The organism is Bacillus sp. 0209A (assembly GCF_036765095.1).
GTDB lineage: Bacteria > Bacillota > Bacilli > Bacillales > Bacillaceae > Bacillus > Bacillus subtilis_G.
Window position 1 is genome coordinate 576,117 of sequence record NZ_JBAIZV010000002.1, and the last position, 57,671, is coordinate 633,787.

The window sequence follows — 57,671 nt, forward strand, 5'->3', positions numbered from 1 at the left end:
AAGCTGGTTTATCAAAAATAAATACAGCACTGCCGAGTCTATCAAAATCACGAAAATATCCAGTGTGAAATTCAGCACGGCAAAAACTGCCGGTCAGCGGCCGGAAACAGCAAGTGTGACATTCTCTTATTTCGTGAAGGAAAAATCAAATGGCTACATTCTTTCAAATGGCAGCCTGAGTGAAAAAACAGCAACAATTTCTGTACCTGCGACACAGCTGAGAACGATGCTTGGCGCTTCAAATATGAAGAGTGCATACGCTTCTGTCTCCAGCAATACAAACGCCTTTATCATAAGCGGTAAGGGATATGGGCACGGCATAGGCATGAGCCAATATGGAGCGAATGCCAGAGCGGCTGCCGGGCAGTCATATACAACAATATTAAGTTTTTATTATCCGGGAACGACTCTATCAAGCTATTAAAAGATTGGTAGAAGTTCAGGGAGGCGCAGTTCTGCCTCCTTCGTTCGTTATTTGATTTATGAATCATTATCAATCTTTGGAGGGACTATCTTTGCGGATCTTTCTTAAAAGCTTACCAATTCTGATATTGGGAGTCGTGTTGTTTGTACCAAATGCTTTTGCAGCCAACTCTGTCACAAGGCTGGATGGAGCAAGCAGATATGAGGTTGCTGTGAATGTTTCAAAACAAGGCTGGAGCAGTGCGAGCACAGTTATTGTGGCGAATGGAACAGCATATGCCGATGTATTAACAGCTGCTCCTCTGGCTTATAAATACAATGCTCCAATTCTATTGACGGAATCATCTAAGCTGACAACACCGACCAAAGACAGAATCAGCCAGCTCAAACCGAGCAAGGTCATCGTCATTGGCGGAACAATCAGTGTTTCCAGCAACGTTGTAAGTGACATTAAAAAATTGGGTGTTTCCACTGTGGAACGGATCGGCGGAAGAAGCCGCTACGAAGTTGCCCAAAATATTTCAAAAAAATTGTCTTCGAATTCAAGAGCGGTCATCGCAAATGGAACGGCATATGCTGACAGTCTGGCGATCGGTTCTTATGCCGCTCGCAACGGTATTCCGATTCTGTTAACAACGGCAAGCTCAGTTCCCACACCGACAAAAAATGCGATGAGCGGAAAAAGAACAACATCGACGATCGTGGTCGGAGGAGAAATCAGTGTTTCTAAAAGTGTTTACAGCCAGCTTCCTTCACCAACAAGAATCGGCGGAAACAGCCGTTTTGAAGTGGCTGCGAACATAGCGAAGAAGTACTATTCTTCATCAAAGGCTGCATTTGTCAGCAATGGCTATAAATATGCCGATGCCTTATCGGGCTCTGTGCTGGCTGCGAAGCAAAATCGTCCAATGCTGTTTACGGATGCCCGTTCACTGCCAACTGCCACAAGAACAGTCATCGGATCAAATAGCAAGAACACATTCACTGTACTTGGAGGAACCATTTCAGTTACAGGCAATGTCACGAACCAGCTGAAAAATGTCATTGTAGGCAAAAAGATTTTTGTGGACGCCGGACACGGGGGATACGACAGCGGAGCGGTCGGTAATGGTTTAAAGGAGAAAGACGTGAACCTTGCCGTAGCAAAGCTTGTAAACAGCAAACTGTCTAAGGGCGGGGCTGTTCCGGTTATGGCTAGATCTACAGATTTCTTCTTAGAGCTTTCTGAGCGGGTTGCAAAAGCCAAAAGCAATCGTGCAAATCTGTTTGTAAGTATTCATGCCAACTCAGCAACCTCTTCTGCAACCGGTACCGAAACATACTATTATACAAAGTATGAGTCAGCAAACAGCAAACGTCTCGCGACAGAAATCCAAAACAGGCTCTACAAAGCGCTCAATACTCAAAACCGCGGCGTGAAAATCGGTAATTTCCATGTGATCAGAGAATCAACGATGCCGAGCAGTTTAGTGGAACTGGCATTTATTTCAAATGCGAACGATGCAAGTAAGTTAAAGAGTGCTTTGTACCAAGAAAAAGCAGCTCAATCAATATATGAAGGAATCATAGGCTATTATTAGGATTTGTATATATTGAAAGCAGCTTGCCGGCAAAACCTATCAGGAATTGCCGGCAAGTTTTTTATACGATAAAATGAGTAAAATTTAAAAAGTATACATGCTATGTAAAAGTTTAGCAAAAATTAAGATTAGGCCTATTCTTATTGACAGATGTTTTTGATATAATGATCAGGCAAAAATATAACCGATCCATTAGGGTAGTGAGGTAATCGATGAAGATAAGCATTGTTATCCCTGTATATAATTCAGAAGATCTTATTTCCGAATGTCTTGACAGCTTAGTTAATCAAACAATGCCAACAGAGGATTATGAGATTATATGTGTCGATGATAAATCTACGGATTCATCTTTAGACATTTTGAAGCAATATAAAAAGAAGTATGAAAATATTGTTGTTAGTGAAAGAACGGAAAATTCAGGCGGTCCAGGTGCTCCGCGCAATGATGCAATAAAAATTTCCAAAGGTGAATATATCCTGTTTGTTGATTCCGATGATTATCTAGGAAATGAAGCATTGTTGAGATGGTATAATTTTTCAAAAGAGAATCAATCAGATATTACTTTAGGGAAATTAAAAGGGGTAAACGGCAGAGGCGTTCCCAAATCGATGTTTAAAGAAACGAACCTGGATGTTGATTTAGTTGATTCCAAAATTGTTTTTACATTGGGACCTCAAAAACTGTTTAAAGCCTCACTTTTAAAAGAAAATCAAATAACCTTCCCTACTCACATCAAAGCAGCGGAAGATCAAGTCTTTACAATGAATGCTTATTTGAAAGCAAAGAAGATTTCTGTTTCAGCTGACTATGATTATTACTATTTGGTCAAAAGAGACGGCGAACATATGAGTGTTGCTTATGTTCCCCCAGAGAACTTTTATGGAGCGATGGAAGATATTGTCTCCGCCATTAAGGCAAGTGACCTGGAAGAAGCCAGAAAAATTAAGTTGATGGCAGTATTTTTAAACAGGCATTTTGATTTTTCACGGACAAAAAATGTCACAATAAAAATGAAAACCGATGAAGAAAGAGCTGAATGGTTTAAATATTTGTCATCGTTTATTCATGCAGTGCCTGAAGAGGCGGATCAATTTTTGCTTCCGCATATCAAATTGCGGCTGCTGTTTATTCGCAATAATGATTTGAAAGGATTAACCCAGTATGAGCGGGAAGAACAAGACATTAAAAAGTTCTGTACTGTACATAACGGGGAGTTAATTGCGCGTTATCCGAGCTTAGAGCGGTATCCCGTTTCTGAAGAACTACTAAAAGTAAATTATAAAAATAAACTTGAACATTATCTGCAGAATATTGAATTTAATGATCGCAGCCTCAGCATTCAAGGAACCATGAAACACAAATTGTTGGATGATGAAACGAATAATAATCAATCCCTGACAGGAGTGTTTGTTCATCGTGATACAAAGGCGGAAAAATACATTTCGCCGGCTTTAAATGAAAATTCCGCGTTTACATTTGAGTGTAAGTTTGATGAACTGGCATCTGCTGAAGAAGATTTAGGCGTTTGGGATTTCTTTATTGAATCGTCAATAGATGGCTACAAATTAAGGGCAAGAATAGGAAACAAGCGTGCAGCGTACAAGTATTCTACGAAAACGATGTATTTAGGTCATAACGCTTTGTTTGTCTACAGCGCCAGACCATACTTCACAATGAACTATGATAATCTTTCGATTGATATCAAGAAACATGCATATACAGAAGCTGAACTTTCCTATGATACAGGATCAAAAGATTTATCATTTCTTTTTAAAGATAAGCAAATCTGGTTGCCAAATCATTCAAAAATCATTGTCAATACCGGTCAGGCTGAAATTTCATTGCCGGTAAAACGTATTGATTTAGAGCCTAATTGTACGAAATTGACGGTTAACGTGCAGAGTTTGCTTGAGCAGCTAGCTCATGTCCAGAAAGAACATCGATTAATTGATTTTGCGATAAACACTTCTCAAAATAAAATCAGTGCAAAAGTGGATAACCAAGAAATTATCCTCGACTCAAAGAACGTGGAACGAAAATCCATGTTAGTCTTTCGTAAAACAGTTGAGGTTCAATATAAGCTGTTAACCTCTAAATCAAAATTTTATTTTCAATATTAAATGCTTCGCAGAGAAAAGAGACAAATCTGAAAAATGGTTTGTCTCTTTTTTTATACAATATGCTTAATTTTTAAAAAAAGTGTCTAAAACAATAAAAAGTTTACAGTTAAATGTCAGAAAAAATAACAAATTCACACTTCTTAACATACCATTTACATCCAATTAACATCCGTCTGCTAAACTGACTGGCATAGGTCATCATAACATCCCAAACAAATCGTGAGGTGTGTGTCAGTGAGTGCAGAGAAAAGCATGAATGTGAGTCGTGAATTCTCAGTTCAGCAAATACATTCTTTTACATTATCTGAAAAGACGGCTCGTTATTTAGCAGTAAAGCGCGTAATGGATATTTGGTTTGCGCTCATTGGATTGGCGATTGCGCTGCCAATGATTGCGGTATTTTCAATACTGATTTGTTTGGAGACGCCGGGGCCTGCCATTTATACGCAGGAACGCGTAGGGAAAGGCGGGAAACGATTTAAGCTTTATAAGCTTCGTTCCATGAAAATAGATGCCGAGAAGTCTGGGGCTGTTTGGGCGCAGAAGCAAGATCCGCGGGTGACAAGGATCGGAGCTTTTATCAGAAGAACGAGAATTGACGAGCTGCCTCAGCTATTTAATGTGCTGAAAGGCGATATGAGTATGATAGGCCCTCGTCCGGAACGTCCAGTGTTTACAGAAAAGTTTCAGAATGAGATTCCAGACTTTACACAGCGTTTGGCTGTTAAACCGGGATTGAGCGGCTGGGCTCAGGTGAACGGCGGTTATGATATGACGCCGAAGGAAAAACTGATATTTGATTTATATTACATTCGCAACCTGACTTTCACTTTAGAATTAAAAATTATGTTAAAAACTTGTAAAGTAGTGTGGACAGGTGATGGTGCAAGATAAAACTGAACACCTGCATTTACCATCAACCTGAGCTTAAAACGAAGTAGGGAATATGATGCCAAGTATTACAAAACAGATCATAAGCGGCGCAAAGTGGACAAGTATTTCGACGATGTGCATTACAGTCATACAAATTGTTCAGTTTGCCCTGCTAGGAAATATGATGACCTTAACGGAATTTGGACTCGTAGGCATGATCACAACGGTTACAGTGTTCGCCCAGATTGTGCTTGATATGGGATTTGGCGCGGCGTTAATTCAAAGGGATGACGCAACAGAGCGCCAGCTGTCAACCTTGTATTGGCTTAACATTATGACCGGCGTTTTGCTGTTTGTTCTTTTATATGTGAGCAGTCCCGCCATTGCGGGATTTTATCAAAGAGAAGAGCTGGTGTTTCTGATTCGGATTTTAGCGATTATGTTTTTGATTGCGCCAATCGGACAGCAGTACCAGTATATGCTGCAAAAGCAGCTGCATTTTAATACGTTAAGCAAAATTGAGATTTTTTCAAACACATTGTCCTTCGGATATTTAGCGATTGCGGTTTTTATGATGGACGCGATTTTAGCGTACGTCATTTCTCAAGTGCTGCTGCAGTCCAGTAAAGGGATTTTGTATTGGGCCGTATACCGAAAAAAATGGCACCCCGCTTTTGTTTTTGACTTAAGGGGAATGAAGGCCTTCTTTTCCTTTGGAGCTTTTCAGCTTTCATCCCGTCTTGTGAACAGGCTGGGAGCGAATATCGATATGATTTTGATCGGACGGTTTATCGGTGCTGAAGCGTTGGGGATTTATAACCTTGCTTACCAGATTGTCACCATTCCGGTATTGAAAATCAATCCGATTGTGACACGGGTGGCATTCCCTGTTTTCGCAAAAAACAAATATGAAAACAGCGTGATCAGAGAAGGCTTTCTGAATATGACAAAGATGCTGGCGATTGTTTCGTTTCCGCTGTTAATCGGGCTCGTGTCTGTGTCAGACGCCTTTATCGCAGCGGTTTTCGGAGAAAAATGGCTCGCTGCTGTACCGGTTCTCAATGTTCTGGCCATTGTCGGGATACTAAGAGTGCTCATGAATCCAAATGGATCTGTGCTGCTTGCTAAAGGAAGAGCGGACTTAGCATTTTATTGGGATTCCGGTGTGCTGCTGCTGTACGGATTGTCACTGTTTGCAGCCGTTCAGACGGGAAGTCTGCTGACTGTCGCATGGGTATATGCCATCATCAGTGTTTTCAATTTCCTGATCGGCCGCTGGCTGCTGGCATATGTCATCAAGCTTAATCTTTCGGCCTACTTCCAGTCGATTATAAAGCCGTTTCTGATCACAGTCGTGATGGCTATCATCGCGTTTGGTGTAAGCCTAGGTACGGAACACTTCAGTCTGCAGGCAGAAATGCGGCTGGCCATTTCAGTGGCGGCCGGGGCGCTGTGCTATCTTTTTCTTTTGGTAAAAGCGTACCCTCAAATGAAAAGTAAACTACTAAGAAAAGGACGTTTGTCATGAAGATTTTGTGGATCACAAGCGTATATCCGAGCAGTCTGAAACCCGGTGAGGGTGTGTTTCATGAGACACAGGTCCAAGAGCTGCAAAAACTTGGGCTTGATATCACCGTGATATGCCCGCGGCCTTTTCATTCCGCGCCTGTCCGCATGTTGAAAAAGACATATCGAAAAAAGGATGCCAGACCGGAGTATGAGATTAGGAAGGGGATACCGGTTTATCGGCCTTTCTATCGAGCGGTTCCCGGCCAGCTGAAGTGGGCGCAGCCTCATCGGAGAATCGCAACAGCCGTTTTAAAAATGATGAAACAGCGCGACTTACATCCGGATCTGATTCATGCGCACTTTGCCATGCCATCGGGCGGGGCTGCGGCAGTCGTGTCGGAGTCAGAGCGAATTCCTTATGTCCTGACCTTGCACGGCAGTGATGTGAATGTCTATCCGCATTACAGCAAAGGGGCGTTTAAAGCCTTCAATCATGCGGTAGGTTCCGCGTCAGCTGTTTTAGCAGTCAGCCACAAGCTTCAGGAAGAAACCAAAAAGCTTTCCGGCTTTGACAGCTCGGTTCTGCCGATCGGCATACAGCTCAGCCGCTTTCAGGAGAATGAGCAGACAAAAGAAGAAACCAGAAAAAAACTCGGGCTCCCGCTCGATCAGCGTCTGGCCATCTATGTGGGCCGGCTCGTCAGGGAGAAAGGCATTTTTGAACTGTCTGACGCCATCGAGTCATTGAAGCAACCTCCTAAGGCAGTCTTTGTCGGGGACGGTCCTGCAAAGTCCATGTTGATGCAAAAGGGCCATATCGTCACAGGCCAAGTGCCGAATCATAAGGTGAGAGACTATTTGCTTGCCGCAGACATGTTCGTGCTTCCTTCTTACAGTGAAGGGATGCCGACTGTCGTGATTGAGGCGCTCGCGCTAAGGGTTCCTGTCATCTGTACGGATGTTGGCGGAGTTGCATCGTTATTCGGTAAGCATCGGCATTTGCTGATTAAACCGAGGTCTGCTCAAGCCTTGGCGGAAGCGATCGCTCTGTATGAACATGAGCAAATGTGGAAACCGGAAATAGCAGATGATTTGTATGAAATCGTGCAGGCACAATTTGACGCCGGAAAAAATGCCAAGGCCTTGCATCATCAGTATCAGACGGTCGCGAAAACGTCCGTTTAATCGTAAGAAACTGCGACCAATATAAAGAGGACAATCATTTTACAGGAGAGGGATGATCGCTGTGAAAAGAATAGCTGTCATTGGAACAGGTTATGTAGGACTCGTATCAGGCACTTGCTTTGCGGAGATCGGCAATAAAGTTGCTTGCTGTGATATAGATGAATCAAAAATCAGAAGTCTGAAAAATGGGGTAATCCCGATCTATGAGCCAGGGCTTGCGGACTTAGTTGAAAAAAATGTGCTGGATCAGCGTCTGTCCTTTACTAACGATATCCCGTCCGCCATTCGGGCATCTGACATTATTTATATTGCAGTCGGAACCCCAATGTCCAAAACAGGTGAAGCTGATCTAACATACGTCAAAGCGGCGGCGAAAACGATCGGTGAGCACCTGAACGGCTATAAAGTTATCGTAAATAAAAGCACAGTCCCGGTTGGCACAGGAAAACTGGTTCAATCTATCGTTCAAAAAGCTTCAAAAGGAAGATACTCCTTTGATGTTGTATCTAACCCTGAATTCCTTCGGGAGGGCTCAGCGATTCATGACACGATGAATATGGAGCGTGCCGTGATTGGCTCAACAAGCCATAAAGCCTCTGCCATTATTGAGGATCTGCACAAGCCTTTCCACACTCCTGTCATTAAAACAAACTTAGAAAGTGCAGAAATGATTAAATACGCCGCAAATGCGTTTCTGGCGACAAAGATTTCCTTTATCAACGATATCGCAAACATTTGTGAGCGAGTCGGCGCAGATGTTTCGAAAGTTGCTGATGGCGTAGGGCTTGACAGCCGTATCGGCAAGAAGTTCCTAAAAGCAGGTATTGGATTTGGCGGCTCGTGTTTTCCAAAGGATACAACCGCACTGCTTCAAATCGCAAAATCAGCTGGCTATCCATTCAAGCTCATTGAAGCTGTCATTGAAACGAACGAAAAGCAGCGCGTTCATATTGTAGATAAACTCTTAACTGTTATGGGAAGCATCAAAGGAAGAACCATTTCCGTCCTCGGATTGGCCTTCAAGCCGAATACAAATGATGTGAGATCTGCTCCTGCTCTAGATATTATCCCGATGCTGCAGCAGCTGGGCGCACATGTAAAAGCATACGACCCGATTGCGATTCCTGAAGCTTCAGCAATCCTTGGCGAACAGGTCGAGTATTACACAGATGTGTATGATGCGATTGAGGACACAGATGCATGCCTGGTTTTAACGGATTGGCCGGAAGTAAAAGAAATGGAGCTCGTAAAAGTGAAAACTATCTTAAAACAGCCAATCATCATCGATGGGAGAAATTTATTCTCACTTGAGGAGATGCAGGCAGCCGGATACATTTACCACTCCATCGGCCGTCCCGCTGTTCGGGGAACGGAACCTTCTGACAGGTATTTTCCGGGCTTGTCGCTCGAGGAATTGGCTAAAGACTTTGGGAGTGTCAATTTATAAAAAGAAAAAGTGTTACTTGGGTTGAAACTGTCGGCTGCTTAGGCTCGGCCGCCGGCTCCTGAAACATCAGGAAAGGGGTTAAACATGTGAGTATCAAACGTTCAGCGGTCCATACGCTTACATTATTGGCCGCTGCTATATTTGGGATCATCCTATTGCTGGGAGCCAATCGCACACATACAGGTTTCATGCAGATGGCTGCCGTGCTCGCGGTACTGGTGATCGGGCTGTTTGCGCTAGCGCTTGCAACCGCATTTACAACAAAAGAACGGCTCTTTATGGCTGTCATCTATATTTTGATCGCCTGCACTTTTTTAAATAATGCATTTTTCGCGATTCATCTTGGTTTTTTCAGTTTGTTCCTTTACAGGCTTCTGCTCCTTGCAGCGGGATGCCTCCATGTGATCGGTATGATTCGGAACCGGACACATATTGAAAAATGGAACGGACTGCAAGTGAAAGGGATCTTGCTCTTTTTCGCCTTTTGGTTTATATACGGCCTTGTTTCCCTGCTGTGGGCCAAGTCGGTGACAGCCGGCATCAAATATTTGGCTTTATTGGCTATGGGTATCTTCTTCATTTACCTCATTGTCATGTACGTGCAAAAAATGGAGCAGCTGATGATGGTTTATTGGATATGGCTTGTCATGACAGTGTTTCTGATGATCATCGGTTTTTACAATCACATGACCCATCACCATCTCCCGAGTTCAACACTGTACAGCGGACCGGAATATAAGCAGCATTATCCGACATCTGTCTTTTTTAATCAAAATGACTTTGCGACCTTTTTATCGATCAGTTTCTTTTTTTACATCACGATGATGAAAAACATAAAGAATGGATACCTCAAGGCGATTGGCCTTGTGCTCTCGCTCTGTGCGCTGTATTTAATTTTTGCTACCGGTTCAAGGGCAAGCCTTCTCGGCATTTTTGCAGGCATTGCTGTCTACATTTTCATTGTTTTGCCGCCTGTTCTCAAGAAAATGGCCATATGGGTGTCAGCGGCAGGGGCTGCCATTTTTGCAGTTCTATTCGCCAGCCGGATTTATTCAAAGTTTTGGGAGCTGTTTATGGCTCCGCAGACGCTGCATTCATTTCATGACAGGCTTCCATCCAATGTGGGCCGGGCCAATCTGCTGAAAAACGCGTGGCATTTTTTCCTTGATTCATACGGATTCGGAGTCGGAGCAGGGAATGTATCCTATTATCTTGAGCACTATGCTTTATATGATACTGACGATGTGACAGAGGTGCACAACTGGCTCGTTGAAATCCTTGCTAACTTTGGCTTGTTCATTATGCTGGGATATCTCGCCGTTTATGCCTACCTTATATGGGTGCTTTATAAATTTTATGAAAGAAAATTAGAAAAGCAGTCAAAACTGATCATAGAAGGGCTTATTACTGCTCTGGTCAGTTTCTTGGCATCAAGTATCAGCCCAAGCTCTGTTTCAAATTTATTTTTCCATTGGGTGTTTCTGGCCCTCGTCATCGCCGCTGTGAATGTGTTAAGACGATCCAGACAGATGCCTGAACCGGTGTACAGATAAACAGACTACAAAAAGCAGGGAGACTTATATGAACGATATATTGATAAAAATAGCCCGTCGGATGAAAAAAAATATCATTTGGATCATAGCGGTGCCAATTATATTAGGTGCGGCGGGGTATATCCTGCCGTCCCAGATCGCTGACCAAAAGCGCTATACAGCTGAAGACACTTTAGCTGTGGGGAGTTATGATCATCCGGTTTATAACAACATAGAGGAGATTCCCCTTTTGCTCAAGAGCGACTCTTTTTTGAAGGAGGCCCTTCCTGATGAAAAGGCTGAAGATTTGGCTGAGATTAAGGAGAAGCTTACCATCAAAGCCGAATCCAAATCTTTACTGACCTTGGGCTATAGCGACGAGGATAAGGGTAAAACGGAATCCGTCTTAAACGCCATTTCCTCCACCTTTCTCAAAAACGATCAAAAACTGTACGCAGAAAGAGAAGCCGTCATCCGCCGCAGTATAGACGCGCTCGAAGGCGAGACGGTGAGTGAGGATTCCAAAGTGGATAAAGAGAGATTTTTGTATGAGCTGCAAAATACGCAGCTTAATCTGAAAGCGGCCAGTGTCACTGATTCTGAAACCGTAAGTGAGGCGGCTGGCGGCGGAATGTCCCCGAAAAAGAAAGCGGTTCTTGGCGTTATGATCGGTCTCACAATTGCCTTTATGTTCGTTGTCATTCCTGAATTTTTTAGAGAGTCCTTTTAAAATCATACCGATGGAGATGTGATCATGACTTATTGGAAACCTCTTGTATCTGTCATTACACCTTCTTATAATGCGCGTGACTATATTGAAGACGCGATTCATTCAGTGTTAGATCAGAGCCACTCCCATTGGGAAATGATTATCGTGGATGATTGCTCAACGGATGGGACACGCGGCATTTTGAAGCAGTATGAAGAAAGAGATGAAAGAATTCATGTGGTGTATCTGGAAGAGAACAGCGGAGCTGCGGTTGCCCGCAACAAAGCATTGGAGCGTGCTCAAGGACGATTTGTAGCATTTTTGGACAGTGATGACACATGGAAAAAAGACAAACTCGAAAAGCAGCTTAATTTTATGATGGAGCGCTCCTGTGCGTTTTCTTTCACAGGCTACAGCTTAATGGCGCAGGACGGAACCCCGCTCGATAAATATATTGATGCCCCGGAAAGGCTGACGTACGATGACGCCTTGAAAAATACGATTATCGGCTGCTTGACGGTCATGATTGACAGGGAACAAACGGGACAAATCCAAATGCCGAATATCAGAACGCGGCAGGACTTGGCCACATGGCTGTCTCTTTTAAAAAAAGGGTTTACCGCTTATGGGATGAATGAATGCCTGGCTGAATATCGGCTTGTAAATAACTCGATATCCAGCAACAAATGGAAGGCTGCGAAAAAAACGTGGTTTGTCTATAGAGAGATCGAACGGCTTCATCTCATCAAAGCAACATGGTGTTTTGTTCAATATGCAAAAAACGCGGTGAAAAAAAGATTATAGCCGCAAACAGAGAGAAAAGGTGATGAAGGTGGAAACAAAAGAAGCAATCATTCATGTCATCGTTGCCACTGCTGAATGGGGAAAAGACCAATTGAGATACAGGCGGCACCGGCTGGCGGAATTTTTAGCTGCTCAGGAGGAAACGAAGGAAGTCATTTGGGTTTGTCCGGCTCCGCGAACCCAAGGGAATGAATTTCAGCAAGTTCATTCAGGCATCAGGCAATTCGCTGTTAAAGACTTGCTCCAGAAAAAAATGTTTCGTTTCGGACGATATACAGATGTTTTTTACAGACATAAGCTATCACCATTACTTGATAAGCTGACTTCTGCTTCTGCAAACGGTGAACGCTGCTGTTTATGGTACACGTTTCCCGGTTTCCCGCTGCTGTCTTCGCTGTATTCTTGGGATCAAGTGATTTATGATTGCAGTGACTTATGGGCGGCGCCGATCAGCGGACGTTCAAATCTGCTGTCTGAACTCCGGCGAAAAGTCATTAAATCGGCAGAGCTGAGAATTATACATCGTGCAGATTCCATAACCTGTTCATCGGATTATCTCCACCAAGAAGTAGACAAAAAACTGACTGCGGGACGAGAAAAGGTGCATACTGTTGAAAACGGTGTGGAATATGAGCTGTTTTCTGAGAATAAAGCGGCTCCCGATCGGAGCATATTGCAGGGAAGAGAAGGAATCGTATTAGGTTTTATCGGCGGAATTAAACCTAAACTGGATTTTAAAATGATTGAAGAAGCAGCGCTCCAAAAGCCTGATTGGACATTTTTATGGGTTGGTCCTGATGCCACTAATGGCGATGACTCGTTTCAAGAGCTGCTGAGGCTTCCCAATGTGATATGGACCGGTCCGGCGGAGCCAAAAGAAGTTCCGCATTATATGGAGCTTATCGACATCGGCATTATGCCATATAAAAACTCATCGTATAATCAAGCCGTTTTTCCGTTAAAACTATTTGAATTTTTAGCGGCTGGAAAGCCTGTCGTCGGCTCTAATCTTCCATCGACTTCAAAAATGCAGAAGCCTTATGTATACGAATATGTAGAAGGCGATCATCCGCTTGATTTTATCGCCGCGTGCGAAAAAGTGCTTGGCCAACACGGGGATGAAACGTATAAAGAAATGCGCCGAAACATCGCCCGCGCAAAAGATTGGAATTGCTTATTTAAAAAAATCATGAAATATACAGGGATTCAAAAACATGCGTAGTCCTATAAATTGGGATGCGCGTTTTTTGATTATACGTGTTTCTTTTTGATGAAGCTTGTTATAATAACTAGGGAGAAGGTATAATGGAAGGAACGGTTCTCTATATAAATAAAGACTTTATTTAATCCCAAAGGAGACTTCTTTATGCTTGACGAACGCATGATTCGCATTGTTGTTGCGTTTATTGTCTCGCTGCTGACAGTTTTAATCATAACCCCAATCGTAAAAAGGATTGCGATTAAAATAGGTGCAGTTGACCAGCCCAGCAACCGAAAAGTACATGACAAAATCATGCCCCGGATGGGCGGGCTGGCCATATTTATCGGAGTGGTTGCAGGCGTGCTTGCATCCGGTATTTACACAGAAACAAAAATGACGGCTATTACAGTCGGAGCATTCATCATTATTGTGTTAGGTATTCTTGACGATAAATATCAATTAAGTGCAAAAATTAAGTTTTTGATTCAATTAGGTGTAGCCATTATGATTGTAAGCACCGGTTTAAAAATGGACTTTTTCTCAGTGCCTTTTTTAGCAGAACGATTTGAGTTAGGCTGGCTGGCTTATCCGCTGACAGTATTATGGATTGTCGGTATCACAAACGCGATTAACCTGATTGACGGATTGGATGGCCTTGCTGCCGGTCTCTCTGTTATCGGCCTGTCAACGATCGCCGTTATGGCGCTATCCGGCGGAAAAGTACTCATTCTGTCACTCTCACTGGTGGTTATCGCCAGTACGCTTGGATTTTTGTTCCATAACTTTCATCCGGCCAAAATCTTTATGGGTGATACAGGATCACTTTTTTTAGGGTATTGTATTTCGATTCTTTCATTATTAGGCCTGTATAAAAGCGTAACATTGTTCAGTATCGTTATCCCGGTTATTATATTAGGCGTGCCGATTTTTGACACAACATTTGCTATCGTCAGAAGAATTTTAAACAAACAGCCGATTTCGGCACCCGATAAGTCCCATATCCACCACAGACTGATGGCCTTTGGCCTATCACACCGGATGTCGGTCATTGTGATTTATCTCATTGGATTCATTTTCAGCATCAGTGCAATCGTGCTTAAAAGTGCCACAATTTGGCTCTCTTTGTTTATTATCTTCGTTTTAATTATTTTTATGCAAATCATAGCAGAAGTGACAGGACTCGTGAATGAAAAATTTAAGCCGTTTACGAAATTTTATAAACGGCTGGTGAAGAGAAATTAAAAACTCCGGCTGAAGACGCCGGAGTTTTTTTTCTGCGCAAAAATGCCCGATCTTTATAGGACCGGGCATTTTTTTAATAGGATGAATCAGTTGTTGAATTCGTTGTACTGTTTGAGCTTGTGCTGCTGTCATTCGAATACGTTGTACCGTCAGTTGTTGTGCTTTCATCTGTGCCGGTGCTGCTTGTATCTGAAGAATAATCTAAATGCTCTTGGAGCGTTTTTCGGACAGTCTCCAGATTTGTGGCATCTGGTTCAAAATAATACGTGTTGTTCGCCCCTAAATATAAATCGGATCCTGTAATGCTCAACGTGTCGATTTTCTTGCTGGTAAAGCCGCTGTAAATCTGCTGCAGCGCTAAACCTTCAGTAATGCGAATATTGGTTTCAACGTTTTCGCTTGCTTTTTCTGCGATTTTATCAATCTTAGCAATGTTGCTTGCGCTTGACATTTGGTCAATCAGCGCATTTAAGATTTGTTTCTGTCTGTCATTACGGCCAAAGTCTCCGCGTTTATCCTGTTTTCTCATACGGGCATACGCCAAGGCTTCTTCGCCGTTTAAATGCATCTCGCCTTTTTTGAAGTAAATCCGTTTGCTTTCGTTTACATCACTTTTTTCATCAAAATCGAAAGGCACATCTACATCAATGCCGCCGACTTCATTAATGACATCTTTAAAACCGTCAAAATCAACTGTGACATATTTATCGATCGGGATTTGCAAGAAGTTTTCAACAGTTTCAACTGTCTCATCTTTTCCGCCTTTGCTGTAAGCAGCATTAATCTTTGTTTTGCTTCCGGTTGTGTCACTGGCTAACTGCACTCGTGTATCACGCGGAATGCTCAGCATTTTCATGGTTTTATTTTTGGGATCAAGGGTAACGACAATAAGAGAGTCTGATCTCCCTTTTTGTCCTTTGGTCGCGTAATCCTCTATTCCCATAAATAAAATAGAAAACGGTTTTTTCTTCATATCTACAACTTCGCTGCGAAGATTTGATTTATTTCCGCGGGAAAGAGCATCATATGAATCATCCGCAGCGCTAATGGTTTTATAAAGTTTATATCCTCCAAGCCCTACGACCACCAATAATGCAAGGGCGAACAATAACATCATTCTTTTTAAAATTTTCCTGCGTTTGCTCTTTTTCTTTTTTCGCACACGCACTCTAACGCGTTCAGCCATTATTAAGTCTCCTTTATGTGATTGACGGCTTTTTCAAGATACGTCAACTCTCCCTCTTTAATATCACTCTTTCCATTTGTCAGTTCTGTCATCCACTCAGAAAATGCGTTTGTTTCTTTTTCTTCGACGTATGTTTCGAATACAACATTTTCGGCATAATGGATTTCCTTTAACAGAAATTGTGATTCTCTTAGTTCATTTTCAATCTTGCCAAGCCACGTGTAATCCGCGGAAGTGTGCATGACGCGCATAAGCTTTCGTTCTACAACACCTATATGATTTAATCCTTCAGACACTGATTTTCCATAAGCGCGAATTAATCCGCCGGCCCCAAGTTTAATGCCTCCGAAATATCGTGTAACGACGGCGCAAGTATCCTTAAGGCCGCGTTTTTTTAATACCTCAAGCATCGGCACTCCCGCTGTACCGCTTGGTTCTCCATCATCATTGGCTTTTTGGATATGATCGTTCTCGCCAATGACGTAAGCCGAGCAATTATGAGTCGCATTCCAGTGCTGTTTCTTTATTTTCTGTATAAATTCCTGTGCCTCTTGTTCAGTAGAAACACGGCTTAAATGACAGATAAAACGCGATTTTTCTATAACAATCTCGTGTTCTCCTGTTTCTTTCACAGTAAAATAGCTGTGCAGCATGCTTGCTGACCCTCCTGCTAAGCATAAAAGACTGCCTATACAAATTCGTACAGTCTTTAGAATTTTTGTGCGTATTTTGGTATCATAAAGAATAGAAGGTATATAAAATTGTTTTTTTCTAGAATATACGCATTCTTTCATTATAATTCGACATAAATTGCAGATCAATTACATTTATAATAAAAATATATAACAACGCCGTGACGGAGGGAAATTATGAATAAAACAAAGATGGATTCCAAAGTTCTGGATTCTATTTTGATGAAGATGCTGAAAACCGTTGACGGGAGCAAGGATGAGGTTTTTTAAATCGGGGAACAGTCACGCCAGCAGTATGAACAGCTGGTTGAAGAACTGAAACAAATTAAACAGCAGGTTTATGAAGTCATCGAGCTTGGCGATAAACTTGAAGTGCAAACCCGTCATGCGAGAAACCGTTTATCCGAGGTCAGCCGCAATTTTCATAGATTCAGTGAAGAAGAAATTCGCAATGCTTACGAAAAAGCCCATAAGCTGCAGGTAGAATTGACGATGATCCAGCAGCGTGAGAAGCAGCTGCGCGAACGCCGGGATGATTTAGAGCGCAGATTGTTAGGCCTTCAGGAAATCATTGAACGGTCTGAATCATTAGTAAGCCAAATTACAGTTGTGCTCAACTACTTGAATCAAGATTTGCGCGAAGTCGGAATGCTTCTTGCTGATGCTCAGGCAAAACAGGATTTTGGCTTAAGAATTATTGAGGCGCAGGAAGAAGAAAGAAAAAGGGTCTCCAGAGAAATTCATGACGGACCTGCTCAAATGCTGGCAAATGTGATGATGAGATCGGAATTAATCGAGCGGATTTTCCGTGACCGCGGCACTGAGGACGGTTTCCAAGAAATTAAAAATCTCCGTCAAAATGTGCGGAATGCCCTTTACGAAGTGAGAAGGATTATATATGATTTAAGACCGATGGCCCTTGATGACCTAGGCCTGATTCCAACTTTGAGAAAATATCTATATACAACAGAGGAATATAACGGTAATGTCAAAATACATTTTCAGTGTATCGGTGACACAGAGGATAGGCGGCTTGCGCCCCAGTTTGAAGTGGCGCTCTTCAGGCTCGCACAGGAAGCTGTGTCTAATGCGCTAAAGCATTCCGAATCTGAAGAAATTACTGTCAAAGTTGAAATCACAAAGGACTTTGTGATTTTAATGATAAAAGATAACGGCAAAGGGTTTGACCTGAAGGAAGCGAAAGAGAAGAAAAACAAATCATTCGGCTTGCTGGGCATGAAAGAAAGAGTAGATTTATTGGAAGGAACCATAACAATAGATTCGAAAATAGGTCTTGGGACATTTATTATGATCAAGGTTCCGTTATCTCTTTGACTATGATTTGTAAAATAGAGCCAAAAGGCATATTGACCGAAAGCTAGAGTATATAGAACAATAATACAAGGAGGCGTGGCTTGTGACTAAAGTAAACATTGTTATTATCGACGACCATCAGTTATTTCGTGAAGGTGTTAAACGAATATTGGATTTTGAACCTACCTTTGAAGTGGTAGCCGAAGGGGACGACGGAGATGAAGCGGCTCGTATTGTCGAGCACTATCATCCTGATGTTGTGATCATGGATATCAATATGCCAAACGTAAATGGCGTGGAAGCTACAAAACAGCTTGTAGAGCTGTATCCTGAATCTAAAGTAATTATTCTATCAATTCACGATGATGAAAATTATGTAACACATGCCCTGAAAACCGGCGCGAGAGGTTATCTGCTGAAAGAGATGGATGCTGATACATTAATTGAAGCGGTTAAAGTAGTTGCCGAGGGAGGTTCTTACCTTCATCCGAAGGTTACTCACAATCTCGTTAACGAATTCCGTCGTCTTGCAACAAGCGGAGTTTCTGCACACCCTCAGCATGAGGTCTACCCTGAAATCCGCAGACCATTACATATCTTAACTAGACGGGAATGTGAAGTGCTGCAGATGCTTGCAGACGGAAAAAGCAACCGCGGTATCGGTGAATCATTGTTTATCAGTGAGAAAACCGTCAAAAACCATGTGAGCAATATTTTGCAAAAAATGAATGTAAACGACCGGACGCAAGCCGTTGTGGTCGCCATTAAAAATGGCTGGGTAGAAATGAGATAGTATAATACGAGACTTGCCTTTTATTAGGCAGGTCTTTTTTTAGGCTGCCGTTTCGCTTACAATAGAGTTATAAAGCAATAAGGCAGGTATCGAAGCTATGAATATTGCAGTCGTAACAGACAGCACAGCATATATCCCGAAAGAAATACGTGAACAACATCAAATACATATGATCCCACTCCAGGTTGTGTTTGGGGAGGAAACTTATCGTGAAGAAATCGAATTGGACTGGAAAAGCTTTTACGAGGAAGTAAAGAAACATACTGAGCTTCCGACGACTTCTCAGCCGCCAATCGGCGAGCTGGCTGCTTTGTATGAAGAGCTTGGCAAGTCTTATGATGCGGTTATCAGTATCCATCTTTCCAGTGGGATCAGCGGAACATTCAGCAGTGCGGCAGCGGCTGACGCAATGGTTGACAATGTTGAAGTGTATCCATTTGATTCAGAGATCAGCTGTTTGGCTCAAGGCTTTTATGCTCTTAAAGCTGCTGAATTAATCAAAAATGGAGCCTCATCACCGGAAGATATCATAAAAGAACTGGAAGAAATGAAAAAGACAGTTCGGGCGTATTTTATGGTAGATGATTTAGCGCATCTTCAGCGGGGCGGACGATTAAGCAGCGCCCAAGCCTTTATTGGGAGTCTTCTAAAGGTAAAGCCTATTCTTCACTTTGACAATGAGGTAATTGTGCCTTTTGAGAAGATTCGCACACGTAAAAAAGCAATTTCACGAATTTATGAGCTTTTAGACGAAGATGCGAGTAAAAGATTGCCTATGCGTGCTGCGGTTATCCACGCTAATCGAGAAGAAGAAGCAGCGAAAATCATTGAAGAGCTTTCTGCGAAATACCCTCATGTTGAATTTTATAACAGTTATTTTGGCGCGGTAATCGGCACTCATTTGGGTGAGGGCGCGCTGGGAATTTGCTGGTGTTTTCAATAACGTAAAATCTCCGTTTTAGCAGCGGAGATTTTTTTATATTCTTATTTTCACCGCTGGACAGAAAATTTCCATTCAGGCATACTGTCTCGAAAGGAGGCGGTGCTATGCTGGTTGAGCCAGATGAAAAGAACATTACTTTCTCAAAAGAATTACAGCAGACGCTCCAAGGCCGTCATTTGCTCAGAACTGAACTCCCCTTTTCCGATGAGATGATTGAATGGCATATCAAGAACGGCTATATCTGCGCTCAATACTCTATATCCAAAAATAAACGGGAGTATAGGTGTAATAGGTGCGGCCAAAATGATCAGCGGTATTTTTCTTTTTATTACTTATCTAGAAAGAAGCAGCTGTATTGCCGTTCCTGTGTCATGATGGGCAGAGTGAGCGAGGATGTGCTTTTATATTCATGGAAAGAGGAAGATGAATCTCGTTGGAAGCCTATCAAGCTGACTTGGAATGGCAAGCTCTCAAGCGGACAGCAAAAAGCTGCCAATGTCTTAATTGAAGCAATATCAAAAAAAGAAGAGCTTCTCATCTGGGCGGTTTGCGGCGCTGGCAAAACAGAGATGTTATTTCCCGGTATAGAATCAGCGTTAAACGAAGGATTGCGAGTATGTATTGCAACACCCCGCACCGATGTTGTATTAGAGCTTGCTCCGAGACTCAAGGCCGCCTTTCAGGGCGCTGACATTGCGGCACTTTACGGAGGCGGCGAGGACAAAGGGTGTTTATCTCCGCTTATGATTTCCACCACACATCAGCTTTTGCGATATAAAGACGCGTTCGATGTTATCATCGTTGATGAAGTTGATGCTTTTCCGTATTCCGCTGATCAAACTCTTCAATTCGCTGTTCAAAAAGCTAAAAAGAAAAACAGCACCCTTGTTTATTTAAGTGCAACACCCTCTAAAGAATTAAAAAGAAAAACACTGAACGGACAGCTGCATTCAGTTCGCATTCCAGCAAGACACCACCAGAAACCTTTGCCAGAACCGCGCTTTCTATGGTGCGGAAATTGGAAAAAGAAATTAAACGGAAACAAAATTCCGCCAGCGGTAAAAAGATGGATAGCGTTTCATGTGAAAGAAGGGAGGTCTGTGTTTTTATTTGTTCCCTCCGTTTCTGTTTTGGAAAAGGCAGCTGCCTGCTTTAAAGATGTTCATTGCCGAACAGCGTCTGTTCATGCGGAAGATAAGGACAGAAAAGAAAAAGTAAAGCAATTTAGAGACGGTCAGTTTGATCTTTTAATCACAACAACAATATTAGAGAGAGGTGTCACTGTCCCCAAGGTACAAACAGGGATATTAGGGGCCGAATCGCCTATCTTTACGGAAAGCGCACTTGTGCAAATCGCAGGAAGAACCGGCCGGCATAAAGAACACGCGAACGGCGATGTTATTTTCTTTCACTACGGAAAAACAAAGAGCATGCTGGATGCAAAAAAGCATATAAAAGAAATGAATGCATTGGCGGCAAAAAATGAAAGAACAGACTAGTTATTATTTGAAAACATGGTACAGTATACTCATATAACCGATGATGAGGAGCTGTAAAAATGCTTGTCAATTCCAAAGAAATCGTAATGAAAGAACTGCTCGACCGATATATGGACCAGCTTCATATGACCTGTACTTGCCAAGTATGCAAAAACGATGTGTTGGCACTTTCTTTAAATAAAGTAAGACCATCCTATGTCACTGATCTTAAAAAGATCGCATATACGAAAGCTGAGCTGGTAGATAAACAAAAAAACACGGCTATGCTTGTGATTTTGGCTGAATCTGCTGCTGTGGTATCAGAAAGTCCAAACGATTTATGCCAAACGAAGCAGGAGGAGGAATTCATAAACTGATCTGTCTATTATGCGATTCGCAATTTTCTCAAGCTGTTACATGGAAAGCTCTTTTTTTATTAAAGACTGACGAAAAGGTCTGTCATTCCTGCAGAAGCAAATTAAAGAAAATCACAGGACATATCTGCTCGCTGTGCGGCAGGCCTCAATCCATTCATGCGCTATGCAGGGATTGCGAGGCGTGGAAATCAAGGGTCAGTGACAGCTTGCTGCTGCGCCAAAACCGTTCAGTTTACACATATAATGAAATGATGAAAGAAACACTCTCCCGTTTTAAATTTAGAGGAGATGCAGAAATCATAAATGCGTTTAAAAGTGATTTCTCTTCAACTTTCTCAGAGGTTTACCCCGATAAGCATGTTGTTCTCGTTCCTATTCCGCTGAGCAAGGAACGGGAAAAAGAGCGTGGATTTAACCAGGCACAGCTCCTCGCAGAATGCTTAGACCAGCCTATCCGCCATGCCCTCGTTCGCTTGAATAATGAGAAACAGTCTAAGAAAAAGAAAAAAGAACGCCTTCTTTCAGAGCGTATTTTTGATACAAAAAATAACTCAGTTGAAGGTATGAATATCATTTTAATAGACGATCTTTATACAACAGGCGCTACCTTGCATTTTGCAGCCCGCTGTTTATTAGAGAAAGGAAAAGCCGGTTCAGTGGCATCTTTTACCTTGATCAGAAGCTAAATGATTCTGTTTTTATGCCGATATAATCACTAGAAATTAACAGATATATTATCGAGAAGGAGAAAAAAGATGGGAGAACTGGCTAATTGTCCGAAATGCAATGCTTTATTTTTAAAAACAAAGCTGCAAACCATATGTCAGGCGTGTATTAAGGAAGAAGAAAAATCATTTGAGATTGTATATAAGTTTTTAAGGAAACAGGAAAACCGGCAATCAACTTTGAACCACATAACAGAGGAAACAGGTGTAGAAGAAGAGCTGATATTAAAATTCATCAGTCAGAAACGGATTCAAATCACTCATCTTCCTAATTTGGCATACCCATGTGAGAGGTGCGGGACATCGATTCGGGAAGGCAAATTCTGCAAGGCTTGTCAGTCAGATATAAAGGCTCAAATGGATCATTTGGACCATGAGGATACCTTGAAAACCGAGAGGGAAAATAGTAAAAAAGACACGTACTATGCCTATAATACCAAAAACAGCTGATTCCCTAAACTAACTGAAACCGCAGTCGATAAAAGGGTTAGATTGTTTAAAGACTGCAACGGAAAGCGAGAGGAATCCTATGAAAATCAATCAATTTGGAACACAATCCGTTAATCCATACCAAAAAAATTATGAAAAGCAAGCGGTGCAAAAAACTGCTGCACAGCCTAAAGATAAAATTGAAATTTCATCACAGGCTAAAGAAATGCAAAATGCATCTGATGCAGTCACTGGTTCACGCCAGGAAAAAATTGCGCAGCTTAAAGCGCAAATTGAAAACGGGTCATACAAAGTGGACGCAAATCATATAGCGAAAAATATTGTTAATTTTTATAAAAAGCAATAAAAAGGAGAAAGCCCATGTCAGCAAAGCCAATTATTGACCAATTGAAGCGACTTTGCGTTCTGCATGAGCACCTGCTCACGCTGTCTCAGGAAAAGACGGAAGCGCTCAAGGCCGGCAAAACAAAAGAGCTTTCTAACATTTTGACAAAAGAGCAAAAATATATACAAGCAATCGGACAGACAGAAGATGACCGGATCAAAGCAACTTCCGCCTTTCTCGGATACAGTGAAAACAACACCATTTCCGCATGTATCGCCAAAACTTCAGGCAGTGAAAAGGAAGCGCTGGAACAACTATATGAGTCTCTTTCTAACGCTATCGGACGTCTGAAGGAAGTGAATGAGATGAATAGGCAGCTGACGAGAGACGCGCTGCAATTCATTTCAATTTCGTACGATATGCTGGTTCCTAAGGAAAATAACTTCAATTACAGCAAATCAATTAAAGCTGAGCTCCCGAAGAGCAGCCGAATGAAACTATTTGATTCAAAAGCTTAGCAGAAAGGAATTCAGAATATGACATCTACCTTTATGGGGCTTGAAACTGCAAGGCGGGCGTTAAGCGCTCAGCAGGCAGCGTTAAGCACTACCGCAAATAACGTGGCAAATGCCAATACAGACGGTTATACAAGACAGCGGGTCTCATTGGAAGCAACTGACTATTTTCCTGCTGTATCAAAAAACGCAGAAAAAACCGCGGGACAAATGGGAACGGGTGTTCAAGGCAAGTCAGTTGAGAGAATAAGAGATATCTTTCTTGACTACCAATACCGTCTTCAAAACAACAGTGCGGGTTACTACGACACCAAAGCCAAAGCTTTGTCCCAAATGGAAGGCATCTTAAATGAGACGGATGAAAGCGGCTTAAACAGTGTGCTCAATTCGTTTTGGAATTCCCTTCAGGAGTTATCAAACAATACAAACGAAGACAGCGCGCGTTCTGTTGTTGCTGAAAAAGGAAAAGCTTTAGCAGAAACGTTTAATTATCTTTCTGAATCACTAACAAATGTTCAATCAAACTTAAAAGCGGAGCTAGATACTACTGTATTAGATGTCAATTCTCTGCTTTCTCAATTAAACAGTTTAAATAAGCAAATTGCGCAAGTAGAGCCGGTCGGGCTTCTTCCGAATGGTTTATATGACCAGCGGGATTTGCTGATCGATAAATTATCCTCAATGGTTGATATCAAACTCAGCTATAACAAATCAGGCGGGAATGCACTTGCTTCTGCTGAAGGAACTGTATCAATTGATATCCTCGATAAAAATAAACAGTCGCTGGGAACTGTTTTGGACGGTAAGAATTATGAGGTTTCAGAACTTGCAGCCAATTATGATAATGAAACGGGTTTAGTATCAAGTATTTCAATCGGAGGCGCTGCTGTACAGGCTGAGTCATTCAGCAGTAAGGGATCCCTTTTAGGATTTATAGAGTCTTACGGATATGTAACAGCAGGCGGCGAAGAAAAGGGCGCATACCCTGATATGCTTTCTGACCTTGATGATATGGTGCTTGAATTCGCAAAAGCTTTCAATGAAGTGCATAGAAATGGTTTGACCAAAAGCGGCGAGCAAGGCGGGGACTTTTTTGATTTTACCGGCGGTGAAACGGAGCCGGCAAAAGGAGCAGCAGGCAAGATTAAAATTGCTGACAGCATCTTAGATTCAAAAGGCGCGAACATTGCTTTCTCACTGACTGGCGCAGCCAATGATAATGCAAATGCAACAAAGCTAGCGAATGTTTTAACCGGCGATATCACCATTAATGGAAAAAATACAAGTGTGCTAGATTACTATGCAGGACTGATTGGCGAGCTTGGAATTAATGCACAAGAAGCGAATCGGCTCGCGTCTAATACTGAAACACAGCTTAATGACGCCGACATCAACCGTCAGCAAATGAGCGCAGTTTCTTTAGACGAAGAAATGACGAATATGATTCAATTCCAACACGCATACAATGCTGCTGCGAGAATGGTGACTTTACAAGACGAAATACTCGATAAAGTGATCAATGGCATGGGTGTCGGAGGAAGGTAGGTAGATCAAATGAGAGTAACACAAGGCATGATTCAGCAAAACTCATTGAGATATATCGGTTCAAGCTACTCGAAGCTGGATAATCTTCAATCACAGATTTCTTCAGGGAAAAAAATCTCAAAGGCGTCCGACGATCCTGTCGTAGCTATGAAAAGCTTAAAATACCATACGCAATTATCTCAGGTTCAGCAATATCAAAGTAATGCTTCTCAAGCTTTTACCTGGCTTGAAAATACAGAAACAAACATTACTGAAGGAATTGACATTTTAGCGAAAGTCAAAGATTTAGCTATTAAGGCTGAAAATGATACAAATGGTGAAGATGAGCGGCAAGCGATTGGCGTAGAAGTAAAGCAGTTAAAGGATCAGCTTTTAAAAATTGCGAATACACAAGTGAACGGCAGATATATCTTTAATGGAACGAATTCAGACACGCCTCCGGTTACTGATAACGGAGACGGAACTTATACCATTTCCGATACTGCTGATGTTGTGGTCAATATATCAAATAATATGAACTTAAAAGTGAATTCAGATCCAAAGTCAGCCTTTGGGGGTACGTCTGAAAGCGGACAAAATGTATTTGAAATGCTTGACTCATTTGAGCAAGCACTTAGTTCCGACTCACTCGATGGCATGGACAATCTTTTAGAGGATATTGATCAATTTTCTAACGGCATGAGCGCTGAACGTTCTGATCTCGGTGCAAGATATAATCGTCTTGAACTGATTAATACTAGGCTTTCAGCTCAAGAAGAAACATCTACAAAAGTGTTGTCTGACAATGAAGATGTAGAACTGGAAAAAGTAATAACAGAATTTATTGCGCAGCAAAGCGTGCATAGGGCTACTCTTGCTGTAAATGCGCAAATTGTTCAGCCTACATTGATTGACTTTTTAAAGTAAGCGGCTCTCAGGAGTTCGCTTTTTTTATAGTTTAGGAGGTAGAGTGATGCAAATTCCCAGATTGACTATGCACAGTGTTCAAGGGAAAATCGGTTTAACGACGACGCCCGCCACCCTAAAAATGGAGCAGCCGCAAGCCGATCTCGAAATTGAACAGCCAAGCGCGGAAATGGAAATATCGGTAATTAACGGAAAACTCACGATTGACCAAACGCAAGCATGGGAAGAATTAGACAGAAAACATGTTTTCAAGAGAATTGAAGAAGCCGCCCAACAAGGGCATGAGGATGTAATGGAGGGGATAGCCCGAACTGTAGAAGAAGGAGACGAGCTTATGAGGATTGAAAATAAAGGGAATCCAATTGCTTCACAAGCAAAGAGGAACTCTGAAATGCAACAAATTCAATTAGGTGAACATTATGCTCCGTCTCTTTCAAGAGTGAAAATACAATACACCCCGTCAGAGCTTGATATTCAGATTACGCCGCAAAAGCCTGTCATTCAGGCTGAACCGAATAAGCCAATTGTTCAATATACGCCGGGGAACGTTAAGGTTGACATGCTGCAATATCCTGATTTAAAAATAGATGTAGAATACCCGAAAGAATCATCCGAAAAGTAAACAGAAAAGGATCGTGAACAATGATCATTCATACGAAGTACCATGGCCAAATGAACGTAAAAGAAGAACAAATTATTCTTTTTGATAACGGGATTCCAGGCTTTTTAGAAGAAAAACAGTTCGTCATTCTTCCGCTTTCAGAGGATTCTCCATTCGTGGCGCTGCAGTCCGTCACTACAGAAAATCTTGCGTTCATTGTTGTCAGTCCGTTCATCTTTTTTAAGAATTATGAATTTGACCTTGATGAATCAACAGCTGAACTTTTGGATATCGATAATATTGAAGATGTGGAAGTCATGACCATATTGACCATGGCGGAGCCGTTCGAAAAATCGACTGCCAATTTATTGGCTCCCATTATTGTGAATCGCAAGAACATGAAGGCAAAGCAAGTCGTTTTACACGACTCCTCATATACGACAAAGCATCCGATTGGAGGAGAATCATGCTAGTTTTATCGCGGAAAATAAACGAAGCGATTCAAATAGGTGCTGATATTGAAGTGAAAGTCATTTCGGTTGAAGGTGATCAAGTGAAACTGGGAATTGACGCCCCAAAGCATATTGATATTCACCGAAAAGAAATATACTTGATCATTCAGGAAGAAAACAACCGTGCGGCAGCGTTATCCAGCGATGTGATCTCCGCATTATCCTCACAAAAAAAGTGAGGATTTTTTATTTTTCTATTAACAATATCAAAGACAATCCGATATTAATGATGTAGCCGGGAGGAGACGCAAAAGACTCCGCCAGTTATAAAAAATGAGGCACAAGGACGTGCCTTAACAACATATTCAGGGAGGAACAAAACAATGAGAATTAACCACAATATCGCAGCACTTAACACACTGAACCGTTTGTCTTCAAACAACAGTGCGAGCCAAAAGAACATGGAGAAGCTTTCTTCAGGTCTTCGCATCAACCGTGCGGGAGATGACGCAGCAGGTCTTGCGATCTCTGAAAAAATGAGAGGACAAATCAGAGGTTTAGAAATGGCTTCTAAAAACTCTCAAGACGGAATCTCTCTTATCCAAACAGCTGAGGGTGCATTGACTGAAACTCATGCGATCCTTCAACGTATGCGTGAACTTACTGTTCAAGCTGGTAACACAGGGACACAACAAACTGAAGATCTTCAAGCAATTCAAGATGAGATTGACTCTCTGATTGAGGAGATCGGTGGAGAAGCTGGAAGTAAAGGGATTGCAGACCGTACACAATTTAACGGTAAAAACCTATTAGACGGTTCTTTTGCTAATGGTACTGCTAATCTTACATTCCAAATTGGGGCTAACGGCGGTCAGCAATTAAGTGTAAATATTGAAAGTATGAAAGCTTCGGATCTTGGAGTGAACGGATTGGATGTAACTGCATTTGATGGGACTGCAGCAACATTTGACCCTGCATTACAATCAGTTGACGATGCTATTAAAAGTGTATCGAACCAACGTGCAAAACTTGGTGCGGTACAAAACCGTCTAGAGCACACAATCAACAACTTAGGCGCTTCTGGTGAAAACTTGACAGCTGCTGAGTCTCGTATCCGTGACGTTGACATGGCGAAAGAGATGAGCGAGTTCACAAAGAACAACATTCTTTCTCAAGCTTCTCAAGCGATGCTTGCTCAAGCGAACCAACAGCCGCAAAACGTACTTCAATTGTTACGTTAATTTTAAAAAGGACCTTGGCGTTGCCGGGTCCTTTTTTTATATGTTTAACTCCGAATGATTCCCCTGCTATATATCGTTAACTCATGATATAATAACCGGATTCCCCGCTGACTTGATAAAAATATATCCAAAGAAGAAATCTAAAGCGGATGAGTTTTTTTTCCAAAAATATGTGTAATCTTCTCTCTACTCAGTCGATATAAACTTTAGATTGGGGCATAGGGGATGATCAATTGAACATTGAAAGGCTCACTACGTTACAACCTGTTTGGGATCGTTATGATACTCAAATACATAATCAGAAAGATCATGAGGGTGAGGTACCTGTTCAGCAGGTTTCATCTGCCAATCTCGCTGAAATGGTAGGGGAAATGAACAAGCTTTTAGAACCTTCGCAAGTTCACCTGAAGTTTGAGCTTCACGAAAAGTTAAATGAATACTATGTAAAGGTAATAGAGGACTCTACAAACGAAGTCATCCGTGAAATTCCGCCGAAACGGTGGCTTGATTTTTATGCGGCTATGACTGAATTTCTTGGGTTATTTGTAGATGAAAAAAAGTAGATGAGGAGTGGTTTAGAATGGTCATGAGAATAACAGGTTTGGCGTCAGGAATGGATATAGATGATATCGTATCAAAACTGATGCAGACAGAAAGAGCACCGCTTGACAGGCTGACACAAAAAAAGCAGACGCTTGAATGGCAGCGTGACAGCTACCGTGAAGTAAATACAAAAATAAAAGAATTGCAAGATTATATGTCTAAAAATACGCTGACATATCCGAGTACGTATCAGAGCAAAACTGTGACAAGCTCCAATGAGTCTGTGTTAACTGCTACAGGAAGCTCAACCGCGCCAAACTCTTCTTCTACGGTTGAAGTGGCAAGTTTGGCAACGGCGGCAACGTATAAGGCCGATAATTATGCGGGATACACACAAGGCGACTATAATTTGGCGTTTAACGTTGTGGCGCCTGGCGAGACAACGGCAAAAACCGTCAACATCAGTGTGACGAGCGCTGATACGATTGATAATGTGATTTCTAAAATTAACACCTCCGATCTCGGAGTATCAGCATTTAAAGACAAAATTTGGAATGGTACCGAGTATGTAGAAACGATTGCGTTTTCTTCTAAAGCAACAGGCGCAGGAGGCAGCATTCAGGCAGCGGATTCTGCTACTGCCGACTTTATGTCCGGCCAGCTTGGTTTTTCTTTAGACGCAGACAATAAGCTCACTGCTTACAAAGAAGGAACCAATGCAAAAGTCACAATTAATGGCTTTGAAATGGAGAAGCTGACAAACAACTTTACCGTGAATGGCGTGACCTACTCTCTCAAAAACACGACTGCAGACACAGGCCCTGTTACCACATCTGTTTCTACTGATGTTGACGGAATTTATAACCAAATTAAAGAGTTTGTAGATAAATACAATGAATTGATTGACAGCCTGAATGAAAAACTTCAGGAAGAAAAATACAGAGACTATACTCCGCTGACGAGTGAACAAAAAGAAGCAATGTCCGATAAAGAGGTAGAACTCTGGGAAGAGAAGGCAAAAAGCGGTTTGCTGAGAAATGATACCAGTATAAGCGCTGGTACGAACCAAATGAGAACTGATTTTTATTCTCAAGTAACAGTGGACGGAAAAAATCATCAATTAACTGAATTTGGCATCACAACCTCAAGTGCTTACCAATTGCGAGGACATTTAGAGATTGATGAAACAAAACTAAAGGCAAAAATACAAGAAGATCCGCAAAGTGTTGCCGCTTTATTTACAAACGGTACGAACAGCAGCGCTTATAGTGAAAAAGGAATTATGAAACGCATCGGCGACACACTGAAAAGCACAGTGAAAAGCATAGAAGCAAAAGCCGGCAACTCGACAATGGGAACCGATAACTACTTAATCGGTAAAAATTTAAACACGATCAACACTGATATCTCTAAAATGCAGGACCGATTGAATACAGTTGAAACCCGCTACTATACAAAATTCAGTGCAATGGAGTCTGCGATTCAAAAAATGAACGAACAATCGTCCTATTTATCACAGCTTCTTGTACAATAAAAGTAATTTGGAGGATGACACATGGCGATCCAAAATCCTTATACAGCTTATCAGCAAAATTCAGTGAACACCGCTACATCCGGTGAACTGACGCTTATGCTGTATAATGGCTGTTTGAAATTTATAAGACTTGCATCCCAGGCTATTGAGAATGATGATATGGAACGTAAAAATGAAAATCTGATTAAAGCGCAAAATATCATTCAGGAATTAAATTTTACACTGAACCGTAACATCGAGCTTTCCAATTCTATGGGTGCGATGTATGACTATATGTATCGAAGATTGGTACAGGCAAATATCAAAAGTGATACGAGTATGCTGGCTGAGGTTGAAGGCTATGTAACAGATTTTCGCGATGCATGGAAACAAGCCATTCAAACTGAACGGAAGGATCGGCACGGATCAGGCGGGATGGCATGAATAACATAGATCGACTATACACTGAGACGAAGAGTATGCTGTCACACATACAAGATACGCCCGAAAGCGATGAACTTTTAGCGCAAATTGAAGACTTTGTGGCTAAACGGTCTGAACTTATTCAGAAGATATCTCTGCCGCTTTCAGAAGAGGAACAAAAGCAGATGAGGCTTGTCCTGACATGGGATCAGCTTATTGTGAAGGAAATGGAAAGACTAAAGCAGTCAATTGCAGGCGAGCTTCAGCAGGTAAAAAGAAAACGCGCGATGCATACGACGTATTTAAACCCTTATAACAACATCACGATTGACGGCAGATATTATGACAAGCGTAAATAGGTGAGTGCCGTGAAGAGCATTGAAGATTATACGCTTTTATCAGCTTATTATCATCTTCTTTTTACCATTGAGGAAGGGCTGTGTTATTTGATAGAGGCTGAACAAAATTTATCAAAAACAGAAGGGGATCGGATCTACCAAGATCTGATCCAAGCCTTTTTTTATTTGGATTCAACACATTCAACACTTCTTTTTATTATGAATACCGGGTGTGCTGAATTGTGTATTAAAGCATTTGACGAAATTTTTGCGGAGTTTGACCAATTGGTTTCTTTCTCTTTTCCCTCTCAAGAGTTTTGCGAGTATTTAAAAGAACATTTTCTGATTCATTATAGAAAATGGATGCTGTCCATTCATCAATGTATGGAGCCCTTTGTAATCAATTAGGCGAGGGTGAGGTATTTGTTTCTTACAATCAGCATATACATATACCTCCGAACCGCCAATAACAACAGCATATAAAACACAATTCGACAAATTTCACTGAATTTTCACAAAAAGTTTACGTTTCGGCAGGAATTGTGAAGGGTAAAGGAGAAATAGATACATATCCTTAATAAAAGGGAGGCGTTCTTTGATGAACTATAACATCAGAGGAGAAAATATTGAAGTGACACCCGCGTTGAAGGATCATGTCGAGAAGAAGATCGGCAAGCTGGAGCGTTATTTTGACCATAACGTGAATGCCGATGTGAACGTCAACTTGAAATTTTACAATGACAAGGAGTCTAAAGTTGAGGTTACGATTCCGATGACAGATCTGGCGCTTCGGTCCGAGGTGCATAACGAGGATATGTACAACGCAATTGATCTCGCAACAAACAAACTGGAACGTCAAATCCGTAAGCATAAAACGAAAGTAAACCGCAAATTCCGTGAGCAGGGCTCTCCGAAATATCTATTAGCGAATGGTCTCGGCTCTGATACAGATATTGCGGTTCAGGATGAAATAGAAGATGAGGATAGCTTGGACATTGTCCGTCAGAAACGCTTTAATTTAAAGCCGATGGATAGTGAAGAAGCGATCTTGCAAATGAATATGCTCGGCCATAATTTCTTTGTTTTCACCAATGCGGAAACAAACCTTACAAATGTCGTATACCGCAGAAATGATGGGAAATATGGCTTGATTGAACCGACTGAATAATGAAGCGCAGCCTTCCGTGATCTACACGGAAGGTTTTTGTTTTTTCTTATTTGCAAATTCTTTGGAAATAACACAAGGTATGATATGATAATGAGAGGTATACATGGGCTAGTAAATTATTTATACATGCCTGCAAATCAGGCATGTGAAGATAGAGGAGCGTTATAAATGCTTGGAATTTTAAATAAAATGTTTGATCCAACAAAACGTACGCTGAATAGATACGAAAAAGTAGCTAACGATATTGATGCGATTCGCGGAGACTATGAAAATCTCTCTGACGATGATCTGAAACATAAAACGATTGAATTTAAAGAGCGCCTTGAAAAAGGGGCGACAACCGATGATCTTCTTGTTGAAGCATTCGCCGTTGTTCGGGAAGCTTCGCGCCGCGTAACCGGCATGTTTCCGTTCAAAGTCCAGCTCATGGGGGGCGTGGCGCTTCATGACGGAAATATCGCGGAAATGAAAACAGGGGAAGGGAAAACGTTAACGTCTACTCTGCCTGTTTATTTAAATGCGTTAACAGGTAAAGGCGTGCACATCGTGACTGTCAACGAATACTTGGCGAGCCGTGATGCTGAGCAAATGGGGGAAATTTTCGAGTTTCTCGGTTTGACCGTCGGATTGAATTTAAACTCATTGTCAAAAGACGAAAAGCGGGAAGCTTATGCCGCAGACATTACTTACTCCACAAACAACGAACTTGGCTTCGACTATTTGCGTGACAATATGGTTCTTTATAAAGAGCAGATGGTTCAGCGCCCGCTTCATTTTGCGGTAATAGATGAAGTTGACTCTATTTTAATTGATGAAGCGAGAACGCCGCTTATCATTTCTGGACAAGCTGCAAAATCCACTAAGCTGTACGTACAGGCAAATGCTTTTGTCCGCACGTTAAAAGCAGAGAAGGATTATACGTATGATATCAAAACAAAAGGTGTACAGCTGACTGAGGAAGGAATGACGAAGGCGGAAAAAGCGTTCGGCATTGATAACCTGTTTGATGTGAAACATGTCGCCCTCAACCACCATATCAACCAGTCTCTAAAAGCACACGCTGCGATGCAGAAGGACGTTGACTACGTTGTGGAAGACGATCAGGTTGTTATTGTTGATTCGTTTACGGGGCGCCTGATGAAAGGCCGCCGCTACAGCGAAGGCCTTCACCAAGCGATTGAAGCGAAGGAAGGGCTTGAAATTCAGAACGAAAGCATGACCTTGGCGACAATTACGTTCCAAAACTACTTCCGGATGTATGAGAAACTTGCCGGTATGACAGGTACGGCTAAGACAGAGGAAGAAGAATTTCGCAACATCTATAACATGCAGGTTGTCACGATCCCTACTAACAAGCCTGTTGTCCGTGACGACCGTCCGGATTTAATTTACCGTTCGATGGAAGGGAAGTTTAAGGCGGTTGCGGAGGATGTCGCACAGCGTTACATGACGGGACAGCCTGTTCTTGTCGGTACGGTTGCGGTTGAAACTTCTGAACTGATTTCTAAGCTGCTCAAAAACAAAGGAATCCCGCATCAAGTGTTAAACGCCAAAAACCATGAACGTGAAGCGCAGATTATTGAAGAGGCCGGCCAAAAAGGAGCAATTACAATTGCGACAAACATGGCGGGGCGCGGAACGGACATTAAGCTTGGCGAAGGCGTAAAAGAGCTTGGCGGCCTTGCTGTTGTCGGAACGGAACGACATGAATCACGCCGGATTGACAATCAGCTGCGAGGGCGTTCTGGACGTCAGGGAGACCCGGGGATTACCCAATTTTATCTTTCTATGGAAGATGAATTGATGCGCAGATTCGGAGCTGAGCGGACAATGGCGATGCTTGACCGTTTCGGCATGGACGACTCTACTCCAATTCAAAGCAAAATGGTATCCCGCGCGGTTGAATCGTCACAAAAACGCGTCGAAGGCAATAACTTCGATTCACGTAAACAGCTTCTGCAATACGATGACGTTCTCCGCCAGCAGCGTGAGGTCATTTATAAGCAACGCTTTGAAGTCATTGACTCTGAAAACCTGCGTGAAATCGTTGAGAATATGATCAAGTCTTCTCTCGAACGTGCAATTGCAGCCTATACGCCAAGAGAAGAGCTTCCTGAGGAGTGGAAGCTTGACGGTCTTGTTGAGCTTGTCAACACGACTTATCTTGATGAAGGCAAGCTTGAGAAGAGCGATATCTTCGGGAAAGAGCCGGATGAAATGCATGAGCTCATTATGGATCGCATCATGACCAAATATAATGAAAAAGAAGAGAAATTCGGCGAAGAGCAAATGCGTGAATTCGAAAAAGTCATCGTCCTTCGCGCCGTTGATTCAAAATGGATGGATCACATCGACGCAATGGATCAGCTTCGCCAAGGGATTCACCTTCGAGCTTACGCGCAGACAAATCCGCTTCGTGAGTATCAAATGGAAGGCTTTGCGATGTTTGAGCATATGATTGAATCGATCGAGGACGAGGTCGCAAAATTTGTGATGAAAGCTGAGATTGAAAACAATCTGGAGCGTGAAGAGGTTGTACAGGGCCAGACGACGGCTCATCAGCAGCAAGAAGGCGACGATAACAAAAAAGCAAAAAAAGCACCGGTTCGCAAAGTGGTTGATATCGGCCGAAATGCCCCATGCCACTGCGGAAGCGGGAAAAAATATAAAAATTGCTGCGGCCGGGCTGAATAGTTCGTACGGGCAAGGTTACTGACCGCGGCGCCAGCAGGCGCCTGCGGATCTTTTAATGAGGTGAATGGAATGGAATTATCAGAAATTAGAGCAGAGCTCGAAAATATGGCTTCTCGTTTAGCGGACTTTAGGGGGTCTCTTTGACCTCGAATCAAAGGAGGACCGCATTGCTGAGCTAGATGAACAGATGTCTGATCCGGAATTCTGGAATGATCAGCAGAAAGCCCAAACAGTCATAAATGAAGCAAACGGTTTAAAGGATTATGTCAATTCATATAAAAAATTGAGTGACTCCCATGAGGAATTGCAAATGACTCATGATCTTTTGAAAGAAGAGCCGGATCCAGACCTCCACCTTGAGCTTGAAAAAGAACTAAAATCATTAACAAAAGAGTTCAATGAGTTTGAGCTTCAGCTTCTTCTCAGTGAGCCGTATGATAAAAATAACGCGATTTTAGAATTGCACCCTGGTGCTGGCGGTACAGAGTCACAGGACTGGGGCTCTATGCTTCTTAGAATGTATACCAGATGGGGAGAGCGCCGCGGCTTTAAGGTGGAAACGCTCGATTACCTTCCAGGTGATGAGGCTGGAATTAAATCAGTCACATTACTGATTAAAGGACACAACGCTTACGGTTATCTCAAAGCAGAAAAAGGTGTCCATCGTCTCGTGCGGATTTCGCCGTTTGATTCATCAGGCCGCCGCCACACGTCTTTCGTTTCATGTGAAATCATGCCTGAATTTAACGATGAGATCGATATTGATATTCGTACGGAGGATATTAAAGTTGATACGTATCGCGCAAGCGGAGCGGGCGGACAGCACGTCAATACGACCGATTCAGCCGTTCGGATTACTCACTTGCCGACGAATGTGGTTGTGACGTGCCAAACGGAGCGCTCACAAATTAAAAACCGTGAAAGAGCCATGAAAATGCTGAAGGCCAAGCTGTATCAGCGCAGAATTGAAGAACAGCAGGCAGAGCTGGATGAAATTCGCGGTGAACAAAAAGAAATCGGCTGGGGCAGCCAAATCCGCTCTTACGTATTCCATCCGTATTCTATGGTAAAAGACCATCGCACCAATACAGAAATGGGGAACGTTCAAGCGGTAATGGACGGAGACATTGATACATTTATTGATGCCTACCTGCGTTCTAAGCTTTCATAAGCAGAAAAACACACCTGATGTACGCAGGTGTGTTTTTTCATTCTTTCATATCCTTGATTCCACTGATGCTTTAGCATATTACCACTGTATTTTGGTGTTATTTACATCTGGTCAGGGAAGGATTAAAATGCTATCGGAGAGCATTGGAAGAAACGGAGGATATACAATGGATCGGAATCAAACACTTCGGGTTTTACGTGATTATGTATACATACTGATAGGAGCAGCGATTACAGGTGTGTCCTTTAATGTATTTTTGCTTCCAAACAAGATTGCTGCCGGCGGTGTCAGCGGAATCAGCACGATTTTGCAGTCATATGGTTTTGAAGCAGCTTATGTACAGTGGATTATTAATATTCCTTTATTTATTGCCGGTATCATTTTACTCGGCGGAAAATTTGGGCTTAAGACACTTGCGGGTTCTGTTTTTTTGCCGCTTGTTGTGTTTTTGACAAGAGATATTCAGCCGGTCACCCATCATGAGCTCTTAGCGGCGATTTTTGGCGGCGTCGGTATCGGTGTCGGAATTGGCATTGTGTATTTAGGGAAAGGGTCGACGGGAGGAACGGCCTTGGCTGCGCAGATCATTCATAAGTACTCCGGTCTGTCATTGGGAACGTGCCTTGCCATCATTGACGGCTTGATTGTCGTTACGGCTATGATCGTATTTAATATTGAGCAAGGCTTATATGCTATGCTTGGCGTCTTTGTATCCAGCAAAACTATTGATGTTGTTCAAGTCGGCTTTAATCGTTCAAAAATGGCGCTCATTATTACAAAGCAGGAGCAGGCGGTCAAGGAAGCCGTTTTACAGAAGATTGACAGAGGCGTGACGAGAATTTCCGCGGTCGGCGGATATACTGACGATGACCGTCCGATTTTAATGTGCGTTGTTGGGCAAACTGAATTCACCAAATTGAAACAAATCGTCAAACAGATTGATGAGTCAGCTTTTGTGATTGTGGCGGATGCAAGTGAGGTACTGGGCGAGGGTTTCAAACGCGCTTAAACGAGGTTATAATATGGAAGAGATCGTAAAGGAGTTGTGCTTCTCAACATGAAATCAAAGTTATCGATACTAATGCTTGTATTTGCGCTTTCTGTTCTGTTGGCTGCCTGCGGTTCAAATGATGCAAAAGAAGAGAAGACAGACACCGGCAGCAAGACTGAAGCCTCTGCATCTGAAGGGGAAGAATTATATCAGCAAAGTTGCGTAGGCTGCCACGGCAAGGATTTAGAAGGTATGTCAGGGCCTAATCTCCAAGAGGTAGGAGGCAAATATGACGAAGACAAAATTGAAAGCATTATTAAAAACGGACGCGGCAATATGCCGAAAGGGCTTGTAGATGATAACGAAGCCGCTGTTATTGCCAAATGGCTGTCAGAAAAAAAGTAAGTTGAGAAAATCTTTGCCTCAGTGCAGGCAAGGATTTTTTTATGCCATGACAATTTGAATGAAAAGAAACTGTAATAGTATTATGTCTAAATTTGACGTATAATGAAGTGTGTTGAAAAATGAAACTTTCAGATTTTTCGTCTTTTTACAAATGAATGAGTCATAAATTGTCGAATGCATTCGAAGAGTATGACCGTGTGATAGATAAAATGATATAAAAGATTAGGTGATTTCATGATAGAAATGAAGGAAGTATACAAAGCCTATCAGAATGGCGTAAAAGCGCTCAATGGTGTGTCTGTTGCCATTCATCCGGGCGAGTTTGTTTATGTTGTCGGTCCGAGCGGAGCGGGTAAATCTACTTTTATTAAAATGATATACAGAGAAGAAAAACCGACAAAAGGACAGATTTTAATTAATCATAAAGATCTTGCTACCATTAAAGAAAAAGAGATTCCTTTCGTGCGCCGTAAAATAGGTGTTGTCTTCCAAGATTTTAAGCTTCTGCCGAAACTTACTGTTTTTGAAAATGTGGCGTTTGCCCTTGAAGTAATTGGAGAACAGCCGTCTGTCATTAAGAAACGGGTGCTTGAAGTGCTTGATCTTGTTCAGCTGAAACATAAAGCGAGACAATTTCCTGACCAGCTTTCAGGCGGGGAGCAGCAGCGTGTTTCTATTGCCAGATCAATTGTGAACAACCCTGATGTTGTCATTGCTGATGAACCTACAGGAAACCTTGATCCGGATACGTCCTGGGAAGTCATGAAGACGCTCGAGGAAATTAATAACCGCGGGACAACAGTCGTGATGGCGACACATAATAAAGAAATCGTAAACACCATTAAGAAACGTGTCATTGCAATCGAAGATGGTATCATTGTGCGTGATGAGTCAAGAGGGGAGTATGGTTCATATGATTAAAATTCTCGGGCGCCACTTGCGTGAGAGTTTTAAATCTCTCGGGAGAAACACATGGATGACGTTTGCATCCATTAGTGCTGTAACCGTTACGCTGATTTTAGTCGGCGTGTTTTTAGTGATTATGCTGAATTTGAATAACATGGCTTCGAATGCTGAAAAACAAGTCGAAATCAAAGTTTTGGTTGATCTGACTGCAGATCAGAAGGCGCAGGACAAGCTGCAGAACGATATTAAAGAACTAAAGGGCATTCAGAGCGTCAATTTTTCATCAAAAGAAAAAGAGCTTGACCAGCTGGTTGACAGCTTTGGTGACAGCGGAGAATCCCTGACAATGCAGGATCAGGAAAACCCGCTTAATGATGCGTTTGTCATCAAAACGACAGATCCGCATGATACGCCGAACGTGGCTAAAAAGATTGAAAAAATGGATCATGTCTATAAAGTCACTTACGGAAAAGAAGAGGTCAGCCGTTTGTTTAAAGTGGTTGGCGTTTCCCGCAACATCGGAATCGCTTTAATTATCGGCTTGGTATTTACGGCGATGTTCTTAATTTCCAATACCATTAAAATTACAATTTTCGCAAGAAGAAAAGAAATTGAAATCATGAAGCTTGTCGGCGCGACGAACTGGTTTATCCGCTGGCCGTTTTTCCTTGAAGGATTGCTGCTTGGTGTATTCGGCTCAGTGATTCCGATCGCACTGGTGCTGAGCACTTATCAATACGTCATCGGATGGGTCGTTCCGAAAGTTCAAGGATCATTTGTCTCTCTTCTTCCTTATAACCCATTTGTATTCCAAGTTTCGTTAGTGCTGGTTGCAATCGGCGCAGTGATTGGGGTATGGGGAAGTCTGACTTCCATCCGCAAGTTTCTGCGAGTATAAAGAAAAAAAGCTGTCCCGCTTCCGGGGCGGCTTTTCTTTTGCCTTCTTTTTCTTCTATGATTACATGAAATCTCCATCCTTTACATATACTATCTCTAGGTTTTGATAAAGACAGTCTGGCATACAGGAGGAGTATAGGATGAATCAAAAAATAATGGCTGTGATAGCAGCGGGGAGCATGCTCTTCGGAGGCGCCGGTGTATATGCGGGAATGAACCTGCTTGAGATGGATAAGCCCCAGACTGCAGCTGTTCCTGCGACCGCACAAGCTGACTCTGAACGGGATAAGGCCATGGAAAAAATCGAAAAAGCGTATGAGTTAATTTCGAATGAGTACGTAGAAAAAGTTGATAGAGAAAAGCTGCTCGAGGGAGCCATCCAAGGAATGCTGTCAACGCTAAATGATCCTTATTCTGTCTACATGGACAAGCAGACGGCTAAGCAATTTTCTGATTCTCTTGATTCCTCGTTTGAAGGCATCGGAGCTGAAGTTGGTATGGAAGACGGCAAAATTATTATTGTTTCTCCATTTAAGCAATCGCCGGCGGAGAAAGCCGGACTCAAGCCCAATGATGAAATTATCAGCATCAATGGAGAATCAATGGCCGGTAAGGATTTAAACCAAGCTGTACTAAAAATAAGAGGAAAGAAAGGCTCCAGTGTTTCAATGAAGATTCAGCGGCCGGGGACGAAGAAGCAGCTGTCATTCCGGATCAAGAGAGCTGAAATTCCGCTCGAAACGGTTTTTGTTTCAGAGAAAAAAGTGCAAGGGCATACTGTCGGCCATATCGCCATCTCTACTTTTTCAGAGCATACCGCGGAGGACTTCGCAAAAGCGCTGGGCGACCTTGAGAAAAAAGGAATTGAAGGGCTTGTCATTGATGTACGCGGCAACCCGGGCGGTTATCTGCAAAGTGTAGAGGAAATTCTTAAACACTTCGTCACAAAGGATCAGCCGTATATTCAGATTGCTGAACGTAATGGAGATAAAAAACGTTATTTTTCAACATTGACCCGTAAAAAAGCGTATCCTGTCAATGTGATCACGGATAAAGGGAGCGCCTCCGCATCGGAAATTCTTGCCGGCGCATTAAAAGAAGCGGCCCATTATGATGTTGTAGGCGATACGTCTTTTGGTAAGGGAACGGTTCAGCAGGCTGTTCCGATGGGAGACGGCAGCAACATTAAATTAACCCTTTACAAGTGGCTGACGCCAAAGGGAAATTGGATTCATAAGAAAGGAATTGAGCCGACCATTGCCATTAAGCAGCCTGATTATTTTTCCGCTGGCCCCTTGCAGCTGAAGGAGCCGCTTAAAGCGGATATGAACAATGAGGATGTCAAGCATGCTCAGGTTTTATTAAAAGGTCTCAGCTTTGATCCGGGACGTGAAGATGGCTATTTCAGCAAAGATATGAAAAAAGCGGTTATGGCCTTTCAGGAACAAAATAAGCTGGTTAAAACGGGCGTAATCGACACGCGCACTGCAGAGTCATTAAATCAGCAGATAGAAAAGAAAAAATCCGATGAAAAAAATGATTTGCAGCTCCAAACAGCGCTGAAATCATTATTTGTCAATTAAAGGAGATGGTGTTCCATCTCCTATTTCTTTATACTTAACGAGAAAGTGAATCATAAGTCACATAAAAAATGAGTTTTTAACAAGAAATTAAAAAAATTTTCACAAATAAACATTTATAAAGGACTTGTATTACCCGATATCAATAGAAGAGAGAGACTTTCTAACGAGATAATATGTATTTAAAATGAAACTTTTGCAAGTTGCCTAGTCTTTGTTTACTTCATACAATATAAGAAGGTTCTAAAAAGAACAGTAATCAGGTTTAAGGCAGCTGAACGACAGGTATTTAAAGAGTAACGTTAGCGAGAATGCTTGTTAGCACTCCAGTACTGCTGCTTATACTGGCCCGTGCTTATCTGTATAAAGAAAATGGGGGTTCACAATTGAAGAGGGCAAGTATTGTGCGTGAAAAAAAATATTATGAATTAGTGGAACAATTAAAAGACAGAACACAAGATGTAACATTTTCGGCTACAAAAGCACTAAGTCTTCTTATGCTGTTCAGCAGGTATTTGGTCAATTACACCAATGTCGAAACAGTAAATGAAATCGATGAAGAGTGTGCCAAACATTATTTTAATTATTTAATGAAAAATCATAAGCGATTAGGAATCAATCTGACAGATATCAAAAGGTCGATGCACCTGATCAGCGGTTTATTGGATGTGGATGTGAACCATTATTTAAAGGATTTTTCACTATCGAATGTCACGCTGTGGATGACGCAGGAGGGATAAACCATCCTGAGGATATCCAAGTCATTTAATATTTGATAGAATATGAGTAATATGTTTGGCTTGAGGCGGTGAAAAAGATAGTGTCTGTTCAATGGGGATTTGAACTGTTAAAAAGTGCGGGCCTGTTCTTCTTACACCCGCTTTTCTGGTTTTTTATCATCATAAGCCTTGCTTTCGGCTATGTGAGAATCAAACGGGAACGAAGAACCTTTCATACAAAAATAGCGGATATTTATGATGATCTAAAATTCACTTATACAAAGGGACTGATTCCCGGTCTCGTTTTGTCAGTTGTTTTAGGTATACTCGGAATCTCGATTCCTCTCGGTATACTTGCAATTATTGCCGTTATCACTGCAGCGGCAGCGCTTACTCTTCGCGCCAACTGGATGTCTGCTGCATATATCGTCAGTGTGAGTATGCTGATAGGTTTTGGACTGCAAATGAATCAGGCGGAACCTTTTCTAGAGAGATTTCCGCAAGGGTTTGCAGTCGTTTGGCCGGCTATGGCTGTTTTTTTAGGCTTGCTGATTATTATTGAGGGAGCGGTAGCTTATCGATCTGCACACGTGAGAACATCACCGGCACTTGTCGTGAGCAGCCGCGGTTTGCCTATCGGCCAGCAGCTGGCAAACCGGATATGGCTTTTGCCGCTGTTCCTTCTCGTGCCCGGGAACGGATTAGAATCGCATCTCAGCTGGTGGCCGGTGTTTACTGTTCCCGGCGGGTCATTCCATTTTCTATGGATTCCTTATTTTATCGGGTTTGGGCAACGGGTGCAGGGGTCGCTGCCTGAAACGAGCATAAGGATCACAGCGAAACGCATTTGTATTCTGGGCCTTGCCGTCACAGCTCTCGGTGCAGCGAGCTTACTGTGGGCGCCGCTTGCGGGAGCAGCCGTCTGTGCAGCTTTGTTAGGACGTATCTTTCTGTCTATTAAGCAAAGAGCGAACGATAACGCGGCACCGTTTTATTTCTCAAAACGTGATCAAGGCTTAATGGTGCTTGGTATTATACCAAATACGCCAGCTGAGGATCTGGAATTGAAAATTGGGGAAATCATTACGAAGGTTAATGGCATACCCGTTAAGAATGTATCCGATTTTTATGAAGCGCTCCAGCATAACCGTGCGTATGTGAAGCTTGAAATTATCGGTTTGAACGGGGAAATTCGTTTTGATCAGCGAGCTTCTTATGAGGGAGAACATCATGAATTAGGTATCCTTTTCGTAAAGGATGAACGTGAAGACGAAGCAGCCGCTTTGTCTGGGTCGTAAAAGACAGCCCGGCACCGCAAGAAGATGCGGTGCCGGGCTGTTTTGAATTACGCTGAGTTTTTCTCCAACCGTGCCGTTTCATCAGATTTGATGCCTAATGAAACAAAAACGCCAATGATGGACACAGCAAAGAGAATGATAAATAGGGTGTGATATCCCGATATCAGACCGATTAAGGCTGATGAAATGATGCTTCCGAAATAACGGAAGGTCGAGAAAATTCCGGACGCCGCTCCTGACATGCCAGGATCTACTGTGGCAAGCGATGACACCTGCATGCTGGTCAGTCCGACTCCGGACGCCAGCCCGCCCAGGATAAGAGAGAGCATGAGGAACAAGACGGAATGCGAGCTGCTTAACAGCATAAATAATAAATTGGCTGCAGCCATCATGGCAAATGAAAGAAAAATGATTTTCTTTGCTCCCCATTTGTGATGGAGCTGTGCGCCCGCCCAGTTGCTCGCCGACATAAAGATCGAAAATACAGAAAGCGCCATGCCGCTGTTAGACGTATTAAGCCCAAATTGGTTCGTCATGAATAATGGCATAATCAATAAGATGGCATACATCATTAGATTGCTCAACAAGACTGATAGATTGGCATTTGTAAAGGTTGAGCTTTTAAACAGTGTAAAATCGATAATTGGGTGCTGTGTGCGTTTTTCTCTTCTGAAAAAAAGCGGAACAAAAAGAAGTATCAATACACTGTATACCGCATAGCCCCATGAAGCCTCATTTTTCGTCAGCAGGATAATTGAAACGATACTGCCCGCAAGCAAGACAGACCCGATAATATCCAGCGGCGCTTCAGATTTATTTTCTTTATATTGAGGGAACATGATTAATGCCGTAAATAAAGCAATGGCGAGAAACGGGATGTTGACCCAAAAAATCGAATGCCAGCTGAAGCTGTCAATCAGCATAGAGCCGATGAAAGGCCCGAGTGCTGCTCCAAGTCCCGCGCCAAGCCCGAAAAACCCAAATACTTTCGGAAGGCGTTTTTCAGAAACAACGTGACGGATAATGGCAATGCTGTTTGGCGTAAGCAGTGCGCCGCCGACAGCCTGCAATGCCCGAAATACAATCAGCAGCAGCAGGCTCGGTGAGAGGGCGCAGCCTAGAGATGCGATAAGAAATAGACCGACGCCCCATAAATACATTGTTTTGTTGCCGTACATGTCACCGAGTTTTCCAGCGATCGGCTGTGTGACGGCCATTATGATTAAATAAACGGTAACCACCCAGGTGATGCTTGTGATGGACTCGTTATACGTATGGGATATAGATGAGAGCGCGACCGCGATCATCGTTGAGTTAATGGGAACCAGGATGGCCCCCAATAATAACGAGACGATCAGCGCCCATTCTTTTCTTGAACTCATTGGGATCCTCCTTTTTTTATGCCAAGGAGTTCATCGAGAGATTCCTTTGACAAATAAAGCAGTGCTATGCTCCAGCATTTTTTCCTGAGGCATTGAAATCACCCGGTCTCCTAAATGGAGGCGGTGAATAAAATAACCGAAAATGAGCGACATGAACACGTCCGCATGCTCCGCTTCATTTCCTGTCTGAATAACCCCTTTTTCACCCATTTCTTTGAGATAATCAACCAATAGCTGTTTCATAGATTGGGGATATTCAGTTACGTGGTTGATGACATCCTGAAACATGGCCGGTTCACGAAAGCTGATTTTAATCAAATCTTTTCTATGTTCGAGCTCCTCCAAGAGACAGGTTCCGATATGCAGCAGGTCTTTGTGCAAATCGCCTTCTGTTTGCTCCAAAATGCGGCTCCTGTTTGGAGAAGGCTGAGAAAGCAAAGCCTCGCCTAGCCCCTGTTTGTTTTTAAAATTCCTGAAAATCGTCGCTTCACTGACATTTGCTTTTTCTGCGATTTCTTTTGTAGTCGTTGCGCGATATCCTTTTTTGACGAGCAGCTGCATGGCAGCGTCAAGGATTCTCTTGTTTGTCGGTCTCAATACGTTTCACCTCGCGAATATACTGGCAGGACAAGTATACACCTGCCCCGCTTGCATAAGAAAGGGGGGAGAAGGCGTTAGGCCCGGCTGACAACTGTGATTTTGCCGCTGCTCCCGTCAACAGTGATGATGTCTCCGTCTCGAAGTCTTTCTGTTGCAGTGCGTGTGCCGAGAACGGCGGGAATGCCGTATTCGCGAGCGATAATCGCAGCGTGAGACAATATGCCGCCTGTATCTGTAATAATCGCTTTGGCGTCTTGAAACAGGCTGGTCCATAGCGGTGTGGTCATTTTGCAAACGAGCACTTCACCAGAAGCGAATTGAGAAAATTCACTGGCGTCCCGAATCATTTTCACCGGACCTGTTGCCATGCCGCTTGATGCCGCAATGCCAAAGATATGATCCTCCGTGTTTTTTTCATCCTCTATCACAGCGCCGACAATTTCTTCAGCGACTTTGAGCTGTTCTTTTGTCGGAGTACCGAGGTAGGCAGGGGCTTTGGCAAGCTCATACTCGTGAAAGGCCTGTCTGCGTTTTTCAGCCTTTTCTTGCAGGGATACAGGGTGAAGTAGCGCGTTTTCCACTTCATCATCATATAGGAACCAAAGGTCTTCACGATCTTGAATGACACCGTTTTCCGCCAGTAACTCACCGACCTTCAGCAAAAAGATCCTCGCCTTGGCATCCAGCATGGCGTCAATATAAAAGTGGTGGTCATCCATTATATTTGCAGCGTTCAGCGTCCACTGATAATAACGGTTGAATTCCTCTTGTAAATTGGGATCCTCTATATTTTTCAAGAAGTCATGGTATAATTTCTCTCGTTTTTCTTTCGTTTTCTGAAATTCATTGTCAAAATGATAGCCATTGCGGACGTAATTTTGAATATTGGCCAGAGCAAAATACGGATTTTCTGCCCAGATCTGTTCAATCAGATCATGGCTCTTTACAGACCTCCACCCGTAGTCCTGTAAAAATTCATGGATGTTCCTCAGGAAGTGTCTGCCCTCATCAGTTTGTTCCAATTTTTCCTGAAGCTGTTCCGGCTCAGTGTTTTCAAAAATGAACAGCAGGTTCGGGTTTTCCTGCACTTTAACGGAATAGAGCCACAGGCAGCGGTCAGTTTCCAGTGATTTGTTCATTTTGCCTGTCAGCATCTCGTAAAAATGAGCGGTTTCGGACTCGCCTTGAATGTGCTGGTACATCGCTTGCAATTTGTTTGTCAGAAGCATTTGCGGGAAAACAATATTGAAATGCTCATCATAAGCCGTGAGATAAAAGGCTTTTAATTTCCGAAAAGCATCAAGTGCGCTTTCAGCAGTATGATCAGTTTGTGCGAGCTGATCCAGTATCTCGTAAAATGGAAGGTACGTGTGTTTGATGATGTCATACATACGCTCCGATAATATCGGAAAAAGCTCTTTGCCGCAGTCCTCATCAGGCTGCTGCCCGCCTTGGTTTTTGGAATAAATGTGCCCGCGATAAAGCTTCACTTCTTCTGTAACTGCCCCGATCGGAAACTTTTGCATGTTTTTCTTCAAGCCGTATTCCATGGCCGGTACAATGATCGAAGAAAATAGCGGACTCACCGGACCTTCAATATTTGACTCCATGTTGAGCCAAAAATCATTCATATCAGCGTCGGTAATCATGAAGCTGCGTTCTTCCTCTGCCGCTTTTTTGTCCTGTTCAATCGTTGTAATCGGGCGAGCCTGCAGAAGGTATACTTGATGATCTGCGATTCCGAATTCTAGATCGACTGGATACCCGTACAGGTCTTCGGTTTTTTTTGTGATTTCAGTCAGTTCAAACACTTGTTCATCTGTAAGGCAAAAACGGCTGCGCATGTCTTCGCTCGTTTCTCTTTCAGCAATTCCTTCTGCCGCGGACTCTATGTAGATTTCTTTTGCACCTATTTCTTTCTGAATCTCAAACGAAGATTTATTGACTATAAATGTGTCTGGGGTAACACTTCCTGATACAACAGCTTCCCCCAAACCATAGCTGGCGCTGATTAATAGCTCTCTATCATCGTGGGTAACAGGATTGCGGCTGAAAATTACACCTGATACGTCTGAATCGATCAGGCCCTGAACGACAACACCCATTAACGGCTCTGCGATCTGGTTGTTCATTTTTTTCTTATAACTGCTGACTCGGCCGGAGAAGAATGAAGCCCAGCATTCTTTCACTTTAGCTAGAAACTCTTCCTCTGTTTTGATATTTAAATAGGTTTCATATTGCCCCGCGAATGAAGCGCCTTCTAAATCTTCCGAGGCAGACGAAGAGCGAACGGCAACGGAGCGATATGATTCTCTTAACTTGTAAAAGGAACTTGTCAGCTCATGTTTCAGTTCTTCAGAAAATGTTCCGCCGATGATCTCGTTTTCGATATTTTCGCTAGTCTCATGAAGTTGGTTATCCTCCATAAAACGGGTGAGCGCATTCGTCTGAATGATAAAGCCGTCCGGAACAGGAAGCCCGTGTTTGGTCAGTTTAATTAAATTCATGCCTTTTGCGCCAGCCAGCTGGCTGGACGCTTCTGCTTGGCGAAATAAAAAAGAATACATATTTGAAACCCCTCTTTCCTTCCTTTTTTTCTCTCTAGTCTTTTATGACGGAGCCTGTGGTCAAAAAATGATAGTGAACACTATCGCTCAATTGTAGATTTTTAGGAAAATGATGTCAAAAGCAGAAAGTCCTAAATAAAATATCATCAAAAGTGCAGCTTAACTAGTGCTGTCCGCCTATTTATTCTCGGGGGCGCTCTTCTATGCCGGCGGGCTTCAATATCAAGCTAAGGCTTACTGCCCTTCATACAAAAGTACCGCAAATGCTTCTGTCGGCCGGGGCAAAGTGCAAAGATGGTGATTGATGTCGCCTGAAAAAGGGTATGGTGTAGAAAGAGGGAACGATTGCACGATTGTCCGATTCTTCATTTTTTACTATAATCAGATCAGATGAAGAATCCCTGAGGAGGGTTTTTGTTGATTACAAAAGCCGTTTTTGCATTGTTTTTCCCTTTTATGCTTGTTGTCCTTTTTTCAAGAGTCACTTTTAATCATTATGTGGCGATCGCCCTGACAGCTGCATTGCTGTTTGCCTCTTATTTAAAAGGCTATACAGAAACGTATTTTATTGTAGGATTGGATGTTGTGTCTCTTGTGGCTGGCGGACTGTACATGGCCAAAAAAACTGCCGAGAAAAAAGAAGAGTAAAACGGACATAATGAATATAACGACGAATTCCTGCTTTTACGTTTTAAAAGCAGGTTTTTTATACATGAAAACAGCTGGAAATAAAAAACCACCGAACTTTAGTTCGTATTTTTAGTGATTTTACATTCCATTGTGTTACTATATCTATAGGAAGATTTCGTTAAAGAAACGGAGGCTTATTTTGTGAAAGATCGCTTTGAGTTAGTCTCGAAATACCAGCCCCAGGGAGATCAGCCGAAAGCCATTGAAAAACTTGTAAAAGGAATTCAGGAGGGCAAGAAGCATCAGACTCTGCTGGGTGCGACAGGAACGGGTAAAACATTTACAGTGTCTAATTTGATTAAAGAAGTCAATAAGCCGACTCTCGTGATTGCCCATAACAAAACCCTTGCCGGACAGCTTTACAGCGAGTTCAAGGAGTTTTTTCCGAACAACGCTGTCGAGTATTTTGTCAGTTATTATGATTATTATCAGCCGGAGGCGTATGTGCCTCAAACGGATACGTTTATAGAAAAAGACGCCAGTATTAATGATGAAATTGATAAACTGAGACACTCCGCCACATCGTCTCTGTTTGAGCGGAGAGATGTGATTATCATCGCGAGTGTATCTTGTATATACGGCCTCGGTTCGCCTGAAGAATACCGGGAAATGGTCGTGTCACTGCGGCCTGAAATGGAAATAGAGCGCAACGAACTGCTCAGAAAACTTGTAGACATCCAATATGCCCGCAATGATATCGACTTCCAGCGCGGGACATTTCGTGTGCGCGGAGATGTAGTGGAAATCTTCCCTGCCTCTCGTGATGAACATTGTATCAGGGTTGAATTTTTCGGTGATGAAATCGAACGGATCAGGGAAGTGGACGCCCTGACAGGAGAAATTCTCGGTGACCGTGATCATGTTGCGATTTTCCCAGCGTCCCACTTCGTAACGCGGGCCGAGAAAATGGAGAAAGCGATTCAAAATATCGAGAAGGAGCTTGAGGAGCGGCTGAAGGTCATGCACGAAAATGGCAAGCTTCTTGAAGCGCAGCGTTTAGAGCAGCGGACAAGATATGATCTTGAGATGATGCGGGAAATGGGTTTCTGCTCCGGTATTGAGAACTATTCAAGACATTTGACGCTTCGGCCTCCGGGTTCAACGCCGTATACGCTTCTTGATTATTTCCCTGACGATTTTATGATCGTGGTAGATGAGTCGCATGTAACGATTCCTCAGGTGCGCGGCATGTTTAATGGGGACCAGGCGCGGAAACAGGTGCTTGTGGATCATGGGTTCCGTCTTCCGTCAGCGCTTGATAACCGTCCGCTCCGTTTTGAAGAGTTTGAAAAGCATATGCACAATATCGTGTATGTATCAGCAACACCAGGGCCGTATGAGATTGAGCATACGGATGAAATGATTGAACAGATCATCCGTCCGACGGGGCTTCTTGACCCGCTTATTGATGTACGTCCGATTGAAGGCCAGATTGATGACTTGATCGGCGAAATTCAAGCAAGAGTCGAACGGGATGAGCGGGTTCTCGTGACAACCTTGACGAAGAAAATGTCAGAGGACCTGACGGATTATCTGAAGGAAATTGGCATTAAAGTAAATTATCTGCATTCAGAGATTAAGACGCTTGAACGGATTGAAATTATCCGTGATCTGCGCCTTGGGAAGCATGATGTTCTCATCGGCATTAACCTGCTGAGGGAAGGCCTCGATATTCCCGAAGTATCTCTCGTTGCAATTTTGGATGCTGATAAGGAAGGCTTCCTCCGTTCGGAGCGGTCGCTGATCCAGACGATCGGACGGGCAGCGAGGAACTCTGAAGGCCGCGTCATTATGTACGCAGATAAAATAACGAAGTCGATGGAAATTGCAATGAATGAAACAACACGCCGCCGCGAGCAGCAGGAGCGTTTTAACGAAGAGCACGGCATTACGCCGAAAACCATAAATAAAGAAATTCGCGATGTCATTCGTGCCACAGCAGCAGCTGAGGATAAAGCCGAATACAAAACAAAAGCCGCGCCGAAGCTGTCGAAAATGACGAAGAAAGAACGCCAGAAAGTCGTTGAACAGATGGAGCACGAAATGAAAGAAGCCGCCAAGGCGCTTGACTTTGAAAGAGCCGCGGAGCTTCGCGATTTACTTTTAGAGCTAAAAGCGGAAGGATGATGAACATATGGCTATGGATCGGATAGAGGTGAAGGGAGCAAGGGCGCATAACCTGAAAAATATAGATGTAACGATTCCAAGAGATCAGCTTGTCGTTGTCACGGGTTTGTCCGGTTCAGGAAAATCCTCCCTTGCCTTTGACACCATATATGCGGAAGGGCAGAGACGGTATGTCGAGTCGCTGTCTGCCTATGCCCGACAATTTTTAGGGCAGATGGATAAGCCTGATGTTGATGCAATTGAGGGTCTGTCTCCCGCCATCAGCATCGATCAGAAAACAACGAGCCGCAACCCGAGGTCAACTGTCGGTACGGTAACTGAGATTTATGATTATCTGCGTCTTTTGTATGCGAGAGTAGGGAAGCCTCATTGTCCGGAACACGGAATTGAGATTACATCGCAAACCATCGAGCAAATGGTCGACAGAATTCTGGAATACCCGGAACGGACGAAGCTTCAGGTGCTGGCCCCGATTGTCTCTGGCCGGAAAGGCGCTCATGTCAAAGTGCTTGAACAGATTAGAAAACAAGGCTATGTCAGAGTCAGAATTGACGGCGAAATGGCTGAGCTTTCTGATGATATTGAATTAGAAAAGAATAAAAAGCATTCGATTGAGGTTGTCATTGACCGGATTGTAGTGAAAGAAGGCGTGGCGGCCCGTCTGTCAGATTCATTGGAAACGGCGCTCCGTTTAGGTGAAGGACGAGTTATGATTGATGTCATCGGTGAGGAAGAGCTGATGTTTAGTGAGCATCACGCCTGCCCGCACTGCGGATTTTCAATCGGCGAGCTGGAGCCGCGCCTGTTTTCATTTAACAGCCCGTTCGGAGCGTGTCCGACGTGTGACGGTCTTGGAATGAAGCTTGAAGTGGATGCGGATCTCGTCATCCCCAATCAAGATTTGTCATTGAAGGAGAATGCAGTCGCCCCTTGGACACCGATCAGCTCACAATATTATCCGCAGCTGCTTGAGGCGGTCTGCACCCACTACGGCATTGATATGGACGTGCCTGTAAAAGATCTGCCGAAGCAGCAGCTGGATAAAGTGCTGTACGGCAGCGGAGACGACCTGATTTATTTCCGTTATGAAAATGATTTTGGGCAAATACGTGAAGGCGAAATTCAATTTGAAGGCGTATTGCGAAATATTGAAAGACGCTATAAGGAGACAAGCTCCGATTACATTCGTGAACAAATGGAGCAGTATATGTCCCAGAAGTCTTGTCCGACATGCAAAGGCTATCGGTTAAAGAAAGAGGCGCTTGCCGTGCTGATTGACGGACGCCACATTGGCAAAATTACCGAGCTGTCTGTCGGAGACGCGCTTGATTTCTTCAAAGGCCTTACCCTTTCTGAGAAAGATATGCAGATTGCCAATTTGATCTTGCGTGAAATTGTGGAGCGTTTAAGCTTTCTGGACAAAGTCGGTCTTGATTACCTGACACTGAGCAGGGCAGCGGGAACATTGTCCGGAGGAGAGGCGCAGCGTATCAGGTTGGCCACTCAAATCGGTTCGCGCTTATCGGGTGTGCTTTATATTTTAGACGAGCCGTCTATCGGCCTGCATCAGCGTGATAACGACCGCTTGATCAGCGCCCTGAAAAATATGAGAGACCTTGGGAACACGCTGATTGTCGTCGAACACGATGAGGACACGATGATGGCAGCGGATTATTTAATTGATATTGGACCCGGCGCCGGCATCCACGGCGGACAGGTGACATCCGCGGGTACGCCGGATGAAGTGATGGAAGATGCAAACTCATTAACGGGCAGCTATTTATCAGGGAAAAAGTTCATCCCATTGCCTTCTGAAAGAAGAAAGCCGGACGGACGTTTTATTGAGATTAAAGGCGCTACAGAAAACAACCTGAAAAAGGCGAATGCCAAATTTCCGCTAGGAACATTCACAGCGGTTACAGGGGTGTCCGGCTCAGGAAAGAGCACACTCGTCAATGAAATTTTGCACAAGGCGCTGGCGCAAAAGCTCCATAAAGCAAAAGCGAAGCCTGGCAGCCATAAAGAGATTAAAGGCTTGGATCACCTGGACAAAGTCATAGACATTGACCAGGCGCCAATCGGAAGAACGCCGAGATCCAATCCCGCGACATACACCGGTGTGTTTGACGACATTCGCGATGTATTCGCGCAGACAAATGAAGCGAAGGTCCGCGGCTATAAAAAAGGCCGTTTCAGCTTTAACGTGAAGGGCGGCAGATGTGAAGCGTGCCGCGGCGACGGAATTATTAAAATTGAAATGCACTTCCTTCCTGACGTGTACGTTCCATGCGAGGTATGCCACGGCAAACGCTACAACCGGGAAACGCTTGAAGTGACGTACAAAGGAAAAAGCATCTCTGATGTGCTTGATATGACGGTTGAAGACGCTCTTTCTTTCTTTGAAAATATCCCGAAAATCAAGCGTAAGCTCCAAACCCTCTATGATGTTGGGTTAGGTTACATTACGCTCGGACAGCCGGCAACAACCTTGTCGGGTGGAGAAGCGCAGCGCGTGAAGCTTGCGTCTGAGCTGCACAAACGGTCCACAGGGCGAACGCTTTACATTTTAGATGAGCCGACGACAGGTTTACACGTCGACGATATCGCCAGACTCCTTGTCGTGCTTCAGCGATTGGTGGACAACGGAGATACAGTACTCGTCATTGAGCATAATCTTGATATCATTAAGACGGCGGATTATATTGTGGATCTGGGGCCGGAAGGCGGAGCCGGAGGCGGAACCATTATCGCGTCGGGAACGCCTGAGGAAATCACGGAAGTCGAAGAATCATATACAGGCCGCTATTTGAAGCCTGTTATAGAGCGAGACAAAAAACGCATGAAAACGCTCTTGGAAGCGAAAGAAACGGCTACATCCTAACAATATTCTTTTCAGAGGGAGCTTGTCAGCAAGTCCATGGTTGGGCTTAGCAGGCAAGCTTCCTTTATAGTTTAACGAGAAAAGAAAAAAGTTTTGCGATCATTAAGAAGCATTTATTCAGATGGGTAAAATTTCTTCGGGTAAACTCCTAAACATTTACAAAAAACTGCCGATATATGGATTGAAAGGCGTACAATGTATTCCATATTAAGCAAAAAAGCCCTTTATATGAAGGGATTTGAAGGTATCCTTTATGAAGGCTCTACATAACAGCCAGAAGCTTTACTGGAATCACAGTGCGCCAGAAATTGAAGAAAAGGAAGTCTTTGATTTCAAAAACATATACACATGGAGGTATTTTTCACATGAGAATTAACCACAATATCGCAGCGCTTAACACACTGAACCGTTTGTCTTCAAACAACAATGCAAGCTCAAAAAACATGGAGAAGCTTTCTTCAGGTCTTCGTATCAACCGTGCGGGAGATGACGCAGCAGGTCTTGCGATCTCTGAAAAAATGAGAGGACAAATTAGAGGTTTAGAAATGGCTTCTAAAAACTCTCAAGACGGAATCTCTCTTATCCAAACAGCTGAGGGTGCATTAACTGAAACTCACTCAATCCTTCAGCGTGTTCGTGAACTAGTTGTTCAAGCAGGAAACACAGGTACTCAAGATACTACAGATCTTGGCGCTATTCAAGACGAGATTGATTCCTTAGTTGAGGAACTTGGTGGCGGAACTAACGCTAACGGTATCTCTGACCGTACCGAGTTTAACGGTAAGAAACTTCTTAATGGAGATTTCAATTCTACTGATGGAAAAGAGCTCACATTCCAAATTGGTGCAAATGGCGGTCAGCAGCTATCTGTACACATTGAAGATATGAGTGCTAAAGCAATCGGAAAAGTTGATGAAACAAGCGGTGCTCTTGTTTCTGGGAAATCTGTACAAGATATCAATGTGAAAAATTTTGAAACTATTAAGGCTAGTGAAGATGGCGGCTTTAATGACCAATTGGCTATCGTTGATGGAGCAATCAACACAGTTTCAAAACAACGTTCTGAATTAGGTGCGGTACAAAACCGTCTAGAGCACACAATCAACAACTTAGGCGCTTCTGGTGAAAACCTGACAGCTGCTGAGTCTCGTATCCGTGACGTTGACATGGCGAAAGAGATGAGCGAGTTCACAAAGAACAACATTCTTTCTCAAGCTTCTCAAGCGATGCTTGCTCAAGCGAACCAACAGCCGCAAAACGTACTTCAATTATTACGTTAATTTCTGAACGGCTATCGTTCTTTCTGGTAGTCACAGCTTGCCGGCAGTGTCCATTCTTTGGATATGCCGGCAGGCTTTTTTTGTTATAATCATTGTGTGTCACTTGTTTCTTCAAAATAAAAAAGGCAAGATATTGTCATCTAACCTTTCTTTGTTTCAGTTATAATCATTTGCAGCTTTTTCTGCCATTACAACGTCTTCTTATACAACTGTTTGCTTACACTCATTAAATCTTGAACAATATGCGTATTACTGCTGTCGAGCAGCACTTTTATATATTGAATATCGTGAGAGATCGGAATGGGTCCGTGAATCTGTTCAAGCTCAGCGATCATTTCACGATTCATTCGTTTTTGTTCATGAATCAGCTTTAACACCGATTCTTGTGTTACTGTATAGTCACTGGGATCTTTATCCATTGCTTGTCCAGCCTCCTTGATTGCCGTAAGCTTTTTACATATTGTAATCGGTACAGCTCTAAGATTCTACTTCTAAAACTTTTTAAAATCCAATTTCCGTAAATCGGAGCATGTCTAAAGAATGAATGTGAAACCTGAAGAGGTTTTAAACGTATGAATAAGTAAAACGTCCCTGACCTTTTGTCATGGGTAATTCACTATAGGAGTGTGGAATGAATTGAACCGTAATCAAGCTATTATTGCATCACTTTGTTATTTCAGTGTGTTCATCGCGCCGATCATTGTGCCGATTGTCGCTTATTTTGTTGTAGATGAGAGAGAAACAAAACGTCATGCGATACGTTCTCTTATTTCTCACATCGTTCCTTTTGCTGGCTGGCTGGTCCTTTTTATCGCTTTTCTGGGCGGAGCCATTGCAATTGATGGAGACAGCCTGCTGCCTGTATTTGTGATGATTGGTGGAGCGGTTATTTATTTCTTAGTTGTCATTGGCATTATGATTTGGAATGTGATTCAGGGTATTAAGGTGCTGCGCGCAGCATAAGTAGACAATGGGGAGGAGATCGCAATGAAGCAAGAAAAGGAACGAATCCTTAAGCTTGTGGAAGAAGGGAAACTGACAGCACAAGAGGCTTTGACACTGATTGAAAAGCTTGACAGCGACTACAAGGAAAAAGAAGAAAAAATCACAGCGCTCTCAGTTTATGTACATGATGAGGAAGAGCCGTTTACAGCAGCAAAAAAAGAAAGCGGCAAGCCGTCTTTAGGAGCCAAGCTGTTTGACTGGATTGATTCTGCGGTGAAAAAGGTCAAGGAAGTTGACCTTGATTTGAACTTTGGCCATGCGTATGATGTTCAGCACATTTTTCAATTTAAAGATACTGCCCTTTCCAGTGTTGACTTGCAAATCGCCAATGGCAGTGTGAATATCGTTCCTTGGGATGATGAGGATATCAGAGCGGAATGTCAGGCGAAGGTATATCGCGTTGACAGCCAGGATGCGGCGAGACATGCATTTCTTCAGCATATTGAATGTGAAATCAAAGGTAATAAATTTTTTATCCGTACTGAGAAGAAAACGATGAAAACCAATGTGACTTTATATATTCCTCAGAAGGAGTATGATAAGATTCGGGTGAAGCTGTTTAATGGTCCTGTCAGAGGGGAACATTTACATGTAAAAGAGTTCTCGGCGAAAACGACAAACGGCGTGCTGTCGTTCTCGCATTTAACAGCTGAAAAAGCCACAGCGGAAACGGCCAACGGGCAAATTAAGCTTGCAAGCCACAACTGCGGCACGATAGAAGCGGAAACCATTAACGGATTGATCGATCTCCGCGGGAGAAGCGAATCGATTGACGTTCAAAGCTTTAACGGAAATATTGCGATGAACGTAACAGAATCGGATTGCCGCTCCATTTATGCAAAAACGACGACTGGAAATGTGGAGCTTGCGATTCCGGACGATCTTGCCGTGAAGGCAGAGCTGAAAAGCAATCTTGGTTCGCTGTCTCATGAATTAATGGATGTTGAGATGCTGAAAGAAAAAAATGATACCATTCAAAAAGAAATGATGTTCACTTCAAATCAGGCACATGATCAAAACATCACCGTCTTCTCAGAATCATTAACAGGCGCCATCAAACTAAAGTACTCACAGAGGTGATCGAATGAATAGGCTTTATCGTTCAGAGAAAAACAAAAAAATGGCCGGTGTCATCGGCGGTCTCGCGGAATATTTCAATTGGGACGCATCACTCCTAAGAGTCATAACTGTCATTTTAGCGGTTATGACAAGTGTTTTACCTGTTTTGCTGATATATATCATTTGGATTTTTATCGTCCCGTCAGAAAGGGAAATGAAATGACATGATAAAATGGGCAGTCAGCATTTTAGTCAATGCATTGTTATTAATCGTCATTGATGGATACATTGACTCCATCCATGTCAGCAGCATCGGGGCAGCGGTTATCGCCAGCTTCATATTATCGATCTTAAACGTGCTGATTAAACCGCTGTTGATTATCTTCACACTGCCAGTCACCATGGTGACGTTTGGTCTCTTCTTGTTTGTGATTAACGCCATTACGCTTATGATGACCGCGTCCATTATGGGTGACAGTTTTCAAATTGGCGGCTTCGGCACAGCGATATGGGCATCCGTTATCCTATCGGTGTTCCATTTGCTGATTCAAAAAGGGATTTTAGAACCTCTGCAAAAGAAATAAAAAAAGCTGCCATCAAAGGGCAGCTTTTTACATGTGGTGTTTTTTTTGCTTCATGCGCTTCTGCGGCGGATACAGTTGCGGCAGAAGGCAAAAGCTCAATGCGGCAAATATAAGGCCTAAGAGGCCAAACGACATGGCAGACGGTATCATTGTGAGCAGATAAGCAGATATCATCGGACCTGCCGCCATGCCTGTGTATCTGATAAAGTTAAACATTCCGATGGCGCTCCCTCTGTTGTGTTCAAATTCATTGGTGATCATTGTGGAGTACAAGGGAGGGATGACCCCCATTGAGATGCCAAACAATGCCAGTGTGAGTGCCATGAGAATGAGAGAAACAGAATGTGTAACGGCGAACAAAATGATACTGCAGGCAGCTATCACATTGCTGCCGATAAACAAGGTGTTCAGCGCGACTTTTGCCTGTATTCTTTTAAACAGAAACGTACCTGCGATTGTACTTAAGGCCAGTGGCAAATACAACAGCCCTGCAATGCTCACATCAATATGATAATGCTCCGTCAGTAATATCGGGAGGTAGACGATCACCGCAAAATAAATGAAAAAGAGGACAAAGCTTAAGGTTAAAATGACGTTTCCTGTTCGGTTTGTAAATATTGATTTGTAATGGGTAAAAACATTGCCCTTAGTTTGCTGCTTAGAGCCAGCGGGAGAATCTTTG

At 43.0% G+C, this 57,671-nt stretch carries 57 protein-coding genes (2 of these 57 cut by a window edge); 50 read left to right on the forward strand and 7 right to left on the reverse strand.

Annotated elements, in window-relative coordinates:
* The 12 genes from V6D44_RS08130 to V6D44_RS08185 all read left to right on the forward strand — a co-directional run.
* Positions 1 to 424: the 3' end of a SpoIID/LytB domain-containing protein gene (locus V6D44_RS08130; protein ID WP_087991572.1), read on the forward strand. The gene continues 1,730 nt to the left of window position 1, outside the view; only the last 424 of its 2,154 coding nucleotides appear in the window; its start codon lies beyond the left edge, outside the window; its stop codon occupies positions 422 to 424.
* Between the two features lie 91 nt (positions 425 to 515).
* Complete coding sequence (locus tag V6D44_RS08135) at positions 516 to 2,003, forward strand: N-acetylmuramoyl-L-alanine amidase (RefSeq protein ID WP_202327950.1); 1,488 nt, start codon at positions 516 to 518, stop codon at positions 2,001 to 2,003.
* 212 nt (positions 2,004 to 2,215) lie between these two features.
* Positions 2,216 to 4,123 (forward strand): glycosyltransferase, encoded by a 1,908-nt coding sequence (locus tag V6D44_RS08140; RefSeq protein ID WP_333516400.1) that lies wholly within the window; start codon positions 2,216 to 2,218, stop codon positions 4,121 to 4,123.
* Between the two features lie 234 nt (positions 4,124 to 4,357).
* The gene (locus V6D44_RS08145) at positions 4,358 to 5,017 is read left to right on the forward strand and encodes an exopolysaccharide biosynthesis polyprenyl glycosylphosphotransferase (RefSeq protein ID WP_148962615.1); all 660 of its coding nucleotides are present in this window, start codon (positions 4,358 to 4,360) and stop codon (positions 5,015 to 5,017) included.
* A 55-nt stretch (positions 5,018 to 5,072) separates the two neighbouring features.
* On the forward strand, positions 5,073 to 6,524 hold the full coding sequence (gene tuaB, locus V6D44_RS08150) for a teichuronic acid biosynthesis protein TuaB (protein ID WP_087991568.1): 1,452 nt from the start codon (positions 5,073 to 5,075) through the stop codon (positions 6,522 to 6,524).
* The gene (tuaC, locus tag V6D44_RS08155) at positions 6,521 to 7,690 is read left to right on the forward strand and encodes a teichuronic acid biosynthesis protein TuaC (protein WP_202327952.1); all 1,170 of its coding nucleotides are present in this window, start codon (positions 6,521 to 6,523) and stop codon (positions 7,688 to 7,690) included. Before tuaB ends, tuaC begins: the two co-directional genes overlap by 4 nt.
* Positions 7,691 to 7,751: 61 nt before the next feature.
* The gene (gene tuaD, locus V6D44_RS08160) at positions 7,752 to 9,137 is read left to right on the forward strand and encodes a UDP-glucose 6-dehydrogenase TuaD (RefSeq protein WP_087991583.1); all 1,386 of its coding nucleotides are present in this window, start codon (positions 7,752 to 7,754) and stop codon (positions 9,135 to 9,137) included.
* Between the two features lie 86 nt (positions 9,138 to 9,223).
* Entirely contained in the window at positions 9,224 to 10,690 is a 1,467-nt protein-coding gene (tuaE, locus tag V6D44_RS08165; RefSeq protein WP_202327953.1) for a teichuronic acid biosynthesis protein TuaE, read from the forward strand.
* A gap of 28 nt (positions 10,691 to 10,718) precedes the next feature.
* A complete protein-coding gene (gene tuaF / locus V6D44_RS08170; RefSeq protein WP_087991566.1) occupies positions 10,719 to 11,399 on the forward strand; it encodes a teichuronic acid biosynthesis protein TuaF in 681 nt (226 codons plus the stop codon).
* Positions 11,400 to 11,423: 24 nt separating this feature from the next.
* On the forward strand, positions 11,424 to 12,182 hold the full coding sequence (gene tuaG, locus V6D44_RS08175; RefSeq protein WP_333516401.1) for a teichuronic acid biosynthesis protein TuaG: 759 nt from the start codon (positions 11,424 to 11,426) through the stop codon (positions 12,180 to 12,182).
* A 28-nt stretch (positions 12,183 to 12,210) separates the two neighbouring features.
* A complete protein-coding gene (gene tuaH / locus V6D44_RS08180) occupies positions 12,211 to 13,404 on the forward strand; it encodes a teichuronic acid biosynthesis protein TuaH (RefSeq protein ID WP_087991582.1) in 1,194 nt (397 codons plus the stop codon).
* A 144-nt stretch (positions 13,405 to 13,548) separates the two neighbouring features.
* A complete protein-coding gene (locus V6D44_RS08185; RefSeq protein WP_202327955.1) occupies positions 13,549 to 14,625 on the forward strand; it encodes an MraY family glycosyltransferase in 1,077 nt (358 codons plus the stop codon).
* 73 nt (positions 14,626 to 14,698) lie between these two features.
* Here the strand turns inward: V6D44_RS08185 and V6D44_RS08190 are convergent, their stop codons facing one another.
* Positions 14,699 to 15,811, reverse strand: a complete 1,113-nt coding sequence (locus tag V6D44_RS08190; RefSeq protein WP_087991563.1) for an LCP family protein — start codon at positions 15,809 to 15,811, stop codon at positions 14,699 to 14,701.
* Between the two features lie 2 nt (positions 15,812 to 15,813).
* Positions 15,814 to 16,464 carry a YigZ family protein gene (locus tag V6D44_RS08195; protein ID WP_087991562.1) on the reverse strand — a complete coding sequence of 217 codons (651 nt, stop codon included), beginning with the start codon at positions 16,462 to 16,464 and terminating at the stop codon, positions 15,814 to 15,816.
* A gap of 309 nt (positions 16,465 to 16,773) precedes the next feature.
* On the opposite strand from V6D44_RS08195, the gene degS reads away from it, so the two are divergent.
* From degS to V6D44_RS08345, 30 genes are all read left to right on the forward strand, one after another.
* Complete coding sequence (degS, locus tag V6D44_RS08200; RefSeq protein WP_333516487.1) at positions 16,774 to 17,838, forward strand: two-component sensor histidine kinase DegS; 1,065 nt, start codon at positions 16,774 to 16,776, stop codon at positions 17,836 to 17,838.
* Between the two features lie 82 nt (positions 17,839 to 17,920).
* Positions 17,921 to 18,610 (forward strand): two-component system response regulator DegU, encoded by a 690-nt coding sequence (gene degU, locus V6D44_RS08205; RefSeq protein WP_003219701.1) that lies wholly within the window; start codon positions 17,921 to 17,923, stop codon positions 18,608 to 18,610.
* A 97-nt stretch (positions 18,611 to 18,707) separates the two neighbouring features.
* A complete protein-coding gene (locus V6D44_RS08210) occupies positions 18,708 to 19,553 on the forward strand; it encodes a DegV family protein (protein WP_087991560.1) in 846 nt (281 codons plus the stop codon).
* Between the two features lie 104 nt (positions 19,554 to 19,657).
* Positions 19,658 to 21,052, forward strand: coding sequence for an ATP-dependent helicase ComFA (comFA, locus tag V6D44_RS08215; protein ID WP_437177776.1), 1,395 nt, complete (start codon positions 19,658 to 19,660; stop codon positions 21,050 to 21,052).
* A 59-nt stretch (positions 21,053 to 21,111) separates the two neighbouring features.
* The gene (locus V6D44_RS08220) at positions 21,112 to 21,408 is read left to right on the forward strand and encodes a late competence development ComFB family protein (RefSeq protein WP_087991559.1); all 297 of its coding nucleotides are present in this window, start codon (positions 21,112 to 21,114) and stop codon (positions 21,406 to 21,408) included.
* On the forward strand, positions 21,372 to 22,094 hold the full coding sequence (locus V6D44_RS08225; RefSeq protein ID WP_202327956.1) for a double zinc ribbon domain-containing protein: 723 nt from the start codon (positions 21,372 to 21,374) through the stop codon (positions 22,092 to 22,094). The genes V6D44_RS08220 and V6D44_RS08225 overlap by 37 nt, the downstream gene beginning before the upstream one ends.
* A gap of 69 nt (positions 22,095 to 22,163) precedes the next feature.
* A complete protein-coding gene (locus V6D44_RS08230) occupies positions 22,164 to 22,583 on the forward strand; it encodes a TIGR03826 family flagellar region protein (protein WP_148962628.1) in 420 nt (139 codons plus the stop codon).
* Between the two features lie 79 nt (positions 22,584 to 22,662).
* Positions 22,663 to 22,929 (forward strand): flagellar biosynthesis anti-sigma factor FlgM, encoded by a 267-nt coding sequence (gene flgM, locus V6D44_RS08235; RefSeq protein ID WP_087991557.1) that lies wholly within the window; start codon positions 22,663 to 22,665, stop codon positions 22,927 to 22,929.
* A 14-nt stretch (positions 22,930 to 22,943) separates the two neighbouring features.
* A complete protein-coding gene (gene flgN / locus V6D44_RS08240; RefSeq protein WP_087991556.1) occupies positions 22,944 to 23,426 on the forward strand; it encodes a flagellar protein FlgN in 483 nt (160 codons plus the stop codon).
* Between the two features lie 18 nt (positions 23,427 to 23,444).
* Positions 23,445 to 24,968, forward strand: a complete 1,524-nt coding sequence (gene flgK, locus V6D44_RS08245; RefSeq protein ID WP_087991555.1) for a flagellar hook-associated protein FlgK — start codon at positions 23,445 to 23,447, stop codon at positions 24,966 to 24,968.
* A 9-nt stretch (positions 24,969 to 24,977) separates the two neighbouring features.
* Entirely contained in the window at positions 24,978 to 25,874 is an 897-nt protein-coding gene (flgL, locus tag V6D44_RS08250; RefSeq protein WP_087991554.1) for a flagellar hook-associated protein FlgL, read from the forward strand.
* 46 nt (positions 25,875 to 25,920) lie between these two features.
* On the forward strand, positions 25,921 to 26,496 hold the full coding sequence (locus V6D44_RS08255; RefSeq protein ID WP_202327958.1) for a DUF6470 family protein: 576 nt from the start codon (positions 25,921 to 25,923) through the stop codon (positions 26,494 to 26,496).
* A gap of 20 nt (positions 26,497 to 26,516) precedes the next feature.
* Complete coding sequence (gene fliW / locus V6D44_RS08260; protein ID WP_087991552.1) at positions 26,517 to 26,948, forward strand: flagellar assembly protein FliW; 432 nt, start codon at positions 26,517 to 26,519, stop codon at positions 26,946 to 26,948.
* A complete protein-coding gene (csrA, locus tag V6D44_RS08265) occupies positions 26,942 to 27,166 on the forward strand; it encodes a carbon storage regulator CsrA (protein ID WP_202327959.1) in 225 nt (74 codons plus the stop codon). The genes fliW and csrA overlap by 7 nt, the downstream gene beginning before the upstream one ends.
* 144 nt (positions 27,167 to 27,310) lie before the next feature.
* The gene (gene hag / locus V6D44_RS08270) at positions 27,311 to 28,168 is read left to right on the forward strand and encodes a flagellin Hag (RefSeq protein WP_148962634.1); all 858 of its coding nucleotides are present in this window, start codon (positions 27,311 to 27,313) and stop codon (positions 28,166 to 28,168) included.
* A 233-nt stretch (positions 28,169 to 28,401) separates the two neighbouring features.
* The gene (gene flaG / locus V6D44_RS08275) at positions 28,402 to 28,731 is read left to right on the forward strand and encodes a flagellar protein FlaG (RefSeq protein WP_253268603.1); all 330 of its coding nucleotides are present in this window, start codon (positions 28,402 to 28,404) and stop codon (positions 28,729 to 28,731) included.
* Between the two features lie 17 nt (positions 28,732 to 28,748).
* Positions 28,749 to 30,245: a flagellar hook-associated protein 2 gene (locus tag V6D44_RS08280; protein WP_253268602.1), complete on the forward strand. Its 1,497-nt coding sequence runs from the start codon at positions 28,749 to 28,751 to the stop codon at positions 30,243 to 30,245.
* A 21-nt stretch (positions 30,246 to 30,266) separates the two neighbouring features.
* Positions 30,267 to 30,668, forward strand: a complete 402-nt coding sequence (fliS, locus tag V6D44_RS08285) for a flagellar export chaperone FliS (RefSeq protein WP_253268601.1) — start codon at positions 30,267 to 30,269, stop codon at positions 30,666 to 30,668.
* On the forward strand, positions 30,665 to 31,006 hold the full coding sequence (locus tag V6D44_RS08290) for a flagellar protein FliT (RefSeq protein WP_087991546.1): 342 nt from the start codon (positions 30,665 to 30,667) through the stop codon (positions 31,004 to 31,006). The genes fliS and V6D44_RS08290 overlap by 4 nt, the downstream gene beginning before the upstream one ends.
* Positions 31,007 to 31,015: 9 nt before the next feature.
* Positions 31,016 to 31,393, forward strand: a complete 378-nt coding sequence (locus V6D44_RS08295) for a hypothetical protein (RefSeq protein WP_148962639.1) — start codon at positions 31,016 to 31,018, stop codon at positions 31,391 to 31,393.
* A gap of 190 nt (positions 31,394 to 31,583) precedes the next feature.
* Positions 31,584 to 32,153 (forward strand): ribosome hibernation promotion factor, encoded by a 570-nt coding sequence (gene hpf, locus V6D44_RS08300; protein ID WP_087991544.1) that lies wholly within the window; start codon positions 31,584 to 31,586, stop codon positions 32,151 to 32,153.
* Positions 32,154 to 32,321: 168 nt separating this feature from the next.
* Complete coding sequence (gene secA, locus V6D44_RS08305; protein ID WP_087991543.1) at positions 32,322 to 34,847, forward strand: preprotein translocase subunit SecA; 2,526 nt, start codon at positions 32,322 to 32,324, stop codon at positions 34,845 to 34,847.
* A gap of 69 nt (positions 34,848 to 34,916) precedes the next feature.
* Positions 34,917 to 36,018 (forward strand): peptide chain release factor 2 gene (gene prfB, locus V6D44_RS08310; RefSeq protein WP_141113398.1). Its coding sequence is split into 2 segments (ribosomal slippage): positions 34,917 to 34,988 and positions 34,990 to 36,018, totalling 1,101 coding nucleotides; the frame shifts between segments, so codons are not numbered across the junction.
* A 166-nt stretch (positions 36,019 to 36,184) separates the two neighbouring features.
* Positions 36,185 to 37,027 carry a YitT family protein gene (locus tag V6D44_RS08315; RefSeq protein WP_289348376.1) on the forward strand — a complete coding sequence of 281 codons (843 nt, stop codon included), beginning with the start codon at positions 36,185 to 36,187 and terminating at the stop codon, positions 37,025 to 37,027.
* Positions 37,028 to 37,075: 48 nt separating this feature from the next.
* The gene (gene cccB, locus V6D44_RS08320; protein WP_087991541.1) at positions 37,076 to 37,414 is read left to right on the forward strand and encodes a cytochrome c551; all 339 of its coding nucleotides are present in this window, start codon (positions 37,076 to 37,078) and stop codon (positions 37,412 to 37,414) included.
* 234 nt (positions 37,415 to 37,648) lie between these two features.
* A complete protein-coding gene (gene ftsE, locus V6D44_RS08325) occupies positions 37,649 to 38,335 on the forward strand; it encodes a cell division ATP-binding protein FtsE (RefSeq protein ID WP_087991540.1) in 687 nt (228 codons plus the stop codon).
* Complete coding sequence (gene ftsX / locus V6D44_RS08330) at positions 38,328 to 39,218, forward strand: permease-like cell division protein FtsX (protein ID WP_087991579.1); 891 nt, start codon at positions 38,328 to 38,330, stop codon at positions 39,216 to 39,218. The genes ftsE and ftsX overlap by 8 nt, the downstream gene beginning before the upstream one ends.
* A 139-nt stretch (positions 39,219 to 39,357) precedes the next feature.
* A complete protein-coding gene (ctpB, locus tag V6D44_RS08335) occupies positions 39,358 to 40,800 on the forward strand; it encodes a carboxy-terminal processing protease CtpB (protein WP_087991539.1) in 1,443 nt (480 codons plus the stop codon).
* A 383-nt stretch (positions 40,801 to 41,183) separates the two neighbouring features.
* Positions 41,184 to 41,537 carry a swarming motility protein SwrAA gene (gene swrA, locus V6D44_RS08340; protein ID WP_052331638.1) on the forward strand — a complete coding sequence of 118 codons (354 nt, stop codon included), beginning with the start codon at positions 41,184 to 41,186 and terminating at the stop codon, positions 41,535 to 41,537.
* A gap of 80 nt (positions 41,538 to 41,617) precedes the next feature.
* Positions 41,618 to 42,814 (forward strand): S1C family serine protease, encoded by a 1,197-nt coding sequence (locus V6D44_RS08345; RefSeq protein ID WP_333516402.1) that lies wholly within the window; start codon positions 41,618 to 41,620, stop codon positions 42,812 to 42,814.
* Between the two features lie 47 nt (positions 42,815 to 42,861).
* On the opposite strand, the gene V6D44_RS08350 is transcribed toward V6D44_RS08345, so the two are convergent.
* The 3 genes from V6D44_RS08350 to V6D44_RS08360 form a co-directional block, all read right to left on the reverse strand.
* Positions 42,862 to 44,196: an MFS transporter gene (locus V6D44_RS08350; protein ID WP_253268600.1), complete on the reverse strand. Its 1,335-nt coding sequence runs from the start codon at positions 44,194 to 44,196 to the stop codon at positions 42,862 to 42,864.
* A gap of 30 nt (positions 44,197 to 44,226) precedes the next feature.
* Complete coding sequence (locus V6D44_RS08355) at positions 44,227 to 44,793, reverse strand: TetR/AcrR family transcriptional regulator (RefSeq protein ID WP_333516403.1); 567 nt, start codon at positions 44,791 to 44,793, stop codon at positions 44,227 to 44,229.
* Between the two features lie 77 nt (positions 44,794 to 44,870).
* A complete protein-coding gene (locus tag V6D44_RS08360) occupies positions 44,871 to 47,363 on the reverse strand; it encodes a PEP/pyruvate-binding domain-containing protein (RefSeq protein WP_333516404.1) in 2,493 nt (830 codons plus the stop codon).
* Positions 47,364 to 47,780: 417 nt separating this feature from the next.
* On the opposite strand from V6D44_RS08360, the gene V6D44_RS08365 reads away from it, so the two are divergent.
* The 4 genes from V6D44_RS08365 to hag (V6D44_RS08380) all read left to right on the forward strand — a co-directional run bounded on the left by V6D44_RS08365 (position 47,781) and on the right by hag (V6D44_RS08380) (position 54,341).
* Positions 47,781 to 48,011: a CsbA family protein gene (locus V6D44_RS08365; protein WP_087991534.1), complete on the forward strand. Its 231-nt coding sequence runs from the start codon at positions 47,781 to 47,783 to the stop codon at positions 48,009 to 48,011.
* A 183-nt stretch (positions 48,012 to 48,194) separates the two neighbouring features.
* Positions 48,195 to 50,180 carry an excinuclease ABC subunit UvrB gene (uvrB, locus tag V6D44_RS08370; RefSeq protein WP_253268597.1) on the forward strand — a complete coding sequence of 662 codons (1,986 nt, stop codon included), beginning with the start codon at positions 48,195 to 48,197 and terminating at the stop codon, positions 50,178 to 50,180.
* Positions 50,181 to 50,187: 7 nt separating this feature from the next.
* Entirely contained in the window at positions 50,188 to 53,061 is a 2,874-nt protein-coding gene (gene uvrA, locus V6D44_RS08375) for an excinuclease ABC subunit UvrA (protein WP_253268596.1), read from the forward strand.
* A gap of 365 nt (positions 53,062 to 53,426) precedes the next feature.
* A complete protein-coding gene (gene hag / locus V6D44_RS08380) occupies positions 53,427 to 54,341 on the forward strand; it encodes a flagellin Hag (protein ID WP_253268595.1) in 915 nt (304 codons plus the stop codon).
* A gap of 188 nt (positions 54,342 to 54,529) precedes the next feature.
* Here the strand turns inward: hag (V6D44_RS08380) and V6D44_RS08385 are convergent, their stop codons facing one another.
* A complete protein-coding gene (locus V6D44_RS08385; RefSeq protein WP_087991528.1) occupies positions 54,530 to 54,760 on the reverse strand; it encodes a hypothetical protein in 231 nt (76 codons plus the stop codon).
* 217 nt (positions 54,761 to 54,977) lie between these two features.
* Between V6D44_RS08385 and V6D44_RS08390 the strand changes: the two genes are divergently transcribed.
* The 4 genes from V6D44_RS08390 to V6D44_RS08405 are packed head-to-tail and all read left to right on the forward strand — an operon-like array spanning position 54,978 to position 56,989.
* The gene (locus tag V6D44_RS08390; protein ID WP_087991527.1) at positions 54,978 to 55,304 is read left to right on the forward strand and encodes a hypothetical protein; all 327 of its coding nucleotides are present in this window, start codon (positions 54,978 to 54,980) and stop codon (positions 55,302 to 55,304) included.
* A 24-nt stretch (positions 55,305 to 55,328) separates the two neighbouring features.
* The gene (locus V6D44_RS08395; RefSeq protein ID WP_087991525.1) at positions 55,329 to 56,426 is read left to right on the forward strand and encodes a DUF4097 family beta strand repeat-containing protein; all 1,098 of its coding nucleotides are present in this window, start codon (positions 55,329 to 55,331) and stop codon (positions 56,424 to 56,426) included.
* A gap of 4 nt (positions 56,427 to 56,430) precedes the next feature.
* Positions 56,431 to 56,628, forward strand: coding sequence for a PspC domain-containing protein (locus V6D44_RS08400; protein ID WP_087991524.1), 198 nt, complete (start codon positions 56,431 to 56,433; stop codon positions 56,626 to 56,628).
* A gap of 1 nt (position 56,629) precedes the next feature.
* Positions 56,630 to 56,989 (forward strand): phage holin family protein, encoded by a 360-nt coding sequence (locus V6D44_RS08405; RefSeq protein WP_087991522.1) that lies wholly within the window; start codon positions 56,630 to 56,632, stop codon positions 56,987 to 56,989.
* Between the two features lie 27 nt (positions 56,990 to 57,016).
* Here the strand turns inward: V6D44_RS08405 and V6D44_RS08410 are convergent, their stop codons facing one another.
* On the reverse strand, positions 57,017 to 57,671 hold the 3' portion of the coding sequence (locus V6D44_RS08410) for an MFS transporter (protein WP_087991521.1). It continues 557 nt past the right edge of the window; 655 of the gene's 1,212 nt are visible here — the last part of the coding sequence; its start codon lies off the right edge, out of view; its stop codon occupies positions 57,017 to 57,019.

Excerpts from the sequence above, each read along its gene's own strand:
- V6D44_RS08400 (WP_087991524.1), top strand. The coding sequence starts at position 56,431 with ATGAATAGGCTTTATCGTTCAGAGAAAAACAAAAAAATGGCCGGTGTC.
- cccB (WP_087991541.1), top strand. The coding sequence starts at position 37,076 with ATGAAATCAAAGTTATCGATACTAATGCTTGTATTTGCGCTTTCTGTT.
- secA (WP_087991543.1), top strand. The coding sequence starts at position 32,322 with ATGCTTGGAATTTTAAATAAAATGTTTGATCCAACAAAACGTACGCTG.
- ftsE (WP_087991540.1), top strand. The coding sequence starts at position 37,649 with ATGATAGAAATGAAGGAAGTATACAAAGCCTATCAGAATGGCGTAAAA.
- tuaB (WP_087991568.1), top strand. The coding sequence starts at position 5,073 with ATGCCAAGTATTACAAAACAGATCATAAGCGGCGCAAAGTGGACAAGT.
- V6D44_RS08220 (WP_087991559.1), top strand. The coding sequence starts at position 21,112 with ATGCTTGTCAATTCCAAAGAAATCGTAATGAAAGAACTGCTCGACCGA.
- flgN (WP_087991556.1), top strand. The coding sequence starts at position 22,944 with ATGTCAGCAAAGCCAATTATTGACCAATTGAAGCGACTTTGCGTTCTG.
- V6D44_RS08290 (WP_087991546.1), top strand. The coding sequence starts at position 30,665 with ATGAATAACATAGATCGACTATACACTGAGACGAAGAGTATGCTGTCA.
- fliS (WP_253268601.1), top strand. The coding sequence starts at position 30,267 with ATGGCGATCCAAAATCCTTATACAGCTTATCAGCAAAATTCAGTGAAC.
- V6D44_RS08315 (WP_289348376.1), top strand. The coding sequence starts at position 36,185 with ATGGATCGGAATCAAACACTTCGGGTTTTACGTGATTATGTATACATA.
- V6D44_RS08405 (WP_087991522.1), top strand. The coding sequence starts at position 56,630 with ATGATAAAATGGGCAGTCAGCATTTTAGTCAATGCATTGTTATTAATC.
- V6D44_RS08185 (WP_202327955.1), top strand. The coding sequence starts at position 13,549 with ATGCTTGACGAACGCATGATTCGCATTGTTGTTGCGTTTATTGTCTCG.
- csrA (WP_202327959.1), top strand. The coding sequence starts at position 26,942 with ATGCTAGTTTTATCGCGGAAAATAAACGAAGCGATTCAAATAGGTGCT.
- fliW (WP_087991552.1), top strand. The coding sequence starts at position 26,517 with ATGATCATTCATACGAAGTACCATGGCCAAATGAACGTAAAAGAAGAA.
- tuaC (WP_202327952.1), top strand. The coding sequence starts at position 6,521 with ATGAAGATTTTGTGGATCACAAGCGTATATCCGAGCAGTCTGAAACCC.
- V6D44_RS08255 (WP_202327958.1), top strand. The coding sequence starts at position 25,921 with ATGCAAATTCCCAGATTGACTATGCACAGTGTTCAAGGGAAAATCGGT.
- flgK (WP_087991555.1), top strand. The coding sequence starts at position 23,445 with ATGACATCTACCTTTATGGGGCTTGAAACTGCAAGGCGGGCGTTAAGC.
- V6D44_RS08385 (WP_087991528.1), bottom strand. The coding sequence starts at position 54,760 with ATGGATAAAGATCCCAGTGACTATACAGTAACACAAGAATCGGTGTTA.
- V6D44_RS08360 (WP_333516404.1), bottom strand. The coding sequence starts at position 47,363 with ATGTATTCTTTTTTATTTCGCCAAGCAGAAGCGTCCAGCCAGCTGGCT.
- V6D44_RS08140 (WP_333516400.1), top strand. The coding sequence starts at position 2,216 with ATGAAGATAAGCATTGTTATCCCTGTATATAATTCAGAAGATCTTATT.
- comFA (WP_437177776.1), top strand. The coding sequence starts at position 19,658 with ATGCTGGTTGAGCCAGATGAAAAGAACATTACTTTCTCAAAAGAATTA.
- V6D44_RS08195 (WP_087991562.1), bottom strand. The coding sequence starts at position 16,464 with ATGCTGCACAGCTATTTTACTGTGAAAGAAACAGGAGAACACGAGATT.
- ftsX (WP_087991579.1), top strand. The coding sequence starts at position 38,328 with ATGATTAAAATTCTCGGGCGCCACTTGCGTGAGAGTTTTAAATCTCTC.
- V6D44_RS08190 (WP_087991563.1), bottom strand. The coding sequence starts at position 15,811 with ATGGCTGAACGCGTTAGAGTGCGTGTGCGAAAAAAGAAAAAGAGCAAA.
- tuaG (WP_333516401.1), top strand. The coding sequence starts at position 11,424 with ATGACTTATTGGAAACCTCTTGTATCTGTCATTACACCTTCTTATAAT.
- V6D44_RS08225 (WP_202327956.1), top strand. The coding sequence starts at position 21,372 with ATGCCAAACGAAGCAGGAGGAGGAATTCATAAACTGATCTGTCTATTA.
- V6D44_RS08280 (WP_253268602.1), top strand. The coding sequence starts at position 28,749 with ATGGTCATGAGAATAACAGGTTTGGCGTCAGGAATGGATATAGATGAT.
- flgL (WP_087991554.1), top strand. The coding sequence starts at position 24,978 with ATGAGAGTAACACAAGGCATGATTCAGCAAAACTCATTGAGATATATC.
- hpf (WP_087991544.1), top strand. The coding sequence starts at position 31,584 with ATGAACTATAACATCAGAGGAGAAAATATTGAAGTGACACCCGCGTTG.
- uvrA (WP_253268596.1), top strand. The coding sequence starts at position 50,188 with ATGGCTATGGATCGGATAGAGGTGAAGGGAGCAAGGGCGCATAACCTG.
- ctpB (WP_087991539.1), top strand. The coding sequence starts at position 39,358 with ATGAATCAAAAAATAATGGCTGTGATAGCAGCGGGGAGCATGCTCTTC.
- V6D44_RS08395 (WP_087991525.1), top strand. The coding sequence starts at position 55,329 with ATGAAGCAAGAAAAGGAACGAATCCTTAAGCTTGTGGAAGAAGGGAAA.
- V6D44_RS08350 (WP_253268600.1), bottom strand. The coding sequence starts at position 44,196 with ATGAGTTCAAGAAAAGAATGGGCGCTGATCGTCTCGTTATTATTGGGG.
- flgM (WP_087991557.1), top strand. The coding sequence starts at position 22,663 with ATGAAAATCAATCAATTTGGAACACAATCCGTTAATCCATACCAAAAA.
- hag (WP_253268595.1), top strand. The coding sequence starts at position 53,427 with ATGAGAATTAACCACAATATCGCAGCGCTTAACACACTGAACCGTTTG.
- tuaF (WP_087991566.1), top strand. The coding sequence starts at position 10,719 with ATGAACGATATATTGATAAAAATAGCCCGTCGGATGAAAAAAAATATC.
- V6D44_RS08210 (WP_087991560.1), top strand. The coding sequence starts at position 18,708 with ATGAATATTGCAGTCGTAACAGACAGCACAGCATATATCCCGAAAGAA.
- V6D44_RS08230 (WP_148962628.1), top strand. The coding sequence starts at position 22,164 with ATGGGAGAACTGGCTAATTGTCCGAAATGCAATGCTTTATTTTTAAAA.
- hag (WP_148962634.1), top strand. The coding sequence starts at position 27,311 with ATGAGAATTAACCACAATATCGCAGCACTTAACACACTGAACCGTTTG.